We start from the raw sequence: 56744 nt of genomic DNA, 5'->3' as shown, positions 1-56744 counted from the left end.
GCACGGCTGGTCTTCATGATCGCCGTACCGGAGGGGGCCGCCGGTGACGAGCATCTGCGGATACTCGCGCTGCTGTCCCGGAAGTTGATGGACGCCGGGTTCCGGGAGCGGCTGCTGGCGGCACCGGACGAGCGGGCGGTGCTGGGCGTGCTGAGCGAGGTCGGATGACCGGATGACAGCGGGCCCGCGTCCCCGGCGGACGAGGAGGCGGGCCCATGTTCGGCGTGCGCCGCGCCAGAGCCAAAGCCAGAACCGAGGGCCAGGGCCACTGACGAGCTGGGCCTGAGCGGGATCGGCAGTGAAGGGCACCCGACGGCGACGGGCCCGCTCCCCTGTCTCAGGAGGCGGGCCCGTCGCTGTGTCGGTCGGGGCAGGTCAGTGGCCGGCGGGGTGGGGGGTCGGGCCGCCCGGGGTGGCTTCGGGGTCGGGGCCCTTGGCGGCCTCGGCCTCGCTGTAGATGTCGGGTTCGAGGTAGATCACGCGAGCGATGGGGACCGCGGTGCGGATGCGGGCCTCGGCGGCGTTGATGGCCTTCGCGACCTCGGCGGCCGTGTCGTCGTGCCGGACGGCGATCTTGGCGGCGACGAGCAGTTCCTCGGGGCCGAGGTGGAGCGTGCGCATGTGGATGATGCCGGTGACCGTGTCGCCGTCGACGATCGCGGCCTCGATCTTCTTGACCTCTTCGACGCCCGCGGCCTCGCCGAGGAGGAGGGACTTGGTCTCGGCGGCGAGGACCAGGGCGATGAGGACGAGCAGGACGCCGATGCAGACCGTGCCGATGCCGTCCCAGACGCCGTCGCCGGTGAGCAGGGCGAGGCCGACGCCGCCGAGGGCGAGGACCAGACCGATGAGGGCGCCGAAGTCCTCGAGGAGGACGACAGGCAGCTCGGGTGCCTTGGCGCGGCGGATGAACTGCGACCAGGACAGCCTGCCCCGCAGCTCGTTGGACTCCTTGATGGCCGTGCGGAAGGAGAAGCCCTCCGCGATGATCGCGAAGAGCAGGACGCCCACCGGCCAGTACCAGTGTTCGACCTCGTGGGGGTGGCTGATCTTCTCGTAGCCCTCGTAGATGGCGAACATGCCGCCGACCGAGAAGAGGACGATGGATACGAGGAAGGCGTAGATGTACCGCTCGCGGCCGTAGCCGAAGGGGTGTTGCGGGGTCGCCTCGCGCTGGGCCTTCTTGCCGCCGATGAGCAGCAGGAACTGGTTGCCGGAGTCGGCGACCGAGTGCACGCCCTCGGCGAGCATCGACGAGGAGCCGCTGAACGCGAACGCCACGAACTTCGCTGCCGCGATCGCGAGGTTGGCGCCGAGTGCCGCCACGATCGCCCTGGTGCCGCCTGACGCGCTCATGTGTCCGCGATGTCCCTTCTCGCCGTCGTCCGTCTACGCCGTCCAGGCGTGCGCTCGTCTTTGCCCGTGCTTTGCCGGATGGGTCATTCTTGCAGCCCTGCCCGGTAGCGGCTCGTCAGGTATCCACAATCCCGGTACGACAATCAGACCAATCCAGAACCACGGATACCTCAGACGATCACCGTGGCGCGGAAGACCGTGCCCGCGCCCGAGACCTCCGCCTTTTCGCCCGCGGGGACGAACACCGACTGGCCGGGCGTCAGGTCGTACTCGCCCGCCCGGACCGTGCCGGCCGTGCAGAGCAGGATCTGCGGGGTCGGCAGGGTCAGGTCGTGGGCCGTGGTGCCCTCGGGCAGCACGTACCGGGAGAGCCGGAACTCGTCGATCGGCGTCTCGTACACCTCCTCGCCGTCCGGGGCGGCCTCCGGGCGCAGCACGCCGGCGTCGCGGGCCTCGAAGCGGACGACGCGCAGGAGCTCGGGGACGTCGACGTGCTTGGGGGTCAGGCCACAGCGCAGCACGTTGTCGGAGTTGGCCATGATCTCGACGCCGAGGCCGCTGAGGTAGGCGTGCGGGATGCCGGCACCGAGGAAGAGGGCCTCGCCGGGCTGGAGACGGACGTGGTTGAGGAGCATCGAGGCGATCACGCCGGGGTCGCCCGGGTAGTGGTGGGCGAGGTCGGCGTAGGGCGCGTGGTCGCCGCCGAGGCGGGTGCAGGCGGCGGTGGTCTCGGCGACCGTGCGGGCCATCTCCTCGCGGTCGGCGGTGAGGATCGCGGTGAGGACCTCGCGCAGGGCCGTTTCCTCGGGGTGGGCGCGCAGCAGGTCGACGTACGGCTTGAGGGAGTCGACGTCGAGGGCTTCGAGGAGTTCGGCGGCCTCCTCCGGGGCTCGGAAGCCGCACATACCGTCGAACTCGGTGAGCGCGCAGATCAGTTCGGGCTTGTGGTTGGCGTCCTTGTAGTTGCGGTCCGGGGCGTTCAGCGGGATCCCGCGCCGCTCCTCGTCCTCGTAACCCTCCCTGGCCTGCTCCAGGTTGGGGTGCACCTGGAGGGAGAGCGGGGCGCCGGCCGCGAGGATCTTGAGCAGGAAGGGCAGCCGCGGGCCGAACTTGGCGACGGCCGCCTCGCCCAGCTCGGCCTTCGGGTTCGCGTCGATGACCTCGACCAGCGTGCCGCGCGCGGTACGCGAAGGGGCGCCCGGGTGCGCGCCCATCCACATCTCCGCCTGCGGCTCGCCGCTCGGCTCGACCCCGAGCAGCTTCGGGATGGCGGTCGGGGAACCCCACGCGTAGGGGCGGATGGTGTTGTCGAGGCGGTCCATGACTTCTCTCTGCCGGTTCTCTCTGCGTACGGGGCGATCAGCGAACAGGGGCGCGTAGGGACACGGGGCGCGTCGTACAACGGTGTACGACGATCCGCGACCGGTCCACGTCCGCGTACGCCGGTGCGCGACGGCCGTGTTCACCCTGCGTTCCCCCACCGGTCGGCCTCCGGTACGGCTCTCAGGTCGTCCTTCGTACGGCGGGCCCGGTGTCGGTGTCCACCTCAGGCCCCCGAAGCGAGCGCCAGGTAAACGGCGGCGAAATCCGTGACGGCGATCAGTTCCGCGAGGGTCTCCAGCTCGTCGCCCTCCTCGGGCTCCAGCTCGCTGACCGGGGTGTCGTGGCCGAGGGCGAGCTCGCGGGCGGCGGGCGCCGCGGTGAGTCCGCCGAGGGGGCGGTCGCGCAGCAGCACCACGTGCGCGTGCAGCGCGGGGGCCTCCTCCACGCGGTCGCGGAAGAAGTCGTCGGGGTCGGCGCTGGCGGCGAGCGGGCCGGCGAGCAGGGCGTGGTGGGCCGCCAGGGCCTCGGGGAGTTCGGCGACCAGGGCGGGGCGGCCGGCCAGTTCGGCGAGGGCGGCGGCAAAGCGTCGGCCGGCGGGCCCGGCCGAGACGCCCTCCGTCCAGACCACCGGGAGCGCGTCGGCGAGATCCGAGGCGAGGGTCTTGGCGGGGTTGCTGTAGGTCACGATGGCCGGGCCGCAGCGCTCGGCGATGCGGTCGAGGCGGTCGGCGACCTTCTCCAGGTCCTCCGGCGGGGCGGTCACCAGGCCGATGCGGTCGAGGAGCACCAGCAGCGGGGTGAGCAGCGCCCACAGGACGCCCGGGGAGGAACCGGCGAGCGGCTCGCCCTGGTCGTACGGAGCCGTCGCCATCGGTACGAACAGGCCGTGGGCGCCGGCCACCGCCTCGGCGAGCGGGGTCTGGGCGGGGGCCACGGCGGCGACGGAGCAGCCGCGCCGGTAGGCCTGGTCGGCGAGGAGGGAGAGGCTGGGTTCGGCGCCGTCCGGGGTGGCGATCAGCAGCAGGTCGACGGAGCCGGCCCAGCCGGGCAGCTCCCAGCGCAGGGCGCCGGCGGCCGGCGCGACGCCGGAGGGGGCCAGCCGGATGACGGGGCTGCCGGGGCCGGCCAGCGAGCCGAGGAGGTCGGCCGCGTGGGTGGCGGCGACGCCGGGGCCCGCGATCAGGACGGCGCGCGGGCGGCCGTCCGGCTTCAGCTCCTGGACACCTGCCTCGATGGCGTGCCGGGCCGCGGTACGGACGCGGGCGCCGGCCTCGGCCGCGCCGCGCAGCAGACCTCGGCGGTCGGCCTCGGCGAGGCCCTCCGGGGTGTCGAGCAGCGATTCGTCGAGCATGGGAGCGGCCTCCGGTTGCCGGGGTCCTGATGCGGTGCGGTTGTGGTCGCGGTGGTGGTGCTTACGCGGGGCGGCGGGCCTCGTCGACGAGGAGGACGGGGATGCCGTCGCGGACGGGGTACGCCAGGCCGCAGTCCTGGCCGGTGCAGATCAGCTCGGCGTCCTGCTCCTTGAGGGGGGCGTGGCAGGCCGGGCAGGCGAGGATCTCCAGAAGGCCGGCTTCGAGCGGCATGGCGTTTCCCTTCGGGGATTCGGGGATTCGGGGTCTCGGGGAGCGGGATGTTCGCGTGCGGTCAGATTACCGCCGCCAGGGTGGGCGGGGCCGTTTACCGGCGCCGGGGTGGGCGGGGCCGGTCTCAGCCCCTGATGATCGCCAGTACCTCGTCCCGTACCTTCGTCATCGTCGCCTCGTCCCTGGCCTCCGCGTTCAGGCGCAGCAGCGGTTCGGTGTTGGACGGGCGGACGTTGAACCACCAGTCGGCGGCGGTGACGGTGAGCCCGTCCAGGTCGTCCAGGGTGGTGTCGTCGCGGTCCCCGTAGGCGGCGCGGATGTCCGCGAGGCTGGCCTGCTGGTCGGCGACCGTGGAGTTGATCTCGCCGGAGCCGGCATAGCGGTCGTACTGGGCGACGAGGGAGGACAGCGGCCCGGTCTGGCCGCCGAGGGTGGCGAGGACGTGCAGGGCGGCCAGCATGCCCGTGTCCGCGTTCCAGAAGTCCTTGAAGTAGTAGTGGGCCGAGTGCTCGCCGCCGAAGATCGCGCCGGACCTCGCCATCTCGGCCTTGATGAACGAGTGGCCGACGCGGGTGCGGACCGGGGTGCCGCCGTTCTCCCGGACCACCTCCGGGACGGTCCAGGACGTGATCAGGTTGTGGATGACCGTGCCCTTGCCGCCGTTCCGGGCGAGTTCGCGGGCGGCGACGAGGGCGGTGATCGCCGACGGGGAGACCGGCTCGCCGCGCTCGTCCACGACGAAGCAGCGGTCGGCGTCGCCGTCGAAGGCCAGGCCGAGGTCGGCCGACTCCTCGCGGACGCGCTGCTGGAGGTCCACGATGTTGGCGGGGTCGAGCGGGTTGGCCTCGTGGTTCGGGAAGGTGCCGTCCAGCTCGAAGTACATCGGGACCAGGGTCAGGGGCAGGCCCTCGAAGACGGTCGGGACCGTGTGGCCGCCCATGCCGTTGCCCGCGTCGACCACGACCTTCAGCGGGCGGATGGAGGTCAGGTCCACGAGTGAGCGCAGATGGGCCGCGTAGTCCGTCAACGTCTCGCGCGAGGTGATGGTTCCGGGCGTGGCGGCCGGCTCCGGGGCGCCTTCCTCCGACCAGCGCTCCGCCAGCTCCCGGATCTCCGTCAGGCCGGTGTCCTGGCCCACCGGAGCGGCTCCCGCGCGGCACATCTTGATGCCGTTGTACTGCGCCGGGTTGTGCGAGGCCGTGAACATCGCGCCGGGCAGCCCGAGTGCGCCCGAGGCGTAGTACAGCTGGTCGGTCGAGCAGAGGCCGATCTCGGTGACGTCGACGCCGCGGGCCGCCGCGCCGCGCGCGAAGGCGCGGGACAGGCCGGGCGAGGAGGGCCGCATGTCGTGGCCGACGACGATCGCGGCGGCGCCGGTCACCTGTACGAACGCGGCGCCGAACAGCTCGGCGAGCGCCTCGTCCCACTGGTCCGGAACAACCCCGCGCACGTCGTACGCCTTGACGATCTGCGACAGATCAGCAACCACGGGCCAACCCTCCTGAAGTCCTATCGGTCGCCCCAAACTACCTGCCCCGGGTGAGGCGCGGACGCGGGATCCGCCAGCGGGATCCCCGACGGACTCCCGGCGCGGACTCCCGGGGGACTCCCCGCGGACTCCCCGCGGTCTCCCGGCCGTGATCTGCGGATATCCACGCCGATCTACGCCGATCGCATGCGACCCCATGCGAGCCACCACGGTCAGACCCGGCCAGTCCCGCTCCCGCGCAGCCGGTCACGCGCAGCCACTCCCCCACAGCCGGCCCCGCACAGCCCCACTCCCGCACAGCCCGTCACGGCAGCATCCACCCCAGCACCGGTGAGCTCTGCCCCGCCACGATCAGGCTCATCACCAGCAGCAGTCCGAGGCTCCACGGGAGCACCCTGCGCAGCAGGTCCCCCTCCCGCCCCTCCAGGCCGACCGCCGCACAGGCGATCGTGAGGTTCTGCGGGGAGATCATCTTGCCGAGCACGCCGCCGGAGCTGTTGGCGGCCGCCAGGAGTTCCGGCGAGAGTCCCGACTCGTGCGCGGCGCTCACCTGAAGGGCGCCGAAGAGCGCGTTGGCCGAGGTGTCGGAGCCGGAGACCGCGACGCCGAACCAGCCGAGGACCGGCGACAGGAAGGCGAGGCCCGCACCGGCCGCCGCCACGAACTGGCCGATGGTGGCCGCCTGTCCGGAGAGGTTCATGACGTAGGCGAGGGCGAGGACGGATGTCACCGTGAGGATGGCGAACCTCAACTCCCGTACCGTCGCCGCCCACTCCGCGACCGCCACGCGCGCGTGCACGCGCAGGACGGCCGCCGTGGCGATGCCGGCGAGCAGGACGAGGGTGCCGCCGGTCGACACCACCGGCCAGGTGAAGAGATTCCCGCCGACCGGTTGGCCGTTCGGGTTGACGACGTCCAGGAAGGGCCAGTCGTAGACCTGGTTCGCCTGTGCCAGCCAGTCCTTGACGGGCGGTATCTGGGCGACGGAGAAGACGACGACGATGAGGGCGTACGGGGCGTAGGCGCGCAGGACTTCGGGGCGCGGGTCGGGTTCGTCGAGGTCCGCGCTGCGGGCGCCGGTGAGCACGGCGGCACGCACCTCCTCGGCGGCGGGCACGCGCGCGTGCGGTACGGCGACCAGGGCGGCCGCGCCGGCCAGCGCGGCGCAGATGTCGGCGAGTTGGGCGGAGACGTAGTTGGAGGCGGCGAACTGGGCGGCGGCGAAGGCGACTCCGCATGCCAGGGCGGGCACCCAGGTCTCGCGGAGTCCGCGCGTGCCGTCGACGAGGCCGACCAGCACCAGGGGCACCACCAGGGCCAGCAGCGGGGTCTGACGGCCCACCACGGAGGCCACCGAGTCCAGTGGCAGTCCGGTGACTTGGGCGAGTGTGACCACGGGCGTGCCCATCGCGCCGAAGGCGACCGGCGCCGTGTTGGCGACCAGGGCGAGCACGGCCGCGCGTACCGGGTCGAAGCCGAGGGCGACGAGCATGACCGAGCAGATCGCGACCGGGGCGCCGAATCCGGCCAGCGCCTCCAGGAGGGCGCCGAAGCAGAAGGCGATCACCAGGGCCTGGATGCGCGGGTCGTCGGAGAGTCGCCCGAACGAGCGGCGCAGGATGTCGAAGTGCCGGGTGCGGACCGTCATCCGGTACACCCACAGGGCGTTGACGACGATCCACAGGATGGGGAACAGACCGAACGCGGCGCCCTGGGCGGCGCTGGAGAGCGTCTGACCGAGCGGCATGCCGTAGGCGAGGCGGGCGACGAGTACGGCCGCCACAAGGCCCGTCAGGCCCGCGAGGTGGGCTTTCACCCGGACACCGCCGAGCAGGATCAGGACGATCACCAGGGGCAGGGCGGCCACCAGGGCGGACAGGCCCAGGGAGTCGGCGAGGGGTTCCAGTTGCTGGACGTACACGGGCGCCTCCCCGGATTCCGGCATGCGGAAAGCGATTTCCCGCCGGTCACCCGGAATGGTCGTGTCCGCGACAACGACACGTCAATGGGTGTGCAGCACCGAACAGGACGGAGTGGGAAGGACCGAACGAGGAGGAGCCGGAGGAAACCCGGGGCGACCGGACAGGGAGCGGCTCAGTTGTCGGGTGACCGCAGCACCCGCAGATGGCCGCGCCGTGCGACCTCCATCGGGTCCGCGCCGCGTCCGCCGCCCGCCTCGGCCGCCCGCTCCTGGGGGCGGGCCGCCTCGCGCACCGCGTTGGCGAGCGCTTCCAGGTCGTCCCCGCTGGGACGGGCCGGGGCGGAGCCGTCGATGAGCCGGACGACCTCCCAGCCGCGCGGGGCGGTGAGGCGCTCGGAGTGTTCGGCGCACAGGTCGTAGCAGTGGGGTTCGGCGTAGGTGGCGAGCGGGCCGAGGACCGCGGTCGAGTCGGCGTAGACGTACGTCAGCGTCGCGACGGCGGGTCGGCCGCAGGCGGTTCGCGAACAGCGACGTACAGGGCTCACGACGTTGGACGGTACCGCACTCTTGAGCGGGCCGCGACGACTCTCCCCCAGGTCACTCCACCGTGTCGTGTTGTGAAACGCCCCACACACCCCTCCGGACACGCCCCGCTGACCTGCGTGGACGGCACCGTCCAGGATCCCGGACACTATCGCATCTGGTCGTGAGTCGGTACAAACACCGTCAATTGCCTTGAGCTCGCCGGTCTTGTGGAGATACGGAAACGAGCCCAACCTTGGCTGGAATGGTCATCCTCCGACATGTCACCTCGGGCGGTGTCGAGGTGTGAGGCGGCGCGCCCGGAGCCCGCGAGGACTACGCTTCACCAGTGATGGACAACCGTGTACCGCCCCGTGCCGCCGGCCCCGGGCCCCGTCGACGCGATCGCCACGGTCGGGGCATGCGCGGGCCGATCGCACCACCTCAGGTGCCGCTGGCCGCAAGCCGCGCCGACGTGTTCGCGGATCTGGTGCAGGACTCCGTGGAGCGCCTGGAGCGGCGCTGGCCGCAGCTGGCCGACATCGATTTCCTGGTCCTTGAAGTGCCCCGGCTCCAGGACCGGCACGACGAGAGCTGGAGCGACGAGGCGGTGCCGCTGGGCGGGGTCATTCCCGCGCGCGAGGGACGCCGGGCACGCGTGGTGGTGTACCGGCGGCCGGTCGAGATCCGCACCAAGGGCCGCGACGAGCGGGCCGCGCTGGTGCACGAGGTCGTCGTGGAACAGGTCGCCGAACTGCTCGGCCTCACCCCGGAGACGGTGGACCCCCGCTACGGCGAGGAGTGAGCGGGAGTCCCTTCGGCGCGGGCTGCCGGCGGAGCCTACTTCTGCAGCACCGACACGTCCTGGTCCGCCTCCGGTACGGCCACCGTGCCGCGGTCGTCGGGGAGGGTCTGGATCGTGAAGCCCGGGACGCCCTCCTCGGTGGCCGCCAGGGTGCGGGCGCCGTAGACCGGGGCGCCGGAGATCGGCTCGACGGTCAGCGCGTAGGTGCCCTTCAGGCCGGACGGGACCGGGGCGTCGACGTCCTGGGTGGTGCCGGACTTGATCGTGAACGTCTTGGACACCGCCTTGCCGCCGCCGCTGCCCGCCGACGCCGTGACCTTGACCTGGGCGGTGCCGGTGGGGGCGGTCAGGGAGAGGGTGGTGCCCTTGCCGCTGTTGTCGGCGGACGTCGCGCGGGTGCCGACCGGTGCGGTCGCCGGGATGTACGCGGTCTCCTGCTTGCCGCTCTTGCCGCGGGTGACGCGCAGCGCGGCCACCACCGGGACGGACTGGTCGGTGGGCGTGAGGACCAGTGAACCCGCCTCGCCACGGGTGACGTCACCGAGGTCGGCCGCGGTGGTCATGCCCGCCTTGACATGCAGCGTCTCGTTGCCGGCCGGGGTGATCAGGCCGTCCGGGGAGGCGAGGCGCACCTTCAGGTCGGCGTCGGAGTCACCGTCGGTGAAGGCGATCAGCCGGACGTCCGTGGCGTCCTTGGGGATGCCCGGCAGCACCAGGCTGCCCGAGGGGTCGGCGGAGGCGGCCAGCCAGTCGCCGCCGGTCTTGTCGTCCAGGGCCTGCACACTCGCGCCGACCCGGCCGCTGCGCACGTTCACGTGCACGGTCAGGTCGGTCTGCTTGTCGTCGCTGAGCGTGGACAGCAGGACCGGCTCACTGGCGTGCGGCGCGACCGTGATGCCCTCCCCCACCGTGGACTTGAGCTGGCCGTCCTTGCCGTACAGCTCGATGTCGACCACGGCGGCGCTGTCGTCGGGGTTGGTGAGGTGCACGTAGTCGGTGCGGCCGGAGGCGGTGCTGGCCCCGGGGAACCAGAAGTCGGTGTCGGCGGAGGTGCAGTTGACCCCCTGGAGGCCGCGTCCGGTGCCCGCGGCCACCTCGGTGGTCTCCTGGACGGTCCAGCCGGGGGCGTACCTGCCCTCGGCGGTGCCGACGTAGGCGGGCCCGTCGGAGCCGGAGGTGTCCCCGGTGGCCGGGGTGCCGGGCGCCTTCGGGGTGAGGACGGGCTTGGAAGCCTTCTTCTTCTTGCCGCTCGTCCCGTCCGCCGACTGCTCGGTGGCCGCCTGGAGTTCGGCCTTGCCGTCGCTCGCGGTGCCCTTGGTGACGGGCGTGAACGAGGTGTACGAGGTGTCGGCGATGTCGGACAGGCTCGGCGCCGGGCACAGCAGGGTGGTGCGCTCCACGGGCAGCTGGGCGGCGGCCTCGGCGGTGTGCGCGGGTGCGGCGGCCGGCGGGTTGAGCGCGGCGAACCCGGTGACCGCCGCGAGGGCGGCCGTACCGGCGAACAGGGACAGGGTGGTGCGGTTCACTGCTGGCTCCCGTCGTGGTGCTCGCCGCCGGTGCCGTGCTGGTGCTGGGCGGCCGGGTCATAGGCGGGGTCGTAGCCCTGCTGGTACGTCGGGTCGTACGGCGGCTGCCCCTGCTGTCCGCCGTAGGAGTACGGGTCGTACTGGCCGGTCTGGTACGGGTCGTACGTCTGCTGGTCGTAGCCGCCCGTCTGGTACTGGCCGGTGTCCTGGTACTGGTCGGCGTAGCCGGTCTGGTAGCCGTCGCCCGCCGGGTAGGAGGCCGGGTCCCATTCGTCGTAGGACGGCTGCTGCGGGACCGCGACCTGGGGTCGGTCCTCCTCGGCGGCCGGGAACTCGCCGCCGTCCTCCGCGGCCGCCGCCTCCTCGGACTCGGCCTGGGCGCGCAGCCGGCGGGCGCGGCGGCCCTCGCCCTCGACGGGCTGGGCGGGGATCGGCTGCTCCTCGGGGAGGTCGTCGTCGACGTCACGGCGGCGGCCGGGCAGGGCGAGGACGACCAGGACGACGGCGAGCGCGCCCTGGACCCACAGCCAGACGGTGTGGGTGAAGGGGGTGTCGTAGGTGACGTCCAGCTTCCCGCCGGAGGCGGGGAGTTCGAAGCCCTGGGCCCAGCCGTCGACCGTGGTGCGGGTCAGCGGCTTGCCGTCCAGGGTGGCCGTCCAGCCCGGTGCGGCCGAGTCGGCCAGGCGCAGGATGCGGCCGTCGGCGCCGGTCGGGACGGTGGTGTGGATGTCGACGGGTCCGGCGGCGACGGAGCCGGGGGTGCCCGAGCCGTTCGCGGAGACGATGGTCGCGCGGGAGACCTGCTGGTCGACGCGCCACAGGGCGCTGCCGTTCTGCTGGCTGAGCCGGGACAGGCCGGGCGTGGCGTCCAGCACGCGTGTGAGGTCGCGCGGGGCGCCCTTGTGGACGAGGACGTAGCGCACCGCGAACCCGCCGAGCTGGTCGGCCTGGTCGGCGCCGGAGCCGGCGACCAGGTTGGCGACGACCTTGTCGAGCTTGGCGTTCTCGCCGTCGGCGGCGGTCACCTCGGCGTCTCCCATACGGGCGCCGGAGCCGCGCACCAGCATGTAGTCCACGCGCGCGGCGCTGTCGCTGTCGAGGACGAGGGTGCGGACCTGGTCGGTGGTGGAGCTGTCCTCGGCGACGAACGCGGGCACCTGGGTGGCGTCGCGCCGCTCGACCGGGCCGTCGGCGCCGGCGATCATCCAGCCGGCGGCCAGGAGCAGCGGACCCGCGGCCGAGGCGAAGGCGATCAGCGCGGCCACCGGCTGGCGCCAGCCGAAGCTCTGCTCGGCGACCCGCGAGCGTGCCCCGTCGGCGCCGAGCGCGGCGGCGGAGACGATCGCGATGCCGTAGACGAGGGTCGCCGGGCCCGCCCAGGCCGACTTGTTGGACAGGACCGCGAAGACCAGGCCGACCAGGGCGACCGCCCAGGCGGCGCGGACGGCCGACTGGCGCTCGGAGCGCAGCAGGGCGGCCAGCGCGGCCAGGACGATGCCGATGAGCATCAGCCCGTCGACCGTGCCGGGGCCGCCCGGGCTGGCGCCGAGCAGGTCGAGGGCGGAGGCGGCCGAGGAGCCGTACTCCAGTCCGGCCTCCTGGAAGAAGCCGAACGGCAGCAGGGTCAGCGACCAGGGGGCGAGGACCAGCAGCGGGGTGCCGAGCTGGGTCAGCAGCCGCAGGCCGGAGGCGACCAGGTCGGAGCGGCGGACGGCGAGCACGACGACGCCGAGGACCAGGGCGATCGGCCAGACGATCGGCGTGAACGCGGTGGTGATGGTCAGCAGCAGCGCGTACGCCCAGGTGGCACGCCAGCTGCCGCGCCCGCCCGAGGCGTTGGTGAGGCCGCTGGCGGCGATGCCGGCGCGGGCGATCAGCGGCAGCAGGACGGCGAGGACGGCGGTGCCGATACGGCCGCCCGCGAGCGCGCCGGTGGCGGCGGGCAGGAAGGCGTAGGCGATGGCCGCCCACGCGCGCAGCAGGCGGGAGGTGACCAGCGGCCGGGAGGCGAAGTAGGCGGTGAACCCGGCCAGCGGCACCGAGGCGACCAGCAGCACGGTCACCGCGAGCCCGGTCGAGCCGAACAGCACCGAGGCCAGCGAGGCGACGATCGCGAGATACGGCGGGGCGGCCGGGGTGCCACCGGCGCCGACCGCGTGCCAGGCGTCCAGGTAGCGGGACCACAGCTCGCCCGAGGTGCCCGGGGCGGGCAGCAGGGCGCCGCCCGCGAGCGCGCCGCTGCCGAGCAGCGCGCGGCAGGCGATTAGCGAGAAGAACAGCAGCACCAGGAAGAGCACCGGGCCCGGTTTGCGGGCGATGCGCTTGACGCGGGCGAACTGCTCGATCTCCAGGAAGTCGGCGTCGTCGCCGCCGGGCCCGGACTCGACCGCGCCGCCGTGCCGGCCGGCCGCGGACAGCTCCTCGTCGGCGCCGAAGAAGTTGCCCGCGACCTGCTCGACGGTGGCCCGCACGGTCGCGCCGGGCGGCGGGAACAGCGGGCGCAGCTCGCCCTTGTCGAGCTGGGAGGGGCCGCGCCTGCGCCGTCCGGCGATGATCCGCTCGGGCCGCAGCAGGGTGCCCAGCAGGCCGCGGATCTCGTCGAGGGCCTGTCCGGGGACCTTGCCGACGAGATTGCTGACCGTGCGCAGCAGGGTGCCGAGGACCAGCCGCAGCAGGATCCAGGGCAGTGCGGCCGTACGGGCGTTGACGAGCAGGGTGTAGACGGCACCGGCCTTGTCGACCTTGTGCGGGGAGGCGGTGGTGCGGCCCGCGCAGTCGACGGCGCGGCGCTCGCGGGAGGCGGCCTCGGCGTGCCGTACGACGGCCTCGGGGGCGATCAGGACGCGGTGGCCGGCGTTGTGCGCCCGCCAGCACAGGTCGACGTCGTCGCGCATCAGGGGGAGCCGGCGGTCGAAGCCGCCGAGTTCCTCGAAGACGTCTCGGCGGATCAGCATGCCGGCGGTGGAGACGGAGAGCACGGGCCGGACGTGGTCGTGCTGTCCCTGGTCCTGCTCACGGCGGTCCAGGCCGGTCCAGCGGCGGCCGGAGTGGGCGATGGTGACGCCGACCTCCAGCAGCTGCCTGCGGTCGTACCAGCCGCGTAGCTTGGGGCCGACGACCGCCACGTCGTCGCGGCCCAGCTCCATCTCGTTGTCGACGACCCGGAGCAGCTGGGCCAGGGCGCCGGGTTCCGGGGCGCAGTCGTCGTGCAGCAGCCACAGCCACTGGACGGGTTCGCCGTACGGGAGCTCGGGCATGTCGTAGGCGTCGTCGCGCCACTGGCGGGTGACCGGGTCCCAGCCGCTGGGCCGCTTCAGGTACGGCAGGTCGTCCGGGGTGAGGACGGGCGCGGTGCGGGTCGCCTCCTCGACGGCCTGGCCGAAGCCGGTACGGCGGGCGAGGTGCAGGACGTTGGCGTCGCCGAGGGACTCGGTGAGCAGCCGGGCGGAGTCGTCCGCGCTGCCGGTGTCGGCCGCCACCGCGTACTGGGCGGGGCGTTCCTGGCCGAGCAGCCCGGCGAGCGCGTCGGGCAGCCAGCGGGCGCCGTCGTGGGAGACGAGGACCGCGGTCACCACATGACGCGGGAACTCGGGTGGGCGGGTCGGGTCAGACACCGCTGAGCGGGTCGGGTCGGACACCGCTGGGGCACCCGTTGGCTGGGCTGCCTGGTGGCTGTGGACGGACATCGAGGTACGGGCCCCGGTTCGATGGACTGCGGTGGACTCCTGCGCCCGCTGGTGGCGGCGAGGCGTCTCGGACGAGCGCCCACACTATCGGCTGGGCATGTCGACGGCCCGCCCCCTGTGGACAACCCACGGGTGACGGGCCGTTCGCGCAGCTCAGTTGTGTGCGTCGGGTGGACGCCCGGTCCGGACCGCGAGGACCGCGGCCCCTTCTCAGACGGCGGCCTTCTTCAGGCGGCGGCGTTCCCGCTCGGAGAGTCCGCCCCAGATACCGAACCGCTCGTCGTTGGCGAGGGCGTACTCGAGGCACTCGGAGCGCACCTCGCAGGCGAGGCAGACCTTCTTGGCCTCTCTGGTGGAGCCGCCCTTCTCGGGGAAGAAGGACTCGGGGTCGGTCTGGGCGCACAGCGCGCGCTCCTGCCAGCCGAGTTCCTCGTCCGCGTCGTCGACCAGCAGTTGCTGCACCAGCTCGGTCATGTGCGCCCCTCGTCTGTCTTTCACGTCCCCGTGCCTGGCCGTTACCGATTTCGGCTGAACGACACGAGTGAAATTACAAGTGTGCTGCTCCGGGCGAGTCAAGCCGAGATCTGCTATTGAGCCCGTTATTCACTCTGCGGAACCAAGGCCGTGCGGAAAGTGTTCAAATCGCCATAAACCTTGACATGCAGACGAGGCCCACGAGGACCCCCGACCCCATACAGACCTTGTACGGAGAAGGACGCCCAGATGTTCGATCGCGTTCCGCAGTGACACGCGCGCCCAGTTGTGCGCCATGTGTCCCGGGTGCTTGCTGAACAAACCTTTCGGCAGAGAGATGAACCGGATGAGGTGAAACATGTCCCACATACCGGGCGCCGAGTTGACACTGCGGGTGTGAACCGATGTCCTAGTGGGCATGCTCGCGAACTTGGCACTCACCTCGACCCGCACCGCCGGGTCCCACGGTGCTGCCCGCGCTCGCTGTAGCTGTTGCTGTTCCAGCTGTTGAGCCGTAGCCGTATCCCGCCGCTCCAGCCGCAGACCGGGTCCCGAGGACTCGGTTTTCGCCTCCCGTTCCCCGCTGACCTTCTTCACTGAGGAACCACCGCACCCCATGAACAGCGACAACGACCTGCAGATCGCCGGCGACATCCTCGAGGTCCCCCACCTGCTGCAGCCCCCGCGCGAGCACCCGGTCACCGTGGCCGAGTACGCCGGCCTGGCCCGCGCGATCGCCGCCGACCGCACGCAGTGGGAGCACCTCGTGCGGTACGACGCCACCACGCGCTGGTACCACCGGCTGCGCACCGGCCCCGGCTACGAGGTGTGGCTGCTGTCCTGGGTGCCCGGTCAGGGCAGCGGGTCCCACGACCACGGCCGCTCCTCCGGTGTGCTGACCGTTCTGGAGGGCACGCTCACCGAACACACCGGGCGCTCCACGCGCGCGCTGTCCGCCGGCGCACAACGGGTCTTCGCGCCGGGGTACGTGCACGAGGTGGTGAACGACGCGCTGGAGCCGGCGGTGAGCCTGCACGTCTACTACCCGGGCCTCACCGAGATGCCGATGCACACGGCGCAGAGCTGCGAGGCGCGACCCGTAACTGCGTGACGCGTTGTCGGACCCGCCTGCAAGACTTGGCGCATGCGCATTGTGGTTCTGGCAGGCGGTATCGGCGGTGCCCGGTTCCTGCGCGGTCTGAAGCAGGCCGTGCCGGACGCCGACGTGACCGTCATCGGCAACACCGGGGACGACATCCACCTCTTCGGGCTGAAGGTCTGCCCGGACCTCGACACGGTGATGTACACCCTCGGCGGCGGCATCAACGAGGAGCAGGGCTGGGGGCGGGCCGACGAGACCTTCCACCTCAAGGAGGAGCTCACGGCCTACGGCATCGGGCCGGACTGGTTCGGGCTGGGCGACCGGGACTTCGCGACGCACATCGTGCGCACCCAGATGCTGGGCGCCGGCTATCCGCTGAGCGCGGTGACCGAGGCACTGTGCGACCGCTGGAAGCCGGGCGTACGGCTCATCCCGATGACCGACGACCGGGTCGAGACCCATGTGGCCGTCGAGGTCGACGGCGAGCGCAAGGCCGTGCACTTCCAGGAGTACTGGGTGCGGCTGCGGGCGTCGGTGCCCGCCGAGGCGGTCGTCCCGGTCGGCGCCGAGCAGTCGAAGCCCGCGCCCGGCGTCCTGGAGGCCATCTCCGAGGCGGACGTGATTCTCTTCCCGCCGTCCAACCCGGTGGTCTCCGTCGGCACGATCCTCGCGGTGCCCGGCATCCGGGAGGCGATCGCGAACGCCGGGGTGCCGGTGGTGGGCCTCTCCCCCATCGTCGGGGACGCGCCGGTGCGCGGGATGGCCGACAAGGTGCTCGCGGCGGTGGGCGTGGAGTCGACGGCGGCGGCGGTCGCCGAGCACTACGGCTCGGGGCTGCTGGACGGCTGGCTCGTCGACACCGTGGACGCGGGCAGCACGGCGCGTGTCGAGGCGGCCGGCATCCGCTGCCGGGCCGTACCGCTGATGATGACCGACCTGGAGGCGGCCGCGCAGATGGCGCGGGAAGCGCTGGCACTCGCCGAGGAGGTGCGCGGGGCATGACCGACGTGACCGACGACGCGGCCGAAGCAGCGGACACGACCGGGGACGCGGTGCCCGAGTACCGGGTGTGGGCCCTGGCCGGGCTCCCCGAGGTCCAGCAGGGCGACGACCTGGCCAAGCTGATCGCCGCGGCCGGGCCGGGACTGGCCGACGGGGACGTGGTGATCGTCACCTCGAAGATCGTCTCCAAGGCGGAGGGGCGGCTCGTCGAGGCGACCGACCGGGAGGCGGCGATCGACGCCGAGACCGTGCGGGTGGTGGCCCGGCGCGGAACCCTGCGGATCGTGGAGAACCGGCAGGGGCTGGTCATGGCGGCGGCGGGGGTGGACGCCTCCAACACCCCGTCCGGGACCGTGCTGTTGCTGCCCGAGGACCCCGACGCGTCCGCCCGCGCGATCCGTGCGGGGCTGCGCGACGCCCTCGGCGTCAACGTCGGGGTCGTCGTCACCGACACCTTCGGGCGTCCCTGGCGCGCGGGGCTCACGGACGTGACCATCGGCGCCGCCGGGGTGCAGGTGCTGGACGATCTGCGCGGGGGCGTGGACGCGTACGGCAATCCGCTGGTCGCGACGGTCGTCGCCACGGCCGACGAACTGGCCGCCGCCGGCGATCTGGTGAAGGGCAAGGCGACGGGCCTGCCGGTGGCCGTGGTGCGCGGGCTCGCGCACGTCGTGACGGAGGCGGGGGACGAGGGCGAGAGCGCGCGGGCCCTGATCCGGGACGCGGCCACCGACATGTTCCGGCTCGGCACGTCCGAGGCGGTCCGGGAAGCGGTGGCGCTACGGCGGACGGTGCGGGCGTTCACCGGCGATCCCGTCGACCCCGGGGCGGTACGGCGGGCGGTCGCCGCGGCCGTGACGGCGCCGGCGCCGCACCACACGACGCCGTGGCGGTTCGTGCTGCTGGAGTCGGAGGAGTCGCGCGCCCGGCTGCTCGACGCGATGCGGGACGCCTGGATCGCCGACCTGCGGAGGGACGGCAAGTCCGAGGAGTCCATCGCCAAGCGGGTACGGCGCGGGGACGTGCTGCGGAACGCGCCGTATCTGGTGGTGCCCTGCCTGGTGATGGACGGTTCGCACACGTACGGAGACGCGCGGCGGGACGCGGCCGAGCGGGAGATGTTCGTGGTCGCGGCCGGGGCGGGCGTGCAGAACCTGCTGGTCGCGCTGGCCGGGGAGCAGCTGGGGTCGGCGTGGGTGTCGTCGACGATGTTCTGCCGGGACGTGGTCCGGGAGGTGCTGGCGCTTCCGGCGGGGTGGGATCCGATGGGGGCGGTGGCCGTGGGGAAGGCGGCGGAGGAGCCGAAGGAGAGGGCGCCGAGGGAGGTCGGGGACTTTATCGAGGTGCGGTGACGTCCTCGGCGAGTGCGCGTTGTGGGGGTTGACCGCGCCCACGCGGCGTTAGCCGCATATCGGACACAGCCCCGCGCCCCTGAACGGGGCGCTTGAGGCCTAGGATTCTTTGAGTGGCTGGTCGGTTTGCTCCGAAGCCCACGCGTACGAGTGTGCGGGGTGGGGACGTCGTTGTGCCCGGTGCCGGTGTTCCTCGGCAGGCGACCGCGCCCGGGCGCGTCCGGGTCTGGAAGCCGACCGGAGATCTCGATCTCGGGCTCGTGCTGGGGCCGCTCCGGCGGGGGCCCGGGGATCCGACGTTTCGGGCCGCCTCCGACGGGTCCGTGTGGCGGGCCAGTCTCACGCCTGCCGGGCCGGGGACGCTGCGGGTCGCCGCGTACGGCGGAGAGGTGCGCGGGCAGGCCTGGGGGGCCGGTGCCGAGTGGCTGCTGGAGCGGTTGCCGGAGATGCTCGGTTCCGCCGACGACCCGTCCCTCTTCGTGCCCCGGCACCGGGTTCTCGCCGCTGCGCGGCACCGGCGGCCGGGGTTGCGGCTGACGCGGACCGGGCTGGTGCTGGAGTCGTTGATTCCGTCGGTCCTGGAGCAGAAGGTCACGACCGACGAGGCGTACCGGGCCTGGCGGTTGCTGGTGCGCAGGTTCGGGGAGCGGGCGCCCGGCCCCGCCGGGGTGGCCGAGCGGCCGATGTGGGTGATGCCTGCGCCTCGGACCTGGGCGCTGATTCCCTCCTGGGAGTGGCACAAGGCCGGCGTCGACAACAAGCGGGCGTCGACGATTCTGCGGGCGGTACGGGTCGCCGCGCGGCTGGAGCAGGCCGTGGGGATGGCGGCGGAGGCCGCGCAGGCGCGGTTGGAGGTGGTGCCGGGGGTGGGGCCCTGGACGTCCGCGGAGACCGTGCAGCGCAGTCATGGGGCCGCGGACGCGGTGACGGTCGGGGACCTGCATCTGCCGGGGATCGTGGGGTTCGCGCTGGCCGGGGACCGGCATGCCGACGACGAGGCGATGCTGCGGTTGCTAGAGCCGTATGCGGGGCAGCGGCATCGGGCGGCTCGGTTGATCCTGCTGAGCGGGCAGGTGCCGAAGCGGCGGGCGCCGCGGATGCCGCGGGGGGATATCGGCCGGTTGTGACGTGCTGGTGGGTGGGGGGTGGGGGTGTCGCTTACCGCGCTGGCAGGGTGCCGCCCCAGCAGCACGACTGCCCGCAGCTGGGTAGCCCCGTAAGGGGCGCGGGGAACTGCGCGATCAGCCCCCGCGCGCCCGCAGTCGGCGTGCCTGACCAGCCACCCCTACTGGTCCGAGGAGAACCGCACCGCCCCCGCCGGGATCATCGCGTCGCACCACACCCGCGCACCCTCCCGAAGCTCGTTGTCGGCGCCGACGGTCGCGCCGTCGCCGATCACCGTGCCCGTGAGGACCGCGCGTTCGCCGACCCGGGCGCGGTTGCCGATCAGGGAGTCGGTGATGACCGCGCCGGGTTCGATCACGGCGCCCGGCAGGATCGTGGAGCCGAAGACCCGCGCGCCCTCCGCCACGAACGCGCCCTCCCCCACCACCGTGCCGCCCGTCAGCTTGGCGTCCGCCGCGACCCGTGCCGTGGGCAGGATCAGACGGTCACCGCAGCGGCCGGGGACGGCCGGGGACGGGGCGCGGCCCAGGACCAGGTCCGCCGAGCCCCGGACGAACGCCGCCGGCGTGCCCAGGTCCAGCCAGTACGTGGAGTCCACCATGCCCTGGAGGTGCGCGCCGGCCGACAGCAGCTCCGGGAAGGTCTCCCGCTCGACCGACACCGGGCGGCCCTGCGGGATCGTGTCGATGACCGAGCGGCGGAAGACGTACGCCCCCGCGTTGATCTGGTCGGTGATGATCTCCTCGGGGGTCGCCGGCTTCTCCAGGAAGGCGAGGACCCGGCCCATCTCGTCGGTGGGTACCAGGCCGTACGCGCGCGGGTCCGTCACCTTGGTGAGGTGGAGGGACACGTCGGCGTTCGTCGTCTCGTGCACCTCGACGAGCGCCCTGATGTCCAGGCCCGTCAGGATGTCGCCGTTGAAGATCAGGACCGGGTCGTCGGGGCCCGAGTGCAGACGGGCGGCCACGTTGCGGATCGCGCCGCCCGTGCCGAGCGGTTCCTCCTCGGTGACGTACTCGATGTGCAGGCCGAGTGCCGCGCCGTCGCCGAAGTACGGCTCGAAGACCTCCGCCAGATAGCTCGTCGCGAGGACGATGTGGTCCACGCCCGCCGCTCTGGCTCTGGCCAGTTGGTGCGTCAGGAACGGCACGCCCGCCGCCGGGACCATCGGCTTGGGAGTGTGGACCGTGAGCGGGCGCAGCCGGGTGCCTTTGCCGCCGACCAGGAGGATCGCTTCTGTCACCTGTCGTCTCTGCTTCCTGCCGGGACCGGCCGAACTCTCTGTCGGCCGGCCAGTGTATGCAGACCGTGCGACGGCGCCTTCGACGGCCGCGCGGTGCCACGCGGCATGGGTGTGCGGTTTCCCCCGACTGCCCCCGACGGCGTTGAACGCGGCCCCCGTGCTCAGCGTCCCTGGAGGTGCGCGGAGCTGGTCCGGGCCGAGCCGAGTTTGGCGTAGAGCTTCGCGCCGGGACACTCGGTGGCGTACCCGTCCCTATGACCGGAGATCACGTTCAGTCGCACGTTCTTCCCCTTTGGGTAGAGATTGCCACCTCCGGACTTCAGATATGTCTTTCCCTTGGGATTGGCTCCGAAGAGCCCGAGCTTCCAGGCGGTGAGCTTGGCGATGGCCGTCACGGCGGCGGCGGGCGGCTTGTGCGAGCCGAACGAGCCGATCACCGCGATGCCCATGCTGTTGTTGTTGAAGCCCAGGGTGTGGGCGCCCCTGACGGCCTTCGCCACTCCCCCGGCGCGGCCCTCGTAGATGGTTCCGCACTTGTCGACGAGGAAGTTGTAGCCGATGTCCCGCCAGCCCATGCTCACCACGTGGTAGCGGTAGATACTGCGGATGACGGACGAGGCCTGGGAGCACTTGTAGCCGTTGCCGGAGGCGGTGTGGTGGACGAAGGCCGCCTTGACCTTCCCGGTGTAGACGAACCCCTTCTCGCGCAGTGACTCGTCGGCGCCCCAGCCGCGGCGGGTGACGATCCTCGGGCGCGGCCCGATGTACGGCTTCGCGCGCGGCACGCCGGTCAGCTCCGCCAGTTCGTCCTCGGTGTCCTGCCGGTCCAGGGCCGGGATCTCGGCGGCGCCGAAGGGGGCGAGATCGGTGTTGACGGCCGCCGCCGCGTCGGCCTCGGTGCCGGTGCGGGGGACGTCGGCCGGCGAGCCCTGGGGCGGGGCCTCCTCGCCGGGGTCGACGAGTTCGAGGCGCAGGCCGGCCGGGAGCAGGTCGTGGCCGCCGGTGGGGGTGCTGCCGCGCGGGCCGGGATCGTCGTCGAGTTCGGCACGCACGCGTACGTCCACACCGTCCGAGTCGCCCACCCACAGGGGCGCGGTGCCGCCGTGCACGTGGCCCGAGTCGGCCTCCGCCGTGTCCGGGTCGGCGCCGTGGTCGGCGTTGTGCGTCTCGACGTCCTGCCAGCCCGACCAGTGGCCGGTGGCGGCGGACCGGGTGCGGACCTGGACCAGGCCATGCAGTTCGGTGCCGGGGTTGTCCCAGCTGACGCCGACGAGCGAGAAGTGCTCCAGGTCGTCGCGGTACAGGCCCTGTTCGGGGGCCTGGCCGAGGACGCGCTCACGGGTTCGGGGGACCAGGGGCAGTGACCGGGTGCTGCCGGCGAGGGCGGCGGTCCCGGTGGGACGGCCGGTGGTCGTCGTGGCCCGCTCCGCCGGTGCGGCGGCCGCGGACGGCACGTTCAGCGGGGCAGCGGTGAGGGTGAGGGCCGCCGCGCAGGTGACGCCGATCGAGGAAGTCAGGAGTCCACGCATGCTCCTGATCTTGAACATAGTCAGACATATATGTCTATTGCGGAACTGACGGCCCGTCGGGAGCGATTGCGCCGAACCGGTGACCCCGCCGGTCGGTGCGGGCGCCGGTCGCGGCGTACGCTTGCCCGGGTGAACGCCACCGATCGCACCCCCGCCGACCTGCTGCGTTCCGCGCTCGCCGCGGATCCCGGACGCCCCCTGGTGACCTTCTACGACGACGCCACGGGCGAACGCGTCGAATTGTCCGTGGCCACCTTCGCCAATTGGGTGGCCAAGACGGCGAACCTGCTCCAGGGCGACCTCGCAGCGGGGCCGGGTGACCGGGTGGCCCTGCTGCTGCCCGCGCACTGGCAGACGGCGGTGTGGCTGCTCGCCTGTTCCTCGGTGGGTGCGATCGCCGACATGGCCGGGGACCCGGCGGCGGCCGACGTGGTGGTGAGCGGGCCGGATTCGCTGGAGGCGGCCCGGGCCTGCCGTGGGGAGCGGGTCGCTCTCGCGCTACGGCCGCTGGGCGGGCGTTTCCCGACGGTCCCGGACGGGTTCGCCGACTACGCGGTGGAGGTGCCGAGCCAGGGAGACCGGTTCGCTCCGTTCTCGCCCGTCGATCCGGACGAGCCCGCGCTGATCGTGGCCGGTGCGGAGATGAGCGGCGCCGAGGTCGCGGAGCGGGCTCTCGGGGACGCACCGGGGCTGGATCTGACCGGACCGGGGTCGCGGCTGCTGTCGGGGCTGGGGTTCGACACGTGGGAGGGGCTGAGCGCGGGTCTGTACGCGCCGCTCGCGGTCGGGGGGTCGGTGGTGCTCTGCCGGCACCTGGACGAACTGGGCGAGGAAGGGATCGCCAAGCGGATCGAGAGCGAGCGGGTGACAGCGACGGTCCGGTGAGGCCGTCCGCCGGGCGCGGGCCGCTGGGGTCGTTCGCCGACCGCGGACCGCGGACTGTTCGCCGACTCCGGACCGCTGGCGCCGACCGTCGAGCACGGGCCGCTGGGGTCGTTCGCCGACCGCGGACCGCGGACTGTTCGCCGACTCCGGACCGCTGGCGCCGACCGTCGAGCACGGGCCGCTGGCGCCGACCGTCGACCACTGGGGGCTGGTCGCGCAGTTCCCCGCGCCCCTGCGTGCATCCGTTCACCCTTGTGGAGTAGTTACCGCCACCCCCCGCCGCCACCCCCAGGCACTCTGGAGGAGTGACCGATGCCGGAGGGGCCACCGCGACCGGGGACGGCATTGCCCGGCGTCGGCGGCGCCGTTGGCTGACGGGTGCCGCGGCTGTCGCCGGGCTCCTCGCCGCCGGCACCCTCGCCTGCGGCTGGGTGCTCTACGACCGGCTCAGCGACAACATCACCCCCGACGAGGCGGCCGCCGCCGAGCTGTCCCGCTACGAGCGGGAGCGGCCCACCGCGCTGGTGCGGGGCGCGCAGAACATCCTCCTCATCGGGTCGGACACCCGGGCGGGGAACGGGAACCGCCGCTACGGCAAGGACCTGGGCACCGAGCGGTCCGACACCACGATCCTGCTGCATCTCGCCGCCGACCGGCGCAGCGCCACCGCGGTCTCCCTGCCCCGGGACCTGATGGTGCACGTGCCGAGCTGCCTGCGGGGCGACGGCCGCCGCAGCGAGCCCCAGTTCACGCTGTTCAACTCGGCGTTCGAGGTCGGGGGTTCGGCCTGCACCATCCGTACCGTCGAGAAGCTCACGGACATCCGGATCGACCATCACGTCGTCGTCGACTTCAGCGGGTTCAAGGACATGGTCGACTCGATCGACGGGGTGCAGGTCTGCCTGAAGGAACCGATCAACGACAAGGCCGCCAAACTGCGGCTGCCCGCCGGGCGGGTCACCCTCGACGGGGAACAGGCGCTGGGGTACGTACGGGCGCGCAAGTCGCTCGGCAACGGCAGCGACACCGAGCGGATGGAACGGCAGCAGCTGTTCCTGGGCGCGCTCGTCAGCAAGGTGCGGGGCAGTGACGTACTGCTGAACCCGGCGAAGCTCTATCCGCTGCTGGACGCGGCGACCTCCGCGCTCACCACCGATCCGGAGCTGGCCAGTCTGCGCGGTTTGTACCAACTCGTCCGCGGGCTGCGGGACATCCCCACCGAACAGGTGCAGTTCCTCACCGTTCCGAGGGAGCCGTACGTGTACGACTCCAATCGTGACCAGCTCGTGGAGGACAGGGCGGACGCGCTCTTCGCGCTGCTGCGAGCCGACAGACCGGTGCCGGTCACCAAGAAGAACGCCCCCTCCTCCGAGAACTCCGAGGCACCCGGATTTCGCGGGAACACCGCCGCCGAGGACAGTTGCGAGTAAAGCACCGGCCAAGGCGGCGAACTTCCGCGCCGCTCGTTGTCAGTTATATGAGATGGATTGCCCGGTTGTAGGGATGACTAATTTGTCACTGGCGTCACTTGCCGCTGAACTGGACGGATAGTGTGAGCCCTCCGGTGCACCCGGCCGCGAGGTCCGTCCTGGGGTCGTGCACTGTTAACCGTGACCGAGCGCCTTGATGGGGGGAAGGCGCCGCGTGGCCCCGACGGAGGATTCGGACAACCGTGGACGCGCAAGGCCGTGGGCGGGCGGACAACATCGATCCCGCAGACCAGTGGGTACTCAATCCGAACACCGGCGAATATGAACTGCGACTGACACCTTCCGCACCGCAGTCGTCGGTACCCGGACCGCGCCGACCGACTTCGTCGCGCGCCGGCACGGACGCGCCGCGGGAGACGGCGGCCCGGGAAGTTCCGGGGCAGGTTCCGGGGCAGGTTCCGGGGCAGCGCAGGCGGCGCGGCGAGCCCGAGCCGCCGCCCGGCCGACGCTCACGGCGGCCGGTGAAGAAGAAGTCGAAGGCCAAGAAGGTGCTGCTGTGGACCGGCGGGTCGATGGCCTTCGTCCTGGTCGCGGTCTCGGCCGCCGGCTATCTGTACGTGAAGCACCTCAACGACAACATCACGTCCGTCTCCGACGACGGCGCGAGCACCGGTGGCTTCAGCAAGGACAAGGCGATCAACCTGCTGGTGATCGGCACCGACAAGCGCACCGGCAAGGGCAACGAGGGGTACGGCGACGCGGGCAGCGTCGGGCACGCCGACACCAACATCCTGCTGCACATCTCCAAGGACCGCTCCAACGCGACCGCGTTGAGCATCCCGCGCGACCTGATCGTGGACGTCCCGGACTGCCCGACCCAGCAGTCCGACGGCAGCACCAAGGTCATCCCGGGCACCACCGGTGTCCGCTTCAACACCAGCCTCGGGCAGGACGGCCGTACGCCCAGCTGCACGGTGCGCACGGTGACGGAGCTGACCGGGATCACGCCGGACAACTTCATGGTGGCCGACTTCAACGCGGTCAAGACGCTGACCGACGCGGTCGGCGGGGTCGAGGTCTGTCTGGCCAAGGACATCGACGACTCGGACTCGCATCTGAAGCTGTCCAAGGGCACCCACAACATCTCCGGCGAGACCGCGCTGGCCTTCGTGCGCACCCGGCACTCGGTCGGCTTCGGCGGCGACCTCAGCCGGATCCAGCTCCAACAGCAGTTCCTGAGCGCGCTGATGCGCAAGCTCAGCTCCAACTCGACGCTCACCAGCCCGACCAAGCTGCTGAAGCTGGCCGAGGTCGGCACCAAGGCGCTGACCGTCGACTCCAAGCTGGACAGCATCGGCAAGCTGAAGGACCTGGGTCTGGAGCTCGGCAAGCTCAACCCGAAGAACCTGACCTTCACCACCATCCCGGTGATCGACAACCCGGCGGAGAAGGTCAAGGCGACCGTCGTGCTCAACGACACGAAGGCTCCGCCGGTGTTCCAGGCCATCAAGGACGACGTCTCCTTCACCGACGTCAAGAAGAAGCAGGCGAAGGCCAGCAAGGACGCGGCGGCCGCCCGCCTGGAGGGCAGCAAGTCCGCGGCCTCCGAGGTGCGGGTGCGGATCCTCAACGGCGGGGCCGCGGACGGCAGCGCCCAGAAGGCCCTCAACTGGCTGCAGAACGACGAGGGCGTCCTCAAGTCGGAGAACGCCGGCAACGCGGACGCCAAGCTCAGCAAGACCACCCTGGAGTACGCCCCCGACCAGGCCGCCCAGGCGCGTGAACTGGCCAGCATCATGGGGCTGTCCGGTTCGGCGCTGAAGCCCGGCAAGAGCGTCACCAACTCCCAGGGGCTGCCCGCGATGACCCTGACGCTGGGCGAGGACTTCCAGGGGGCGGGGGTGCCCCTCACCACTCCGACAAAGGCGCCGGACGTGGACAGCAAGACCACCGCGGACAAGGTGACCTGCGCCAAGTAGCGACAAACGGCGTGCGGTGGCGGGGAGTTGCGCCCCGATGACACCAAGTCACAGCGAATAAGCAGGTAACCCTATGGGTCCGTCACGCGTCTAACCGGGCGCGGGGCGGACCCGTGTGGTCCGTGAAGCGTCCGATGGGGGGCGTCGGCGGCGGGCCGGTGCGCGCAGAGCGCAGGGCGGGGAGGGCAGGGCGTTGACGCAGAGCGATGTACGGGGGGAAAAGCCTGCGGTCGAGGACACGATGTCCCTCGCACCGAAGGCATCCGGGGCGCCGGGCGGTGCGGGCGGTGGCCGTCGCACGGGCAGCACGGGCAGCACGAACGGCCCGAACGGCCCGAACGGGGCGCACAGGTCGCACGGGTCGAGCGGCAACCGACCCAGACGCGGACGGCGCGCGTTGCGCTGGTCGGCGACCGTGCTGTCGGTGGTGATCCTCGGCACGGCCGGTGCCGGTTACCTCTACTACCAGCACCTGAACGGCAACATCCACAAGGGCCAGCGCAGCAGCGGCGACGCCAAGGCGCGGAAGACCGCGGCCAACGCGGCCGGTCAGACGCCGCTGAACATCCTGCTGATCGGCTCCGACAGCCGTAACTCCGACGAGAACGTGAAGCTCGGCGGCGCCAAGTACGACCGGGGCAGCCCGCCGCTCGGGGATGTCCAGATGCTGATCCACCTGTCGGCGGACCGGAAGAGCGCGGCGATGGTGAGCATCCCCCGGGACACCCGCGTCGACATCCCCAAGTGCACGGACCCGGACACCGGCAAGGTGTACCCGGCGACCAACACCATCATCAACGAGACGCTGGCCCGCGGCGGCGCCGGCTGCACGCTGGCCACCTGGGAGAACCTCACCGGGGTCTACATCGACCACTGGATCACGATCGACTTCGCGGGCGTGGTGAAGATGGCGGACGCCATCGGCGGCGTCGACGTCTGTGTGAAGCAGAACGTGTGGGACCGGCCGACGGCCGCGGTGTCCGGCGGCTCCGGGCTCAAGCTGACCGCCGGCACCCACAAGGTGCAGGGCAAGCAGGCCCTGCAGTGGCTGCGCACCCGGCACGCCTGGGGCAGTGACCCGCTGCGGGCCAAGGCCCAGCACATGTACCTCAACTCCATGATCCGGACGCTGAAGGGGCAGAACGTCTTCACCGACACCGGCAGGCTGATGGACCTGGCCGAGGCGGCCACCAACTCGCTGACGGTCTCCGAGGAGATCGGCACCCCGAAGAAGCTCTACGACCTGGGCATGCAGCTCAAGTCGGTGCCGACGGACCGCATCACCTCGCTCACGATGCCGAACCTCCAGGACCCGCAGAACAGGGACCACCTCGTACCGGACGCCACCAACGCCGACAAGATGTGGCAGATGCTCCGCGACGACGTGGCGTTCGACAAGAACGGCGACGCCAAGGAGAGCAAGAAGCCCACGGCGACCGCCGCTTCGACCAAGGCGCCCTCCGTCTCCGCCGGCCAACTCGGGGTGCTGGTGCAGAACGCCACCGGGAGCGCCACGGAGGCCGCGGTCCCCGCCCGGGCCCGGGCGATGGCCACGGAACTCGGCACCAAGGGCTACACCCGGGCGGCGGCGGACACCTCGTCGCCCACCGAGTCCGCGGAGAAGACGGTCGTGGAGTATCCGAGCGCGGACCTGCAGGGCGACGCCCAGGCGGTCGCCAAGGCGCTGGGGATCCCGGTCGGTCAGGTGAAGCAGACCACCGATGTGTCGGGCGTCACGCTCGTCGTCGGTGCCGACTGGCGCGACGGGACGACGTATCCCAAGCAGTCCGCCCCGAAGGCCGGTGACCTGCCCGACAACTCCGACGCCATCAACGGCTCGGACACCAAGCAGTGCATGGACGTGTACGCGCCCTATCGGTGGTAGCCCGCGCACCCGGTCCCATACAAGGTCATTACAGGCGGCACGATCCCCTCACACACAGAACCGCACAGGTAAGCACAGGCAACTCCTAAACGACTGCATGACACTGCCGCCGTGCCCAGGTGCCCGGGAGTCGGGTGCGGCGGCAGTGGCGAGCGGGAGGGCGGGCGGTTGGTGCGCGGCAATGTGCGAGGGGAGGTGTCCGACGTGGCCGTGGTCGACGACACGATGACCCTGACGCCCCAGGACGGTGGCGGTCGGCACGGTGGCAGACGGCGCGGCGGCGGGGCGGACGGTGACCGCGGGCGGCGCAGACGCCGGGTGCTGCGCTGGTCGGCCTCGGTCGTGGCCCTGGCGATAGCCGGCACCGCCACCGCCGGATACCTGTACTACGAGCACCTCAACGGCAACATCAAGAAGGAGTCCCTGAACATCGGGGACTCCAAGGACCGCGCGGCCCAGTCGAAGGCGAACGCGGCCGGGCAGACGCCCCTGAACATCCTGCTGATCGGCTCGGACGCCCGGGACACCGCCGAGAACCAGAAGCTGGGCGGCGCCAAGGACATCGGCACCGCCGCCCGCGCCGACGTGCAGATGCTGCTGCACGTCTCGGCCGACCGCACCAACATGTCGGTGGTCTCCATGCCCCGCGACACCCTGGTCGATATCCCCAAGTGCACGGACACCGACACCGGCAAGGTCTACGCGGCGACCTCCGACACCATGACCAACTCCTCGCTGGAGCGCGGCGGCCCCGGCTGCACGGTGGCCACCTGGGAGAAGCTCACCGACATCCACATCGACCACTTCATGATGGTCGACTTCTCGGGCGTGGTGTCCATGGCGGACGCGATCGGCGGGGTGCCGGTGTGCGTGGACGCCAACATCTACTCGCACACCTCCACAGGACACGGCTCGGGCCTGAAGCTGACGAAGGGCACCACCTCCGTCAAGGGCAAGCAGGCCCTGCAGTGGCTGCGCACCCGGTACGGCTTCGAGGACGGCAGCGACATCGCCCGCACCAAGGCCCAGCACATGTACATGAACTCGATGGTCCGCCAGCTGCGCTCCAACGCGACCCTCAGCAACCCCGACAAGCTCCTCAAGCTCGCCGAGACGGCCACCAAGGCACTGACGGTGGACGACGGCCTCGGCACGGTCACCAAGCTCTACGACCTGAGCAAGGAGCTGAAGAAGGTCCCCACCGAGCGCATCACCATGACGACCATGCCGTGGGTGTACTCCTCGGACGGCAACCGCGTCCTGCCCAAGCCCACCGACGCGGCCAAGCTGTGGCGGCTGGTCCGCGAGGACATCGCCCTCGACGGCAAGGACAAGAAGAAGACGACGACGACCGCGACCAAGGTCACCGACAAGGCGGCGGCCGACGACCGGATCGCCGTACAGGTGCAGAACGGCACCAGCGGCAGCACGGAGTCCGCCGTCACCGGCCGGGCCGCCGCGGTCACCGAGCTGCTGGTCGCCAAGGGCTTCACCAAGGCGGCCGCCGACTCCTCGGCGCTGCTCAGCGAGGACCGGACGCTGGTGCGCTATCCGAGCGCCGACCTGGCGGGCGACGCCCAGCGGGTCGCGAAGGTGCTGGGCGTCCCGGCCGACCAGGTGAAGAAGTCCACGGACGTCGACGGGGTCACGCTGGTGGTGGGCGCCGACTGGCGCTCGGGCACGAAGTACACCGCCGACGACGATGACACCACCCCGGCCTCGGCGAGCGCCCTCAACGCCGCGGACACCAAGGCGTGCATGCACGTCGACCCGGACTACACCTGGTAGTCCGGGCCGCGCCGAAGGCAGGTGCTCAGCCGGCGGAAGAGCTGAGCACCGCGGGGCGGCGGGACGCGATGACCCGCTTCGCCAGGGACCTGGGGCTGGTCAGGAAGCCGTATCCCCACGACATGTGCATGGTGGCGAGGGCGAGCGGGATCTGCAGCCGCGCCTTGAGCGGCAGCCCCTTGCCGGCCGGGACCGACCCGGCGGCGATCGCCGCGAGATAACCGCCCGGGATCACGAAACCGAACGGGGTCACCAGGGCCCCGACGACGATCCCGGCGGCTATCGCACACACCGCCACCGGCGGGGCGAGGTAGCGCAGGTTGATGGAGCCCTCGTGGTAGCGGGCGACGACGTGCCGCCAACGGCCGTAGTCCTTGTACTGCTTGGCGAGGGCCTTCACCGACGGCCGCGGCCGGTACGACACCTTCAGCTCCGGCGAGAACCAGATCAGGCCGCCGGCCTCGCGGATCCGGAAGTTCAGCTCCCAGTCCTGGGCGCGGATGAACTCCTCGTTGTAGCCGCCCTGTTGTTCCAGGGCCTCGCGGCGGAAGACTCCGAGATAGACGGTCTCGGCGGGGCCGGCCTCGCCGCCGGTGTGGAAGGCGGCGTTGCCGACGCCGATCTTCGAGGTCATGGCCGCCGCGACCGCGTGCTCCCAGGCGTTCTCGCCCTCGGCGTGCATGATGCCGCCGACGTTCTGCGCGCCGGTCTCCTCAAGCAGCCGTACGGCGGTCGCGATGTAGTTCGGGGAGAGCATGCCGTGGCCGTCCACGCGCACCACGATCGGATGCCGGGAGGCCTTGATCGCGGCGTTCAGCGCGGCCGGGGTGCGGCCGGTCGGGTTCGGGACGGTGTGCACGCGCGCGTCTTCCGCAACGAGCTGCGCCGCGATCTCGTCCGTGCGGTCCTTGGACGGACCGAGGGCGATGACGACCTCCAGCTCACCGGCGTACTCCTGCGCGAGGATCGCTTGGACGGCCCCACGCAGATGCCGCTCCTCGTCGAGGACGGGCATGATCACAGAAACTGCGGGGTGCCGCACGTCGGGCTTGGCGTTCATAGGGGGCTCACGTTACCGCGAACGGGGGACACCGGTGCGCGCCGCCGGGGCCAAGCCGCGGGCTGAAGGTCGTATCGGCCTACGGTGCTCACGGATCCCACGTACGGCCTCGTCCGGAGGTGTCCTTTGGCCGCCAGCCCGCCCCGGTCCCCCGCCCGGCCCGCCCCGCCGCAGCGTCGACCGCAGCCCACCCGTCAGGCCCCGCGGCCGCCGGTACGACCCACGAGGCCCCGGCGGCCGCGCTGGGCCATGCGGGCCGTGACCACACTCTCGGTGGTGGTGCTGGCGTCGGCCGGGATCGGACACTCGGTGATGGCCAGTCTGGACGCGGACATCGCCCGGGTCGACCCGTTCAAGGACATGAAGAACCGTCCGGCCCCGGGTCACGGCATGAACGTCCTGCTGGTCGGCACCGACGGCCGCGACAAGATCACGGAGAAGGAGCGGCGCCGGTACCGGCTGGGCGGTGCGCCCTGCCACTGCACGGACACGATCATGATCGTGCACATCTCGCCGGACCGGGAGCGGGCGACGGTCGTCAGTCTGCCGCGCGACTCGTACGCCGAGGTCCCGCAGCACGTCGACCAGACGACGGGCCGGACGCACGGCGCCCATCCGATCAAGCTGAACGCGGCCTACGCGGAGGGCGGCCCGCAGCTGACCGTCCGCACGGTCGAGGACATGACCCATCTGAAGATCGACCACTATCTGGAGGTCGACTTCATCACGTTCATGCGGACCGTCGACGTGCTCGGCGGGGTCCGGATCTGCACGCCCCAGCCGCTGAAGGACTCCTACACCGGCCTCGACCTCTCCCCCGGCACGCACAAGCTGAACGGCGGCCAGGCCCTGCAGTACGTCCGCGCCCGGCATGTCGACGGGGCGAGCGACCTCGGCCGGATGAAACGGCAGCAGCGGTTCCTGGCCGCGCTGATCGAGCGGGTGTCGTCGTCGGGGGTGCTGCTGAACCCGATCAGGTTCCGGGACGTGACACGGGCGGTGCTGGGCTCCGTACGGGCCGACACGGGCTTCGGCACGGACGAGCTGCTGGACCTCGGCCGGGCGATGCGGAACTTCTCCCCGTCCTCGTCCGAGTTCACGACCGTCCCCATCGGGCAGATCGCGTACCCCGTGAAGGGCATCGGCTCGACGCTGAAGTGGGACCAGGCCAAGTCGGACCAGCTGTTCCAGTCCCTGCGCGACGACAAACCGCTGGCACCGCCGGCACCCAAGCGGCCCGCCGGGCCGGCGCCGGTGACCGTGGAGGTGGCGCCCGAACAGATCCGTGTGCAGGTGGAGAACGGCACGGGGACGGCGGGGCTCGGGCGGCGGATGGACGCGGCGCTGGCGGCGGCGGGGTTCGCGACGAACCACCAGCCGGTCACCGGCGCCCGGCACGACGTGCGGCGGACGGTGATCTCCTACGACCCCCGCTGGGACCGCTCGGCCCGGTCGCTGGCGGCGGCCCTGCCCGGGAGCGAGGTGCGGGCGGTGAAGGGGATGGGCCCGGTGCTGCGGGTGACGACCGGGGCGGACTTCAAGGGGCCGGCGAATGTACGGAAGGTACGGGCCGAGGCCCCGGCGCCGCAGGGCGAGGCCACGGTCATCCGGGGCGACGAGACGGTGTGCTGAGGGTCGTCGGTCGGCTGCGGGTGCGTGGGGGCTTGTCGCGTCCACGCGGCGGCAGCCGTACATGAATGCAGCCCCGCGCCCCTGAGGGCGCTCGTGCAGCGCCCCTGCTTTCAGGGGCGCGGGGAACTGCGCGACAAGCCCCCACCGGCCCGCAGCCGACCGGCGGCCCCGCGCGGCACCGCCCTAGTCCTCGAATCCCTCCGCCACCCTGCGCTCGCGCAGCTCGCGGATCTCCCGTCTCCGCGCCAGCCGGTGCGTGCGCCTGATCTGGGCCTCCTGATTGCGCCGGCGGTCCCTGTCGGTCTCCGGTATCACCGGCGGTACCCGGCGCGGCTTGCCGTCGGCGTCGACCGCCGCGAAGACCAGGTAGGCCGAGCCGACCTGGGTGGCCGGGTTCGATTCGTTCCAGCGCTCGGCCAGGACCCGCACGCCCACCTCCATGGACGTCCGGCCGGTCCAGTTGACCTGCGCCTTGACATGGACCAGGTCGCCGACGCGGACCGGCTCCAGGAACGCCATCTCGTCCATGGAGGCGGTGACGGCGGGACCGCCCGAGTGGCGGCCGGCGACCGCGCCCGCCGCGTCGTCGACGAGCTTCATGATCACACCGCCGTGCACCGTGCCGAGGAGGTTGGTGTCGTTGTGGGTCATGATGTGGCTCAGGGTGGTCCGGGACGCGGACGTCGGCTTGCCGGGTATATCGGATTCCGCCTCGGGGGCCTGGTCTGTCATGGCCCCCACCTTATGCCGAGGCGACAATCGCGGAATTTGTGTCGGGTTCGCAACAGCGGCGCCCTGATTTTCCTACGACCCTTGTAAGAGGTACAGGCGCTGCCTGCACACTGGGGCCCATGAACGAATGGCCCGAGGGACGGTCGAACGACAACCGCGGCAACCGGTACGGACGCGGTAGCGCCAGCGCGCAGCCTGAGGGCGCCCGCGTGATGCGCCAGGTACGACGCGGGGAGCCGTCGGCGCCGCCGTACGGCGCGCCGCAGCAGGGGGGCGGCGGCTACGCCGGCGTCCCGCAGCAGCCGGCGTACGGCAACGGGTACGACGACGGCTCCGGGTACGACAACGGCTACAACACCGGCCAGGTCTACGGCGGCGGCCCCGGGGGCGGGGGACCCGGCGGCACCCGTGAGCGCGGCCCGCGTCCGGCTCCGAACTGGCGCAAGCGGATCAAGTGGACCGCGATAGTCGTCGTGAGCGTGCTGATCGTCACATCCGTCGCGACCTACTTCTGGGCCGACTCCAAGCTGCACCGGGACGTCGACCTCTCGAAGGTCATCGACCGTCCCGACGCCGGCAAGGGCACCAACTACCTGATCGTCGGCTCCGACAGCCGCAAGGGCATGTCGGCCGAGGAGAAGAAGAAGCTGCACACGGGGTCGGCCGAGGGCCAGCGCACGGACTCGATGATGATCCTGCACGTCGGCGACAACGGCGACACGCTGATCTCCCTCCCCCGCGACTCGGACGTGGAGATCCCCTCGTACCAGGGGTCGACGTCCGGCAAGGTCTACCAGGGCACCGGCCGGCACACGAAACTGAACGCGGCCTACGCCGAGGACGGCCCGACCCTGCTCGTGCGCACGGTCGAGTTCAACACCGGGCTGCACATCGACCACTACGTGGAGATCGGCTTCGCCGGCTTCGCGGACATCGTGGACGCGGTCGGCGGTGTCACGATCGACATCGACAAGGGCTTCAAGGACAGCTACTCGGGCGCGAACTTCAAGGCGGGCAAGCAGACCCTGAACGGCGAGGAGGCCCTCGCCTTCGTCCGCACCCGGCACGCCTTCGCCGCGTCCGACCTCCAGCGCACCAAGAACCAGCAGAAGTTCCTGGCCGCCCTGGCCCACCAGGTCGCCACCCCGTCGACGGTCCTGAACCCGTTCAAGCTCTACCCCACGCTCGGCGCGGGCCTGGACTCCCTCACCGTCGACAAGGACATGAGCCTGTGGGACCTGGCCTCGATGTTCTTCGCGATGAAAGACGTCAACGGCGGCGACGGCACCTCGATGAACATGCCGGTCTCCGGCTCCACGGGCGGCAACCTCGTCTGGGACAAGGCGAAGGTCAAGACCCTGGTCGACGAACTGAAGAACGACGAGAAGGTCACCGTCTCCGACAACTGACCCGCCGACCAAGCCGTCCCGGCGGCGACCAGCGCAGACGGGGGAAGGGCGAGGCGCCCTTCCCCCGTCGGTGCACTCGGCTACAGCGCATCGAACGGCGGCACGATACGGACAACGATGATCAATGGCTCCCGTGGCGCCACCAGAAAGTAGAACCAGCCGCCGGCAGCGTCCATACGGCGCAGGCCGCCGGGTCGGGGACCGTTGCCGAGATCGCTGACATCGATGCCCAATACGGGCCAGGTCGATGAGCTGGTCGGCCAGACGCTCCACTTCCCTCACCACGTGAGGGGGGATGCCACCCGCCACATGGTCCTGGTCAGGGTCGTACTCCCCACGCCAGTCCGCGCTCACCGGGCCGGGAGGCCGACGGCCACGTGGGCGTCGTCCAGGAGCCGCCCGATCCGAGAGGCGGCCTGGCGCGCCTGCACGGCGTTGCCCGACTCGGCGGCGTCTTCCCAGCGGCGGAGGTCCGCGGCCATCTCGGGCTGGCGCTGGATGTGCACGTAGACGGCCCACTGGGCCACGAACCGCTGGAGAGGGGCGAGATCGGAGCCCTGCCGGGACTGGTCCGCCGCTTGGTCCAGCTCCTGGGTGAAAGCAGGCAGTGCGGCAGGCGCGATCTGTCTGACGGCCTGCCGCAGCGCGGCAATCGTGGCGGGGGGCTGGGGGATGAGTGGTTGCCCGGCGGCGGAGGTGGTCATGGCTGCTCCCACGGGCGCGATTCTGATCCCGAGCATCAGCGTATCGGGCAGGATCACTCTTTCACCGCTCGAACGAGTGAGGGACCGGCGTCCCTTCCGTCCCCTTGAAACAGGGTGTCCGCAACGCTGACAGGGACCCCGGCTGGAGGCCCCTGACAGCGCTCGCGCGAAGCGGCGTCACATGGGCATGGCCGCCATCGAGCGGCACATCTCGGCACAGCGGCGACACGCCTCCGCGCAGCGCTTCATCTGCGGGTCGTCCGGCATGGACATACACGCCTCGGCGCACATGTCACAGGCCTTGGCGCACATCGCGCACATCTCGGCCGACAGCGGCGAGCGCCGCATCATCATGTCGGCGCACATCCGGGTCGCCTCGGAGCAGTCCATCAGCGCGCGCATGATACGCATGTGGGCCTGGCCGCCCTCCATCGACATGCAGGAGCTCATGGTCTCCTCGCACATCGTGTGGGTGGCCATGCACGCGTTGACGCACTCCTGCATCTGCTTGCTCATGGCCGTCATGGGTCCGGTCTGGGTCATGGCTCCTCCAGGGAAGGGGCGGGGTCCGGGGCGGTCCCCGTGTGGTTCCCGTCCTAAGCCCGACCGTCCGGTAGTGCCATTCGGTAACGCCATTCGGCCCCGGAGCCGGAGAAGGCGCCCCGCGGGGCGCCTTCTCGCCGGATGCCGGTGTGGTTACGGCAGGTTGCGGGCCATGACGATCCGCTGGACCTGGTTCGCCCCTTCGTAGATCTGGGTGCTTTACAGGCCATACGGCTGTGACCTGCACGAACGACCCCTTCAGAGGGGGGCTCCCCAGGATTTCCCCATGACCACAGGGGCAGTGGAAGGCCCCCGCCCATGCGCCACCGGGGGGAACACACAGATGGGGCCGCCGAGGGGACCGCTCAGGCGGTCAGACCGGGTTCGAAGTACTCCGGCGTTCGGAACAGGCCCGTGAAGGTGCCGGGGCCGTCTCAGGGAGCACTACCACTACATCTTCGAAGGGGCCGAGCAGCGCGGCCGGGCAGCCATCGCAACCATGCTGATGCCCGGCGCGGACGACCCCACGAAGGCGACAGAAGTCGCCTGATCCGCGTACGACAACAGCCCCCCGGCGTCATGCCGGGGGCTGTGTTGTTTGTGCAGGTCAGTGGCTGTTTTCAGCCCGGCATCCACCCAGGATTCCCCCAGCATGACGCCCCGGAACGGTCCTGATCGGGCCGCAACGGGCAGAAAGCCAAGGATGTCCTCTCGGACCCTCGAAATCGCCTTTGACCTGCAAAAACCTGCTACGGCAGGTTCCTCGCCATCACGATCCGCTGGACTTGATTCGTGCCCTCATAAATCTGGGTGATCTTGGCGTCGCGCATCATGCGCTCGACCGGGTAGTCGCGGGTGTAGCCGTAGCCGCCGAGGAGCTGGACGGCGTCCGTGGTGACCTCCATGGCGGTGTCGGAGGCGAAGCACTTCGCCGCCGCGCCCTGGAAGGTGAGGTCGGCGTCGCCGCGCTCGGAGGCGGCCGCGGCCTGGTAGGTGAGGGCACGGGCCGCGGCGATCTTCATGGCCATGTCGGCGAGCATGAACTGGATGCCCTGGAAGTCGCCGATCGGCTTGCCGAACTGCTTGCGCTCCTGGACGTAGCCCTTGGCGTAGTCCAGCGCGCCCTGCGCCACACCCAGCGCCTGGGCGGCGATGGTGATGCGGGTGTGGTCCAGGGTCTTCATCGCCGTCGCGAAGCCGGTGCCCTCCGCGCCGATCATGCGGTCGGCGGGGATACGGACGTTGTCGAAGTAGACCTCACGGGTCGGCGAGCCCTTGATGCCGAGCTTCTTCTCCGGGGCGCCGAAGGAGACGCCCTCGTCGGACTTCTCGACGACGAACGCGGAGATGCCCTTCGAGCGCTTGGACGGGTCGGTCACCGCCATGACGGTGTAGTAGTCGGACACGCCCGCGTTGGTGATCCAGCGCTTCACGCCGTTGAGGACGTAGTGGTCGCCGTCGCGGACCGCCTTCGTCTTCATGCCGGCCGCGTCGGAGCCCGCCTCCGGCTCGGAGAGGCAGTACGAGAACATCGCGTCGCCCTTGGCCAGCGGCGCCAGGTACTTCTTCTTCAGGTCCTCGCCGCCGGAGAGGATCACCGGGAGCGAGCCCAGCTTGTTCACGGCGGGGATGAGGGAGGAGGAGACGCAGGCGCGGGCCACCTCCTCGATCACGATGACCGTGGCGAGCGCGTCGGCGCCGGCACCGCCGTACTCCTCGGGGACGTGCACGGCGTGCAGGTCGCCCGCGACCAGCGCGTCGAGGGCCTCCTGCGGGAAGCGCGCCTCCTCGTCCACCGCGGCCGCGTACGGGGCGATCTTCGCCTCGACCAGCGCGCGGACGACGTCGCGGAGCATGTCGTGCTCCTCGGACGGGCGGTACAGGTCGAAGTCAGCCGATCCGGCCAAGGTCTCTCACTCCAGACGCAGTGGTGCTGACGCTAATTACTGTTAAGTAACTCAAAGTTTAGAGCGCGGCCCACGGAACGGTGACGTGAGGTACGCGACAGCGGGAAAGTTGCCCGCGGGAGGGCCCGGTTATGCTCGGCCCCGCAGCAGGCACACACGTCCCCGAGCTGGAGCATCATGAGCCTCAAGATCACTGTGATCGGCACCGGTTATCTCGGCGCCACGCATGCCGCGGCCATGGCGGAGCTCGGCTTCGAGGTACTCGGCCTCGACGTCGTACCCGAGAAGATCGCCATGCTGGAGCGCGGCGAGACCCCGATGTACGAGCCGGGGCTCGACGAGTTGCTGCGCCGGCACGTGGCGGGCTTCGAAGGCTCCACCGGGCGGCTGCGCTTCACCACCGACTGGGCCGAGGTGGGCGCCTTCGGGGATGTCCACTTCGTCTGTGTGAACACCCCGCAGAAGCACGGCGAGTACGCGTGCGACATGTCGTACGTCGACTCCGCGATAGCGTCGCTGGCCCCGCATCTCACCGGGCCCGCGCTCGTCGTCGGCAAGTCGACCGTGCCGGTCGGTTCGGCGGACCGGCTGGCCGCCTACCTCGCCGAGAACGCGCCCGCGGGCGCCGAGGCCGAGCTGGCCTGGAACCCGGAGTTCCTGCGGGAGGGCTTCGCCGTCCAGGACACCCTGCACCCCGACCGGATCGTGGTCGGCGTGCGCAGCGAGCGGGCCGAGAAGCTGCTGCGCGAGGTGTACGCGACGCCGCTGGGCGAGGACACGCCGTTCGTGGTGACCGACTTCCCGACCGCCGAGCTGGTGAAGACGGCCGCGAACTCCTTCCTGGCGACCAAGATCTCCTTCATCAACGCCATGGCCGAGGTGTGCGAGGCCGCGGACGGCGATGTGGCCAGGCTGGCGGAGGCGATCGGGCACGACGACCGGATCGGGAAGAAGTTCCTGCGCGCGGGGATCGGGTTCGGCGGCGGCTGCCTGCCGAAGGACATCCGGGCGTTCATGGCCCGCGCGGGCGAGCTGGGCGCCGACCAGGCGCTGACCTTCCTGCGCGAGATCGACTCCATCAACATGCGGCGCCGGGGGCAGATGGTCGAGATGGCCCGGGAGGCACTGGGAGGCGGGTCGTTCCTGGGGAAGCGGGTCGCGGTGCTCGGCGCGACGTTCAAGCCGGACTCGGACGACGTGCGGGACTCGCCGGCGCTGAACGTCGCCGGGCAGATCCATCTGCAGGGCGGGCAGGTGACGGTGTACGACCCGAAGGGGATGGAGAACGCCCGGCGGCTGTTCCCGACGCTCGGCTACGCGGATGCCGCGCTGGAGGCCGTGCGGGGGGCGCATGTCGTGCTGCATCTGACGGAGTGGCGGGAGTTCCGGGAGCTGGATCCGGCGGCGCTGGGTGCGGTGACCTCGGCGAAGGTGATCCTCGACGGGCGTAACGCGCTGGAGCCGGAGGTCTGGCGGCGGGCGGGGTGGACGTACCGGGCGATGGGGCGGCCGACCGCCTGAGGTGGAACCGAGACGACACCGGTTCGGCCGAGGCTCAGTCGGCCGAACCGGTGTCTTGCTGCATTCTGCACCACGCGGCACAGGTGTGACCGGTGAACGGCCTGTGCCTTACTTGTCCTTGGCCCGGTACCGGCGCATCTTCGCGCGCGCCCCGCACACCTGCATCGAGCACCAGCGGCCGCGTCCCGCCGGGCTGCGGTCGTAGTACGCCCAGTGGCAGGTGTCGGCCTCGCAGGCCTTGAGGCGGGTCCAGGTGCCCTCCACCAGGGCCGTGGCAACGGCGGCGGCGATCCGGGAGTGCAGCGGGGCCGAGTCCCCGGGGACGAGGGCCGCCGAGCCGTCGGCAGGGTCGACGGCGACATACAGGGGGGCGTGCGCGAGCAGTTCTCCCAGCGGGGTCACCGCGCGGTGCGGGGGGTGGCCGGCGTGGGCCAGGAGGGTGGCGCGCAGCGACTCGCGCAGGGCGCGCGCGGGTGGGAGTCCGGCTTCCGTGATGCCGAGGCGCGCCCTGCCGTCCGGCGTGTCGAGCGCGTCGGCGCCCGACTCGATGTCCAGCGTGTTCACCAGGGCCTCGACCAGGGCCAGGCCGCCCGGCGCGGGCGATCTCTCACTCATCCCTGCCAGCTACCTCCCGAATTCCCTTGCGAGGTTACCTCCACTACGGGAGCATGCGGTAACGGTGACTGGTTACCCGGCTCTACAGGTAACAGGAAACTCGGACTTCGAGGAGGAAGTCATGGCTCTCGCCAAGCTCGGTGTCGTCGTCCTGGACTGCCCCGACCCGTCCGCACTCGCCGGTTTCTACGCGGCGGTGCTGGGTGGCAGCGTCGAGGGGGACGAGGAGTGGGTGGACCTGGTGGTGCCCGGCGGACAGGCGCTGGCCTTCCAGAAGGCGCCCGGTCTCGTGCCGCCGAAGTGGCCCGCGCCCGACGATTCCCAGCAGTTCCACCTGGACCTGACGGTGGACGATCTGGACGCGGCCGAGAAGGCGGTGCTGGAGTTGGGCGCGAAGCCGCTGGACGCGGCGGACAGGGCGCGCAGCTTCCGGGTGTACGCCGACCCGGCTGGGCACCCGTTCTGTCTCTGCGCCTGCTGACCCAGGAGGACTCATGGCGATCGTCGCCCGTCTGCGCAACGTAGTGATCGACTGTCCCGACCCGCTCGCGCTGGCCCGCTTCTACGCCGCCGTCGCCGGAGGTACCCCGGTGGCGGAGGGCGACGAGTGGGTCGTCCTGCAGGTACCGCACGGACCACGGCTGGGCTTCCAGCGGGTGGCGGGGTACACGCCGCCCGAGTGGCCGCGGGCCGACCGCAACGCCCAGCAGTTCCATCTCGACTTCGACGCCGGGTCGACCTGGGAGGAGGTCGACGCGGCGCACGAGAAGGTGCTGGCGCTGGGGGCGCGCCCGCTGGATCTGGAGGACCGGGAGAAGAAGGACTTCCAGGTGTACGCCGACCCGGCCGGCCATCCCTTCTGTCTGTGCCGGATCCCCTGATCACGCCGTCCGGACCGGCCCGGTGGGCTCACGCCTCCGGGTCGGCCGGACTGGCGGGGGTCGGCTCGCGGCGGCGTTGGGCCGCGCGGGCGGTGAAGTCGGCGCTGCGTAGCACTCGCTGGACGTTTTCCCAGGTCAGCAGGGACAGCTCGGTCTCGGACCAGCCGCGTCGGAGCAGTTCGGCGATCAGGTGCGGATAGCGGGAGGTGTCGGCGAGGTCGCGGGGGTGGGCGGCTCCGGTGTCGTAGCTGCCGGACAGGGCGACGCACTCGGGGCCGGCCACGATCCGGACGTGGTCGAGGTGGTCGGCGACGTCCGGGACGGCCGGCCCGGACTGCTCGGCGGTCAGCGGCACCATGCACAGGCCCTGCTGCTCGCCCAGCTGCACGAGCAGTGCGTCGGAGAGGTTGGCGGGGTGCGGGCGTACGGCCGCGGCGGCGGAGCGGGTGCACAGGACCGGCGTCTTGGACAGGGCGAGCACCCGGGCAAGGACGGGCTCCGGGGCGCCGGACAGGTCGGCGAGCACGCCGAGCCGGTTCATCTCGCGGACCACTTCCTCGCCGAACCGGGTCAGCCCCTCCCGGTCCGCCCAGGCGGCCCCGGCCAGGGAGAGCACGCGCAGGCCGAGGGAGTTCAGGACGCGCAGGATGCCGAGGGAGTCGTCGACGGCGGCGGCGGAGGCGGGGCCGAGCACCACGGCGACCCGGCCGCAGTGGCGGGCGTCGATGATCTGCCCGGCGGTGCGCACCAGCCGGAGCCCCTCCGGGTGCCTCCCGACCACCCGGCGCGCCAGGTCCAGCTGTTCCAGGGTGGCCCCCACGGCCCGGCCGCCGCGCTCCTCCTCCGGCAGGTCCAGCGACCAGAAGAGCGCGCCCACATGGCCCTCGCGCAGCCGGGGCACGTCCGTGTCCACGGCCGCCTCGCCCAGTTCCAGGTCGTACCAGGGCAGCGGCCCGAGCGCCCGCGGCAGCCCGCTGTAGCCGTCCGCGACCGGGTGCGCGGCCAGCAGGACATGGGCCCGGTCCAGGAACTCGGCGTGGGACACCGCCGTGAACGGGTCGTCCGGGAGGCTGTCGTCCTCGCCGACCTCGGTCGTGGCGGGAATGTCGTGGAGGTCGGCCATTGCGGGCTCCGTACGTCGTCGTGAGCTACGTCGTGATGGGGCTGTAGCCCACCGTCGCACGGCCGCCCGGGAGGGTTCCTGGTGGACGGGGCGTTCGGGGGTACGGCCGCCCGCACGGCGCGGGTGACGGAGCCGGTGGCCACCGGGACCGGGACGGACTGGGGCGGGGCCGACGGTCACACCGGCCGCCCCGCCCCGCCCCGCCTCGCCCCGCCGGTCAGCCGTCCAGCTGGGAGATGGTGGCGTTCGACGGCCCCCGCGTCCCCTGGAGGTCCCGGGCCACGTCCTCCGCCGCGCCCAGGACGCGGACCGCGTTCTGCCAGGTGAGCTTGGCCAGGTCGGGGCGGGACCAGCCGCGGTCGAGGAGTTCGGCGATCAGGTTGGGGTAGCCGGAGACGTCGTTCAGGCCGTCGGGGGTGAAGGCCGTGCCGTCGTAGTCGCCGCCGATGCCGATGTGGTCGATGCCGGCGGTCTCGCGCATGTGGTCGAGGTGGTCGGCGACCGTGGCCGTCGTCGCGACCGGGCGGGGGTGGCTCTCCTCGAAGGCCCGGTGGATCTTCATCGCGTCCTCGGTGGTGTCGAGGTGGTGGAAGCCGTGCGCGCGCATGTTGTCGTCGGCCGCCGCCGTCCAGTCGACCGCCGCCTGGAGCACGAACTTCGGTACGAACGTCACCATCGCCACACCGCCGTTGGCGGAGAGGCGTTCGAGGACGTCGTCCGGGATGTTGCGGGGGTGATCGCAGACGGCCCGGGCGGAGGAGTGCGAGAAGACCACCGGGGCGGTGGTGGTGTCGAGCGCGGCCCGCATGGTCGTCGCGGCCACGTGGGAGAGGTCCACCAGCATGCCCAGGCGGTTCATCTCCCGCACCACCTCGCGGCCGAAGGCGGACAGACCGCCCACGTTCGGCTCGTCGGTCGCCGAGTCCGCCCAGTCGTTGTTGTCGTTGTGGGTGAGCGTCATGTAGCGCACGCCCAGCTCGTACAGACCGCGCAGGGTGCCCAGCGAGTTGTCGATGGAGTGGCCGCCCTCCGCGCCCATCAGGGAGGCGATACGGCCTTCGGCGCGCGCCGCCTCCATGTCGGCGGCGGTCAGCGCGGCCCGCAGGTCGGCCGGGTAACGGGCGATCAGCTGCCGTACGCAGTCGATCTGTTCGAGGGTCGCCGGGACCGCGCCCGGCAGGTCCGAGCGGACGTACACCGACCAGAACTGCGCGCCCACCCCGCCCTCGCGCAGGCGCGGGATGTCGGTGTGCAGATGCGCGTTCTGGTGGCCGGCGATGTCACGGGCGTCGAGGTCGTAGCGGACCTGCTCGCGCAGTGCGTAGGGCAGGTCGTTGTGGCCGTCGACGACCGGGAACTCGCGCAGCAGGGACCGGGCTTCGTCGAGAGAGGTCATTGCGTATTGCTTCCCGGTGTCCTACTTGCCGAAGCCGAAGCCGTTCGAGCCACTCTCGACCTTCGACCGCAGGCGCTTGCCCTTCTCGGTCGCCTGGTCGTTGAGGTCCTGCTGGAAGTCCCGCATCCGGGCCAGCAGGTCCTCGTCGTGCGTGGCCAGGATGCGGGCGGCCAGCAGGCCCGCGTTCCGGGCGCCGGCGACGGAGACCGTGGCGACCGGGACGCCGGCCGGCATCTGCACGATCGACAGCAGGCTGTCCATGCCGTCGAGGTACTTCAGCGGGACCGGGACGCCGATGACCGGGAGGGGGGTGACGGAGGCGAGCATGCCCGGGAGGTGGGCCGCTCCCCCGGCACCCGCGATGATCACCTTCAGACCGCGCTCCGCCGCCTGCTCGCCGTACGTCACCATCTCGCGCGGCATGCGGTGCGCGGAGACGACGTCGACCTCGTAGGCGATCTCGAACTCGTCGAGTGCCTTGGCGGCGGCCTCCATGACGGGCCAGTCGGAGTCCGAACCCATGACGATGCCAACAACGGGGCTCATTGGGTGATCGTGCCTCTCAGGTAGCCGGCAGCGTGACGTGCGCGTTCGAGAACGTCGTCCAGGTCGTCGCCGTAGGTGTTGACGTGGCCGACCTTGCGGCCGGGCTTCACGTCCTTGCCGTACATGTGGATCTTCAGTCTGGGGTCGCGGGCCATGCAGTGCAGGTACGCGGAGTACATGTCGGGGTAGTCGCCGCCGAGGACGTTGACCATGACCGTCCACTTCGCGCGCGGGCGCGGGTCGCCCAGGGGCAGGTCGAGGACCGCCCGCACATGGTTGGCGAACTGGCTGGTGATCGCGCCGTCCTGACTCCAGTGGCCGGAGTTGTGGGGGCGCATCGCCAGTTCGTTGACGAGGATGCGGCCGTCACGGGTCTGGAACAGCTCGACGGCGAGGTGGCCGACGACGCCCAGCTCCTTGGCGATCCGCAGCGCCATCTCCTCGGCCCGCAGGGCGAGGGCCTCGTCCAGGTCGGGGGCGGGGGCGATGACCGTGTCACAGACCCCGTTCACCTGCTGGGACTCGACCACCGGGTAGGCGACGGCCTGGCCGTGCGGGGAGCGTACGACGTTGGCGGCCAGCTCGCGGACGTAGTCGACCTTCTCCTCGGCGAGGACGGGCACGCCGGCCCGGAAGGGGTCGGAGGCCTCCTCGGCCGTCTCGACGACCCACACACCCTTGCCGTCGTAGCCGCCGCGGACCGTCTTGAGGACGACCGGGAAGCCGTCGCCCTCGGACGCGAACCGGACCACGTCCTCCGGGTCGGCCACGATCCGGTGGCGCGGGCAGGGGATGCCGATCGCGTCGAGCCTGGCCCGCATCACGCCCTTGTCCTGGGCGTGCACCAGAGCGTCGGGGCCGGGGCGCACGGGGATGCCGTCCGCCTCCAGAGCCCGCAGATGCTCCGTGGGCACGTGCTCGTGATCGAAGGTGATCACATCGCAGCCGCGCGCGAAGGCACGCAGTGTCTCCAGGTCGCGGTAGTCGCCGATGACGACATCGCTCACCACCTGGGCCGCGGAATCCTGAGGAGTGTCACTGAGGAGCTTGAACCTGATGCCCAACGGGATGCCCGCTTCGTGCGTCATACGCGCGAGCTGGCCCCCGCCGACCATGCCGACTACCGGGAACGTCACGCCCCCAGGGTATCGGCCGCGCCACGGTGGCCGGTTTCCGCGCCCGCAACCAGGGCTCTTACCTGACGCTTCGCCGCCTCTTGCCCCGCTTTTCCGGTGCTCTTTCCAAGCCGTTCCCGACCTGTGTCGTCATCCACAGGCGTGGGACACACTGGGTCGTTAGCATGGCTGGGTCGCCAATACCTACGGACAGGAGCCCGCACAACCATGGAACGTGGTTCCTCGGGGCTGCAACGTCTCGTACGCGAGGTCGCCAAATTCGGCGCCGTCGGCGGTGCCGGCATTCTCGTCAATCTCGGCGTCTTCAACCTGGTCCGGCACCTCACCGAACTTCCGGTGGTGCGAGCGAGCGTCATAGCCACCGTCGTCGCCATCGTCTTCAACTACCTCGGCTTCCGCTACTGGACGTACCGGGACCGTGACAAGGGCGGCCGCACCAAGGAACTCACCCTGTTCCTGCTGTTCAGCGCGGTGGGCCTGGTGATCGAGAACGGTCTGCTGTATCTGGCGACCTACGGCTTCGGCTGGGACAGCCCGCTGCAGAGCAACGTCTTCAAGTTCGTCGGCATCGGCGTGGCGACGCTGTTCCGCTTCTGGTCGTACCGCTCCTGGGTGTTCAAGGCGCTGCCGGCCCGTGAGACGGTCGCCGACGCGGAGGCGATCCTGGAGCGGGCCGCCGACACCCCGAAGCCCAAGCCCAGGCAGCGGGTCTTCTGACCATTCGTCCTAGCGGACCGTCGGCAGGTCGTCGTCCGGCGGTTTGTGGGCCGGCGGGGTGCGGGACAGGAACAGGCCGAACACCGGCGGCTGGGCCTGGAGCAGTTCCAGACGGCCGCCGTCGGCCTCCGCGAGGTCGCGGGCGACGGCCAGCCCGATCCCGGTGGAGTTGCGGCCGCTGATCGTCCGCTCGAAGATCCGGTTGCCGAGGTCGGCGGGGACCCCGGCCCCCTCGTCGGTCACCTCGACGACCGCCTGGTTGCCGGTGACCCTGGTCCGCAGGGCGACCGTGCCGCCGCCGTGCATCAGCGAGTTCTCGATCAGCGCGGCCAGCACCTGCGCGACCGCGCCCGGCGTGCCCACCGCCCGCAGATGCCGCTTGCCGGAGCTGACGATCGCCCGGCCCGAGCTGCGGTAGGCGGGCCGCCACTCGGCGAGCTGCTGCTGGATGACCTCGTCGAGGTCGAAGGTGACGGCGGAGCCGGTGCGCGGGTCGCGGGAGTTCGTCAGCAGCCGCTCCACGACATCGGTCAGCCGCTCCACCTGCGTCAACGCCACGTTCGCCTCCTCCTTCACGGTGTCCGGGTCGTCGGTGAGGGTGATCTCCTCGAGTCGCATGGACAGCGCGGTCAGCGGGGTGCGCAGCTGGTGGGAGGCGTCGGCGGCCAGCCGCCGCTCGGCGGTGAGCATCCGCCCGATCCGCTCGGCGGAGGAGTCCAGCACGTCGGCGACCCGGTCCAGCTCCGGGACGCCGTACCGCTTGTGCCGCGGGCGCGGGTCGCCGGAGCCGAGCCGCTCGGCGGTCTCGGCGAGGTCGGTGAGCGGCGAGGCGAGCCGGTTGGCCTGCCGGATGGCCAGCAGCACGGCGGCGATCACGGCGAGCAGCGCGACGGCGCCGATGATCAGCAGCGTCCGGCCGACCTCCCGGGTCACCGTGGACCGCGGCTCCTGGACGGTGACCGTCTCGCCTTCCTCACCGTCGACGGTGTAGTGGATGACATCGCCCTCGGGTTTGACCCCGAGCTCGATCGGCGCCTTGCCCGGGATCCGGATGACGGCGTACTGGTCCTTGCCGACCTGGCTGTGCAGTATCCCGGCGGTGACGTCCTCGTCCCCGAGGATGCGGCTGTCGACGATGCTGGCGAGCCGGAGCGCCTCGGAGTCCACCCGCTCCTGGGCGCTGTTGCTGATGGTCCGACTCTCGACGATCACCAAGGAGACACCGAACACGGCGATGACGACGAGCACGACGGCGAGGGTGGACTGGATCAGACGACGACGCACGTCAGCGCCCCTTCAGGGGCGCGGGGCCCAGACATGTGCGGCTCCGCCGCGTGGGCGCGATCAGCCCACGACGACGGCCAGTCGCGCACTTACCGGTGCCACCCACGACGAATCGCACTTAACTCTTCTCGAACCGGAAGCCCACACCACGCACCGTAGCGATGTACCGCGGGTTCGCCGCATCGTCGCCGAGCTTCTTGCGCAGCCACGAGATGTGCATGTCGAGCGTCTTGGTCGACGACCACCACGTCGTGTCCCAGACCTCCCGCATCAGCTGGTCACGAGTAACCACCCGCCCGGCGTCCCGCACCAGCACCCGCAGCAGGTCGAACTCCTTCGCGGTGAGCTGGAGCTCCTCGTCGCCCATCCACGCCCGGTGCGACTCGACGTCGATCCGCACCCCGTGCGTGGCCGGCGGCTGCGCGGGCTCCGCGGCGCCACGGCGGAGCAGCGCCCGTACCCGGGCGAGCAGTTCGGCGAGCCGGAACGGCTTGGTGACGTAGTCGTCGGCACCCGCGTCCAGGCCGACGACGGTGTCCACCTCGTCGGCCCGCGCGGTGAGGATGAGAATCGGTACGGCGTGGCCCTCGGCACGCAGCCGGCGCGCCACCTCCAGGCCGTCCATGCCGGGCAGCCCGAGGTCCAGCACGACCAGGTCGATGCCGCCCTGCATTCCGGCGTCGAGCGCGGTGGGTCCGTCCTCGCGCACCTCGACCTCGTAACCTTCCCGGCGCAGTGCGCGGGCCAGCGGCTCCGAAATGGACGCGTCGTCCTCGGCGAGCAGTACACGGGTCATGAGGTGATGGTAGTCCGATTACGCGCTGTGCCGGGGTGTGATCGGCACCAGGGATTCTTACCTTGGGGCACAGTGGTACGAACCTGTGAGCGAGAGGTGAGATCGTGGAGGGGCCTTCGAAAGGGGCGCACGGTTCCCCCGACACCTGTGATCCGTGTCTCAAGTCCTTCCATATACGGTAGTGTCCTGACGTACAGTGACGTGAACGCCTGTAGTACACCCGGTGACCTTTGGCGGGCTTTGACGCTGAAGGTCTCTTTTGTGTGCGGGTCGGCCCAGGCCGGCCTTGAAAGGAATGACCTCTGGCCGGGCTCCGGACGCGACACAGCGTCACGGCGCGTGGATCCCGGTGGTCGCCGTCCGCCGCTCCGTGATCCGGGGCGGACTCCCCCTGGGCGTGGGGTGGACGGTCCGACCCGCCGGTGCCGGCCGCTCCCCCCACGGGCGCGCACAGCCCCACCGCGCGTCCCGACCAGCAAGGAACGACCCATGGCGTCCAGCCTGACGAAGGACTCGGTCCGACCGGGCACCCCCGGTTCCGAGAAGACCTTCTTCGGCCACCCCCGCGGACTGGCCACTCTCTTCATGACCGAGATGTGGGAGCGTTTCTCCTACTACGGCATGAAGGCCCTGCTCCCGCTGTACCTGGTCGCCCCCGGTGGCCTGCACATGAGCGCGGCCACGGCGACGGCGATCTACTCGGTGTACCTGTCGCTCGTGTACCTGCTCACCCTGCCGGGCGGCTGGTTCGCCGACCGTGTCCTCGGCCCCCGTAAAACGGTCGCCGTCGCGGGTGTGATCATCATGCTCGGCCACCTGACGCTGGCGCTGCCCAGCGCCGGTACCTTCTTCGCGGGCCTCGGCCTGGTCGCCATAGGCTCAGGTCTGCTGAAGGCCAACATCTCCACGATGGTCGGTCATCTGTACGACGGTCCGGACGACCCGCGCCGTGACGGTGGCTTCACGCTCTTCTACATCGGCATCAACGTGGGCGCGTTCGCCGCGCCGCTGGCCATCGGCACGGTCGGCGAGAACTACAACTGGCACCTCGGCTTCGCGCTGGCCGCGCTCGGCATGGCGCTGGGCCTGGCCCAGTTCCTGCTCGGCACGCGCCACCTGAGCTCGCGTTCGGACATCGTCCCGACGCCGCTGTCCGCCGCGGAGAAGAAGGCGACGCTCACGAAGGCCGGTCTGTGGGCCGCCGTCGCCGTGGTCTTCTACGTCGTCGTGGGTGTCTCCGGCGTCTACACGCTGAACTGGCTGCTGGTCCCGATCACGATCGCCGGTCTGCTGATCCCGGTCGTCGTCATCGCCCGCATCAAGCGCGACAAGGACCTGGACCGCGCCGAGCAGTCCAAGATGAGCGCGTACATCTGGTTCTTCGTGGCCGCGGCCATCTTCTGGATGATCTACGACCAGGGTGGCTCGACCGTCTCCCTGTTCGCCGACGCCTCCGCCAAGAACACCGTCTTCGGCTGGAACTTCCCGGTCTCCTGGTACCAGTCCGTCAACCCGGTCATGATCATGGCGTTCGCGCCGGTCTTCGCCTGGGCGTGGCTGGCGCTGGCCCGGCGCGGCAAGGAGCCGAGCACGGCCGTGAAGTTCGCCGGTGGTCTGGTGCTGATCGGTGCGTCGTTCTTCCTGTTCCTCGCGCCGCTGTCGATCGCGGACGGCGGTCACAAGGCCGCGGCGATGTGGCTGGTCGGGATCTACTTCGTGCAGACCGTGGGTGAGCTGCTGCTCTCTCCGGTGGGTCTGTCCGTGACGACCAAGATGGCTCCGGCGAAGTACGCGTCCCAGATGATGGGCGTGTGGTTCCTGGCGGTCACCGCGGGCGACGCGACGACCGGTCTGCTGTCCATCGCCGGCGTCGACCTCAACAAGACGGGGATCGTGGCGTTCCAGGCGGTGCTGGCGGTGCTCGCCGGTGCGGCGGTGTGGATGTACCGGAAGAAGGTCCGGGAGCTCATGGGAGACGTTCACTGATCGTCTTCTGACAGAGGGCCACCGCATTCTTTGGAATGGGGTGGCCCTCGTCGTGTCTCGGCTATCCGCCGGATGTCGCTGGTCGCGCAGTTCCCCGCGCCCCTGACTAAGTCACCTCATCCTTTTTCGCGGCATGAAGGTGAACACAGCGCCGCCCAGCAAGATGGCCGTTCCTGCCACCAGACCCAGTGCCTTCACTGCCCCGTTGCTGCTGTCACCTGTCTCTGCCAGGCCGCCGCTGCTGCTCGACGAACCGCCCGACGTCGACGAACCCCCCGAAGCCCCGCTCGCCTGCTCGGTCGTGTCCAGCGTCAACGACACCTCCGACTTGGTCGGCGTGCACGTCGTGGTCGTACCGAGCGCGTTGACCGTCAGCACACCCGGCGACAGTGTCGACTCACCGCTCGCCCCCGGCTTGTACGTGCCCGTCAGGTCCGGGATGTCGATCGGGTCGCCGGACTTGATCGCGGAGGAGTTGGTGGGGCCCTCCACATGGACCGTGCCCTTGTCGGCGCCGCCCAGGACCACCTCCATCGACGGCTTCACCGAGTCCGCCGGGATGTCCGCGGGGCTGTCCATCACCGACCCGTTGAACTGCACGGTGAGGTCGAAACTCCCGCCGTTCTTCTTGGCGTTGATCTGCACCGGCGAGGTCGCGTTCTTGTCGCCGATGGGTGTCTTGCAGGCGTAGGGGACCTCGACCTCCTTGCCCGTGAAGTCGGTCTGGCCGGAGCCCGTGCCGTCGGAGGAGGAGGCGGAGGCGGAGGCGGAGACCGAGTCGGACGGGGAGGCGGAGGCGGACTCCGACGCCGAGTCCGAGGGGGACGGGGAGGCCGAGCCGGTGTCGGTCGGTGTCGCCGAGTCGCTCGAACCGCTGCCGGTCACCTCGATCGTCGCCGCCTTCGGCACCGTCGCCGACGGCGTGCACACGGTGTCCGTCCCGAACGCGTTGACCTTGTACGCGTCCGGGGTGAGCGTCACCTCGCCGGGTGACGTCAGTTTCAGCGTGCCCGTCATGTCGGACAGCACCATGTCGCCGCCCTTGGGGATCGCCGGGTTCTCGCGCGGCCCCTGCAGGGCGATGTCGGCGGTCTGGGCGCCGGCCGCCTTGAGCGTGCCGGACGGCTGGACCGAGTTGGCGGGCAGGTCGATGATGTCCGGGTTCTTGGACGCGGCCTGTACGAACTTCCAGGTGATGTCGACCGTGTCGCCGACCTTCGCGGTGGCGGGCGCGGTGATCTCCACCTTCGTGGTCCCGTCGACGGGGTCGGCGACACCGGCGGGCGGTACGCAGTGGGTCGCGAACGACACCTCGGCCGCCTGTGCGGTCCCGGCGGCCGCGCCGAGCAGGGCGCCCGCCCCGGCGAGGACCAGCGCGGCCGCCGCCGCACCCGCTCTGACCGGTGTCACTCTCCTTCGCATGGTCACGTGGTTCCCTTCCTGGTGGGAGTCGTGGGACTCGTGGAACTGTCGTCGTGCGGTGCGGAGAGCCGACCGGCCGCCGTGCCCGGATCGTTGTCCGGGGTGAACCACGGCAGGGTCGAGGTCGTGTCGGGCGCGGGCTGCGGCGCGCGGACGCGCGGCAGCCGGAGAGTCGGGCGGTGCACGCCCCGGTGGCGGATGCCGCCCGCGCGGGGCGGTCGTACCCGGTCGACCACCGCCATGCCGATACGGAAGACGGCGGCCGGTACGACCACGCAGAGCAGGAGCCAGAACAAGGTCACGCCCCAGGGGCGGCCGACGCCCCAGGGCTGCTCGGCGAGGACCTTGCCGTCGTACCGGAGGGAGACGGTGTAGTCGCCGTGCGCCCCGGCGGAGAGTTCGACGGGCAGCTTGATCTGCGCCTTCTTGCCGGGTGCGAGGGTGCCGCGCCACTGCTGCTCGTCCCACTGGGGGGCGAACACACCGTGTGCGGTGCCGACTTGGAAGACGGGGTCCTTGAGGGTGGTGGAGCCCGCGTTGCCGATGGTGAAGACGAGGGTGCGGGAGGGGGGTGCGCCGAACCAGGTCAGCAGGCCCGAGGAGCCGTCGAGGCGGGTGTCGGTGAGCATCGAGAGGCGGCCGCCGGTGGGCTCGGCGGGCAGCGCCTTCACGGGGTGCCCGGCGACCTGGAAGACGGCGTCCGCGTCGGCCTTCGCGCCGGTCACGGTGGCCACGTGCACCACGCAGGGGCAGGGCACCGGCGGCTCGGTGACCGGGAGTTGCTTGCCGAAGCCGCCCTTCGCGTCGGTGGTGACGGCGCGTCCGTCGGCGTTGGCGCAGGAGTTGGTGCCGCCGATCACCCCCCGGGCGGGGGTGGCCTGGCCGCAGATCAGCATCATCAGCAGGGTGTGCGGCCGCCAGCCGGTGCCGCTCACGGTGATCGAACCGCCGGTGCCGGCCTGCGGCTCGGAGACCTTGACGGCCGGCCCGTCGGCGGCCGCGGCCAGGGGCGTCAGAAGCAGTGCGAACACCGCCGCCAGCGCCGTCGCTATCGCGATCGCGCGCGCTCTCACCTCGCCGCTCCCGTCAACTCGGTCTCCGTGGAAAGGGGTTCGGCCGTCGCCCGGTCGGCACGGCGCCTGCGCAGTCGTACGACCGTCACGGCGGCGCCCGCCGTCAGCGCGCCCGCGGTCCCCGCGACCGCGCCCCAGGGCACGAACCGCGCCCGCGCGCCCGCCGTGTCGTGCGCACCGCCCGCCGCCGTCGCCGTCAGCCGGACGTCGACCGCGTCCAGGGCGGGGTGGCCGGCCCAGGGCTCGCTGAGTTCGGTGCGGCTGCCCGGGGCGAGGCGGACCGGGAGGGTGCGCGGGGCGCGGTCGAGCAGGTCCCGGCCGAAGACCCCCTCCGCGTGCACCGCGAGCTTCGGTACGAGGACGGTCGTCCCCCGGTTGACCAGCTCGTACGTGATGCGGTCGCCGTGGACGGCGACATGTTCGACGGTCAGCGCTCTCAGGGTGGGGCCGCCGACGCGCAGCCGGACGCGGACGGTGGCGGTGCGACCGTCGGCGTCCTTCGCGACGAGCGTGCCGGGGCGGTCGCCGGGAGCGGCACCGGCCGGGACGGTCACCGTGAAGGGGACGTCGGCCCGGGTGCGCGCGGGCACGCGGACGCTCGGCTCGGCGAAGGCGACGGGGACGCCGGTGCCGGACAGCCGTACCGTGACCGGGTGCCCGCCGCGGTTGGTCACCGACACGGTGTCCTGGAGGACCGCCCCGGGGGCGCCCTCGGCGTAGAAGGACGGGCGGCCGCCACCCGTGGGCGCGAGGGACCAGCCCCCGGCCGCCGCCGCGCGCGGGACGGTGGCGAGCAGGGTCAGCACGGCGAGGCCGAGCACACGGGTGGCGGACTGGGCGGACGGCATGGGCGACTCCAGCGGTCGGACCCTCAAGGTCAGCGGCGTACGGCCTGGTTCCGCCGGGTCAGCCAGAGGGCGCCGGCCGCGCCCGCGAGCAGCACGGTGCCACCCAGGGTGCCGAGCGCGACGAACGAGTCCTCGGGGCCGGTCTTCGGGAGGGTGCCCGCGGAGTCGGCGCCGGTGCCGCCGGACGACGAGCCCGAACCGGTCGAGCCGGTGGAGCCGCCCCCGCTCGCCGCGGTCACGTCCAGGGTCAGGGACGGGCCGGGGTTGTTGGTGGGGGTGCAGGTCGTCGTCGTGCCGAGCGCCTTGATGGTGAGGATGCCCGCCGTGAAGGTCACCTTGCCGGTCTTCTCCGGCGTGTAGGTGCCGCTCAGGTCGTTGATCTTGATGGGGGTGTTGGCGGGTATCGCGGCCTGGTTGGGCGAGCCGGTCACGTTCAGGGTCCCGCTGTCGGCGCCGCCGAGCTTGATGGTGGCGCTCGGGTTCATCGCGCCCTTGCCGAGTTCGACGGGGCTGGAGGAGACCCCCTTCTGCCAGGACATCGTGATCTTGTAGCCGCTGCCGCTCCGGACGCCCTTGATGTCGATCGGGGAGACGGCGCTCTTGTCGCCGATCGGCGTCTTGCAGGCGTAGTTGACGTCGACGACGGTGGCGTGCGCCGCCGGGGCGGTGAGCAGCACCGCCGAGCCTGCCAGGGCGGCGGCGGACGCGAGCACGGCGGTACGTTTCGGGTACGACGACACGGTCGGTCCACCCCATTCGCTACTGACGAGGTATCAGATTCGGCCGTCAAGGTACGCCGGGGCCCATGAGGAGGGAAGAGAAAGGGCATGGCGGAAGTGTGAGCGCCCCGTGAGTGAAGCGCGCCGCAAGCGAAGCGCCCCGTAAGGGGCGCGGGGCTGTGTCTGATACGCGGCTACCGCCGCGTGGGCGCGACAAGCCCCCACCGGTCCGCACCCCGACACCAGGGAACCCCCTTACGCCGGCGCCCCCAGCTCCGCCCAGACCGTCTTCCCGGTCTCCCCGGACGCCCGGACGACCCCCCAGTCCAGGCACAGCCGCTGCACGATGAACATGCCGTGCCCTCCCGGCCGCCCCGCCCGATGCGGAGTCCGCGGCGCCGGCTGCCCGGCCCCCCGGTCGGACACCTCCACCCGGATCACCTTGTTGTCGCAGGCCAGGAACAACTCGTCCGGCCCCTCCGCGTGCAGGCACGCGTTGGTGACGAGTTCGGAGACGACGAGCAGCACATCCTCGGCGGCGGCCCTGCGGTCGGCGGACGCGGCGGGCAGCCAGCCCCACGCGTACAGCGCCTGCCGGGCGAAGTCGCGCGCGAGCGGGACGACCCCGCTCTCGCCGGCGAGGCGCAGCCTGCGGACCTGACGACCCCCCGACGAGGCGGGCGGCACGTCGGACGCCGCCCCCTCGGACACCCCGGAGACGCCGCCGGTCTCCGGGCCGCGGTCGCCCGGCGGGTAAGGCCGGGTGGTGCTCATCAGCGCTTCACCTCACCGTTTCACCGGTTCACGATTCACAAATTCGCGTTGCTGCAGTTCGTACGGGCCTGTCGGCACGACCTACTCAACCGGGGCCGGTAGGTCGCCGACAGATCCAGAATGTCTCCTGCCCGGGCGATCCGCCGGGACACCCCTCGGTTCCGAACACCGGGCCAGGACTCAGCTCTCGTTGTCGGTTTCGCCGGGTTCGTCGGGTTCATCGGCCAGGGCCGCCTCGACGGAGTCATGGACGGTGAAGACCGCCTCGGCCCCCGTGATCTCGAACACCCGGGCGACGACGGGCAGCATCCCGGCGAGATGCACCCCGCCTCCGGCGGCCTCGGCCCGCAGCCGGGTGCCGAGCAGCACGTTCAGCCCGGTGGAGTCGCAGAACTCAAGGCGCGAACAGTCGACGACAAGGCGTGAGAAGCCTTTGTCGAGGAGATCGTCGAGCGGCTCGCGCAGCAGATCGGCGGTGTGGTGATCGAGCTCACCCGCCGGAATCACGACGGCGCTGGGGCCCTCTTCCCGCACTTCCACCAGCAGCCGGCCCGACTGTGCGCTGCCGACCGTCCCGTGGTCCATTGCCGTCTCTCTCCCGAGGTCGTGACCGCTTTTACCACCGTCTGACCGATGTCTGACGATGCCCACCGATGTCTGCCGAACGCCGTGTCGGCGCCCTCGAACATTACGCCTTCTCCACGTACTCCGACACCCGAACAACCTCTCACAATCGGACAAATGCTAATAGAACGGACTTGCGAGTGGCTCGCCGGAGCGGGTAGGGCTAGTAGGGACACGAAAACCGACACGGCCGGCTTTGGAGGCGCCGCACTCCGCAGTGCACGCACGGCTTCGGCAGCCTTATGCCGAGAACGATGGAGGACACCATGTCACCCCGGCTCGACGCATCGCATACCCGGACGGCGACGTCGACACCCCCACCGGAACAACTGGATGCCATCGAGGGACTCGCCAGGGAGCTCGACCTCCCCGAGATCCCCCCGTACGACGAGGTCGACGCGGTCGACGCGCGAGCCCTGTCCAAGACCCTCTTCGAGCGGCTGGAGTCGCTGGAGGAAGGCACCCACGAGTACTCGTACGTACGCAACACGCTCGTCGAACTGAACCTCGCGCTCGTCAAGTTCGCCGCCTCCCGGTTCCGCTCCCGCAGCGAGCCGATGGAGGACATCATCCAGGTCGGCACGATCGGCCTGATCAAGGCGATCGACCGCTTCGAACTCTCCCGTGGCGTCGAGTTCCCCACCTTCGCGATGCCAACCATCATCGGCGAGATCAAGCGCTTCTTCCGCGACACGTCGTGGTCGGTACGGGTCCCGCGCCGCCTCCAGGAGCTCCGGCTCGACCTCGCCAAGGCGGGCGACGAGCTGTCCCAGAAGCTGGACCGCGCCCCCACGGTCGCGGAACTCGCGGAGCGCCTCGGCCTCTCGAACGACGAGGTCGTCGAGGGCATGGCCGCCTCCAACGCGTACACGGCCTCCTCCCTGGACGCACAGCCGGACGAGGACGAGTCCGAGGGCGCCCTGGCGGACCGCATCGGCTACGAGGACCACGGCCTCGAAGGCATCGAGTACATCGAGTCCCTGAAGCCGCTGATCGCCGAACTTCCCTCCAGGGACCGCAAGATCCTCTCGCTGCGTTTCGTCGCCGGCATGACCCAGTCGGAGATCGGCGAGGAACTCGGCATCTCGCAGATGCACGTGTCCCGGCTGCTGTCCCGGACGCTGGTGCAGTTGCGCAAGGCGCTGACGCTGGACGAGTGACAGAAGCGGCTGCCGGGGTCGTACGACTGCGGGGGCGGGGGGGGCGGGGGGGCCCCCCCCCCCCCCGCCCGGTGCCGCCCCCCCCCCCCCCCCCCCCCACCCCGCACCCCCCCCCCCCAAAACAGCCCCGC

General features: G+C 71.3%; 50 protein-coding genes (1 of these 50 running past the window's edge). 19 read left to right on the top strand and 31 right to left on the bottom strand.

What is annotated here, in order from left to right; translation table 11 throughout:
- Positions 1-168 carry the end of a fructose-specific PTS transporter subunit EIIC gene (locus ACGFZQ_RS51055; RefSeq protein WP_393846335.1) on the top strand. The gene continues 1983 nt to the left of window position 1, outside the view, so the window shows 168 of its 2151 coding nt (coding positions 1984-2151); its start codon lies beyond the left edge, outside the window; it ends in the stop codon at positions 166-168.
- Positions 169-375: 207 nt separating this feature from the next.
- Here the strand turns inward: ACGFZQ_RS51055 and ACGFZQ_RS51050 are convergent, their stop codons facing one another.
- The 7 genes from ACGFZQ_RS51050 to ACGFZQ_RS51020 form a co-directional block, all read right to left on the bottom strand.
- Entirely contained in the window at positions 376-1356 is a 981-nt protein-coding gene (locus ACGFZQ_RS51050; protein ID WP_393846334.1) for a cation diffusion facilitator family transporter, read from the bottom strand.
- A gap of 170 nt (positions 1357-1526) precedes the next feature.
- Positions 1527-2678, bottom strand: a complete 1152-nt coding sequence (gene manA / locus ACGFZQ_RS51045) for a mannose-6-phosphate isomerase, class I (protein ID WP_393846333.1) — start codon at positions 2676-2678, stop codon at positions 1527-1529.
- Between the two features lie 224 nt (positions 2679-2902).
- Positions 2903-4030 (bottom strand): SIS domain-containing protein, encoded by a 1128-nt coding sequence (locus ACGFZQ_RS51040; protein WP_382543894.1) that lies wholly within the window; start codon positions 4028-4030, stop codon positions 2903-2905.
- Between the two features lie 61 nt (positions 4031-4091).
- Entirely contained in the window at positions 4092-4262 is a 171-nt protein-coding gene (locus ACGFZQ_RS51035; protein WP_020940431.1) for a Trm112 family protein, read from the bottom strand.
- Between the two features lie 124 nt (positions 4263-4386).
- Complete coding sequence (locus ACGFZQ_RS51030) at positions 4387-5751, bottom strand: phosphomannomutase/phosphoglucomutase (RefSeq protein ID WP_382543897.1); 1365 nt, start codon at positions 5749-5751, stop codon at positions 4387-4389.
- Between the two features lie 304 nt (positions 5752-6055).
- Entirely contained in the window at positions 6056-7672 is a 1617-nt protein-coding gene (locus tag ACGFZQ_RS51025) for an L-lactate permease (protein ID WP_393846341.1), read from the bottom strand.
- Positions 7673-7845: 173 nt separating this feature from the next.
- Positions 7846-8268, bottom strand: coding sequence for a DUF3499 domain-containing protein (locus tag ACGFZQ_RS51020; RefSeq protein WP_351706829.1), 423 nt, complete (start codon positions 8266-8268; stop codon positions 7846-7848).
- Positions 8269-8546: 278 nt separating this feature from the next.
- Here ACGFZQ_RS51020 and ACGFZQ_RS51015 point away from each other — a divergent pair, with 278 nt between their 5' ends.
- Positions 8547-8999, top strand: coding sequence for a metallopeptidase family protein (locus ACGFZQ_RS51015; protein ID WP_351706832.1), 453 nt, complete (start codon positions 8547-8549; stop codon positions 8997-8999).
- A 35-nt stretch (positions 9000-9034) separates the two neighbouring features.
- Here ACGFZQ_RS51015 and ACGFZQ_RS51010 read toward each other — a convergent pair whose 3' ends face one another.
- The 3 genes from ACGFZQ_RS51010 to ACGFZQ_RS51000 form a co-directional block, all read right to left on the bottom strand.
- Complete coding sequence (locus tag ACGFZQ_RS51010) at positions 9035-10525, bottom strand: DUF5719 family protein (protein WP_351738667.1); 1491 nt, start codon at positions 10523-10525, stop codon at positions 9035-9037.
- A complete protein-coding gene (locus tag ACGFZQ_RS51005) occupies positions 10522-14211 on the bottom strand; it encodes a glycosyltransferase (protein WP_393846332.1) in 3690 nt (1229 codons plus the stop codon). The genes ACGFZQ_RS51010 and ACGFZQ_RS51005 overlap by 4 nt, the downstream gene beginning before the upstream one ends.
- Before the next feature lie 210 nt (positions 14212-14421).
- Complete coding sequence (locus ACGFZQ_RS51000) at positions 14422-14685, bottom strand: WhiB family transcriptional regulator (protein ID WP_003975777.1); 264 nt, start codon at positions 14683-14685, stop codon at positions 14422-14424.
- A gap of 616 nt (positions 14686-15301) precedes the next feature.
- On the opposite strand from ACGFZQ_RS51000, the gene ACGFZQ_RS50995 reads away from it, so the two are divergent.
- The 4 genes from ACGFZQ_RS50995 (at position 15302) to ACGFZQ_RS50980 (ending at position 19268) form a co-directional block, all read left to right on the top strand.
- Positions 15302-15796: a cysteine dioxygenase gene (locus ACGFZQ_RS50995; RefSeq protein ID WP_393846331.1), complete on the top strand. Its 495-nt coding sequence runs from the start codon at positions 15302-15304 to the stop codon at positions 15794-15796.
- Positions 15797-15829: 33 nt separating this feature from the next.
- Positions 15830-16789: a 2-phospho-L-lactate transferase gene (gene cofD, locus ACGFZQ_RS50990; RefSeq protein WP_393846330.1), complete on the top strand. Its 960-nt coding sequence runs from the start codon at positions 15830-15832 to the stop codon at positions 16787-16789.
- Positions 16786-18141 carry a coenzyme F420-0:L-glutamate ligase gene (locus ACGFZQ_RS50985; RefSeq protein WP_393846329.1) on the top strand — a complete coding sequence of 452 codons (1356 nt, stop codon included), beginning with the start codon at positions 16786-16788 and terminating at the stop codon, positions 18139-18141. The genes cofD and ACGFZQ_RS50985 overlap by 4 nt, the downstream gene beginning before the upstream one ends.
- 113 nt (positions 18142-18254) lie before the next feature.
- Positions 18255-19268 (top strand): DNA-3-methyladenine glycosylase 2 family protein, encoded by a 1014-nt coding sequence (locus ACGFZQ_RS50980; protein ID WP_351738679.1) that lies wholly within the window; start codon positions 18255-18257, stop codon positions 19266-19268.
- A gap of 158 nt (positions 19269-19426) precedes the next feature.
- Here the strand turns inward: ACGFZQ_RS50980 and ACGFZQ_RS50975 are convergent, their stop codons facing one another.
- Together ACGFZQ_RS50975 and ACGFZQ_RS50970 are read right to left on the bottom strand one after the other, a co-directional pair.
- The gene (locus ACGFZQ_RS50975) at positions 19427-20509 is read right to left on the bottom strand and encodes a sugar phosphate nucleotidyltransferase (protein ID WP_393846328.1); all 1083 of its coding nucleotides are present in this window, start codon (positions 20507-20509) and stop codon (positions 19427-19429) included.
- A 161-nt stretch (positions 20510-20670) separates the two neighbouring features.
- Positions 20671-22056 carry a peptidoglycan recognition protein gene (locus ACGFZQ_RS50970; RefSeq protein ID WP_393846327.1) on the bottom strand — a complete coding sequence of 462 codons (1386 nt, stop codon included), beginning with the start codon at positions 22054-22056 and terminating at the stop codon, positions 20671-20673.
- Positions 22057-22167: 111 nt separating this feature from the next.
- Here ACGFZQ_RS50970 and ACGFZQ_RS50965 point away from each other — a divergent pair, with 111 nt between their 5' ends.
- The 5 genes from ACGFZQ_RS50965 to ACGFZQ_RS50945 all read left to right on the top strand — a co-directional run bounded on the left by ACGFZQ_RS50965 (position 22168) and on the right by ACGFZQ_RS50945 (position 30005).
- Complete coding sequence (locus ACGFZQ_RS50965; RefSeq protein WP_393846326.1) at positions 22168-22923, top strand: TIGR03089 family protein; 756 nt, start codon at positions 22168-22170, stop codon at positions 22921-22923.
- A 305-nt stretch (positions 22924-23228) separates the two neighbouring features.
- Positions 23229-24353, top strand: a complete 1125-nt coding sequence (locus ACGFZQ_RS50960; protein ID WP_393846325.1) for an LCP family protein — start codon at positions 23229-23231, stop codon at positions 24351-24353.
- Between the two features lie 242 nt (positions 24354-24595).
- Positions 24596-26332 carry an LCP family protein gene (locus ACGFZQ_RS50955; RefSeq protein WP_393846324.1) on the top strand — a complete coding sequence of 579 codons (1737 nt, stop codon included), beginning with the start codon at positions 24596-24598 and terminating at the stop codon, positions 26330-26332.
- Positions 26333-26525: 193 nt separating this feature from the next.
- The gene (locus ACGFZQ_RS50950) at positions 26526-28217 is read left to right on the top strand and encodes an LCP family protein (RefSeq protein ID WP_393846323.1); all 1692 of its coding nucleotides are present in this window, start codon (positions 26526-26528) and stop codon (positions 28215-28217) included.
- Positions 28218-28442: 225 nt separating this feature from the next.
- Complete coding sequence (locus tag ACGFZQ_RS50945) at positions 28443-30005, top strand: LCP family protein (RefSeq protein WP_393846340.1); 1563 nt, start codon at positions 28443-28445, stop codon at positions 30003-30005.
- A gap of 25 nt (positions 30006-30030) precedes the next feature.
- Here ACGFZQ_RS50945 and ACGFZQ_RS50940 read toward each other — a convergent pair whose 3' ends face one another.
- Complete coding sequence (locus ACGFZQ_RS50940; RefSeq protein WP_393846322.1) at positions 30031-31065, bottom strand: glycosyltransferase family 2 protein; 1035 nt, start codon at positions 31063-31065, stop codon at positions 30031-30033.
- 249 nt (positions 31066-31314) lie between these two features.
- On the opposite strand from ACGFZQ_RS50940, the gene ACGFZQ_RS50935 reads away from it, so the two are divergent.
- Positions 31315-32697 (top strand): LCP family protein, encoded by a 1383-nt coding sequence (locus tag ACGFZQ_RS50935; protein ID WP_393846321.1) that lies wholly within the window; start codon positions 31315-31317, stop codon positions 32695-32697.
- Positions 32698-32880: 183 nt separating this feature from the next.
- Here ACGFZQ_RS50935 and ACGFZQ_RS50930 read toward each other — a convergent pair whose 3' ends face one another.
- On the bottom strand, positions 32881-33429 hold the full coding sequence (locus ACGFZQ_RS50930) for an acyl-CoA thioesterase (protein WP_351738700.1): 549 nt from the start codon (positions 33427-33429) through the stop codon (positions 32881-32883).
- Between the two features lie 119 nt (positions 33430-33548).
- Between ACGFZQ_RS50930 and ACGFZQ_RS50925 the strand changes: the two genes are divergently transcribed.
- Positions 33549-34838 (top strand): LCP family protein, encoded by a 1290-nt coding sequence (locus ACGFZQ_RS50925; RefSeq protein WP_393846320.1) that lies wholly within the window; start codon positions 33549-33551, stop codon positions 34836-34838.
- Between the two features lie 80 nt (positions 34839-34918).
- On the opposite strand, the gene ACGFZQ_RS50920 is transcribed toward ACGFZQ_RS50925, so the two are convergent.
- The 4 genes from ACGFZQ_RS50920 to ACGFZQ_RS50905 form a co-directional block, all read right to left on the bottom strand.
- Positions 34919-35071 (bottom strand): hypothetical protein, encoded by a 153-nt coding sequence (locus ACGFZQ_RS50920; RefSeq protein ID WP_393846319.1) that lies wholly within the window; start codon positions 35069-35071, stop codon positions 34919-34921.
- 117 nt (positions 35072-35188) lie between these two features.
- Positions 35189-35542 carry a DUF6247 family protein gene (locus tag ACGFZQ_RS50915; RefSeq protein ID WP_393846318.1) on the bottom strand — a complete coding sequence of 118 codons (354 nt, stop codon included), beginning with the start codon at positions 35540-35542 and terminating at the stop codon, positions 35189-35191.
- A gap of 177 nt (positions 35543-35719) precedes the next feature.
- On the bottom strand, positions 35720-36085 hold the full coding sequence (locus tag ACGFZQ_RS50910; protein WP_393846317.1) for a four-helix bundle copper-binding protein: 366 nt from the start codon (positions 36083-36085) through the stop codon (positions 35720-35722).
- Between the two features lie 749 nt (positions 36086-36834).
- Positions 36835-37992, bottom strand: a complete 1158-nt coding sequence (locus tag ACGFZQ_RS50905) for an acyl-CoA dehydrogenase (RefSeq protein WP_393846316.1) — start codon at positions 37990-37992, stop codon at positions 36835-36837.
- Between the two features lie 177 nt (positions 37993-38169).
- Between ACGFZQ_RS50905 and ACGFZQ_RS50900 the strand changes: the two genes are divergently transcribed.
- Positions 38170-39513, top strand: a complete 1344-nt coding sequence (locus ACGFZQ_RS50900; RefSeq protein WP_393846315.1) for a UDP-glucose dehydrogenase family protein — start codon at positions 38170-38172, stop codon at positions 39511-39513.
- 108 nt (positions 39514-39621) lie between these two features.
- Here the strand turns inward: ACGFZQ_RS50900 and ACGFZQ_RS50895 are convergent, their stop codons facing one another.
- Positions 39622-40128: a CGNR zinc finger domain-containing protein gene (locus tag ACGFZQ_RS50895; RefSeq protein ID WP_351738714.1), complete on the bottom strand. Its 507-nt coding sequence runs from the start codon at positions 40126-40128 to the stop codon at positions 39622-39624.
- Positions 40129-40249: 121 nt separating this feature from the next.
- Here ACGFZQ_RS50895 and ACGFZQ_RS50890 point away from each other — a divergent pair, with 121 nt between their 5' ends.
- Together ACGFZQ_RS50890 and ACGFZQ_RS50885 are read left to right on the top strand one after the other, a co-directional pair.
- Entirely contained in the window at positions 40250-40609 is a 360-nt protein-coding gene (locus ACGFZQ_RS50890) for a VOC family protein (protein ID WP_393846314.1), read from the top strand.
- A gap of 13 nt (positions 40610-40622) precedes the next feature.
- Positions 40623-41009: a VOC family protein gene (locus ACGFZQ_RS50885; RefSeq protein ID WP_393846313.1), complete on the top strand. Its 387-nt coding sequence runs from the start codon at positions 40623-40625 to the stop codon at positions 41007-41009.
- Between the two features lie 28 nt (positions 41010-41037).
- Here ACGFZQ_RS50885 and ACGFZQ_RS50880 read toward each other — a convergent pair whose 3' ends face one another.
- The 4 genes from ACGFZQ_RS50880 to ACGFZQ_RS50865 form a co-directional block, all read right to left on the bottom strand.
- On the bottom strand, positions 41038-42132 hold the full coding sequence (locus ACGFZQ_RS50880) for a dipeptidase (RefSeq protein ID WP_393846312.1): 1095 nt from the start codon (positions 42130-42132) through the stop codon (positions 41038-41040).
- A 217-nt stretch (positions 42133-42349) separates the two neighbouring features.
- The gene (locus ACGFZQ_RS50875; RefSeq protein WP_393846311.1) at positions 42350-43528 is read right to left on the bottom strand and encodes a dipeptidase; all 1179 of its coding nucleotides are present in this window, start codon (positions 43526-43528) and stop codon (positions 42350-42352) included.
- 21 nt (positions 43529-43549) lie between these two features.
- Positions 43550-44074 carry a 5-(carboxyamino)imidazole ribonucleotide mutase gene (gene purE / locus ACGFZQ_RS50870; protein WP_351738724.1) on the bottom strand — a complete coding sequence of 175 codons (525 nt, stop codon included), beginning with the start codon at positions 44072-44074 and terminating at the stop codon, positions 43550-43552.
- Positions 44071-45210: a 5-(carboxyamino)imidazole ribonucleotide synthase gene (locus tag ACGFZQ_RS50865; RefSeq protein ID WP_393846310.1), complete on the bottom strand. Its 1140-nt coding sequence runs from the start codon at positions 45208-45210 to the stop codon at positions 44071-44073. The genes purE and ACGFZQ_RS50865 overlap by 4 nt, the downstream gene beginning before the upstream one ends.
- Positions 45211-45417: 207 nt before the next feature.
- Here ACGFZQ_RS50865 and ACGFZQ_RS50860 point away from each other — a divergent pair, with 207 nt between their 5' ends.
- Complete coding sequence (locus tag ACGFZQ_RS50860) at positions 45418-45927, top strand: GtrA family protein (RefSeq protein WP_393846309.1); 510 nt, start codon at positions 45418-45420, stop codon at positions 45925-45927.
- 9 nt (positions 45928-45936) lie between these two features.
- On the opposite strand, the gene ACGFZQ_RS50855 is transcribed toward ACGFZQ_RS50860, so the two are convergent.
- Positions 45937-47211, bottom strand: a complete 1275-nt coding sequence (locus ACGFZQ_RS50855) for an ATP-binding protein (protein WP_351738732.1) — start codon at positions 47209-47211, stop codon at positions 45937-45939.
- Positions 47212-47329: 118 nt separating this feature from the next.
- Positions 47330-48007: a response regulator transcription factor gene (locus ACGFZQ_RS50850; protein WP_007382513.1), complete on the bottom strand. Its 678-nt coding sequence runs from the start codon at positions 48005-48007 to the stop codon at positions 47330-47332.
- 489 nt (positions 48008-48496) lie between these two features.
- On the opposite strand from ACGFZQ_RS50850, the gene ACGFZQ_RS50845 reads away from it, so the two are divergent.
- Positions 48497-49993: an oligopeptide:H+ symporter gene (locus ACGFZQ_RS50845; protein ID WP_393846308.1), complete on the top strand. Its 1497-nt coding sequence runs from the start codon at positions 48497-48499 to the stop codon at positions 49991-49993.
- Positions 49994-50104: 111 nt separating this feature from the next.
- Here ACGFZQ_RS50845 and ACGFZQ_RS50840 read toward each other — a convergent pair whose 3' ends face one another.
- The 6 genes from ACGFZQ_RS50840 to ACGFZQ_RS50815 all read right to left on the bottom strand — a co-directional run bounded on the left by ACGFZQ_RS50840 (position 50105) and on the right by ACGFZQ_RS50815 (position 55414).
- A complete protein-coding gene (locus tag ACGFZQ_RS50840) occupies positions 50105-51415 on the bottom strand; it encodes a hypothetical protein (protein WP_393846307.1) in 1311 nt (436 codons plus the stop codon).
- A gap of 2 nt (positions 51416-51417) precedes the next feature.
- Positions 51418-52488 (bottom strand): hypothetical protein, encoded by a 1071-nt coding sequence (locus ACGFZQ_RS50835; RefSeq protein ID WP_393846306.1) that lies wholly within the window; start codon positions 52486-52488, stop codon positions 51418-51420.
- Positions 52485-53336 (bottom strand): hypothetical protein, encoded by an 852-nt coding sequence (locus ACGFZQ_RS50830; RefSeq protein ID WP_393846305.1) that lies wholly within the window; start codon positions 53334-53336, stop codon positions 52485-52487. Before ACGFZQ_RS50830 ends, ACGFZQ_RS50835 begins: the two co-directional genes overlap by 4 nt.
- Positions 53337-53365: 29 nt before the next feature.
- Positions 53366-54049, bottom strand: a complete 684-nt coding sequence (locus ACGFZQ_RS50825) for an LPXTG cell wall anchor domain-containing protein (protein WP_393846304.1) — start codon at positions 54047-54049, stop codon at positions 53366-53368.
- A 261-nt stretch (positions 54050-54310) separates the two neighbouring features.
- Positions 54311-54829 (bottom strand): ATP-binding protein, encoded by a 519-nt coding sequence (locus tag ACGFZQ_RS50820; RefSeq protein ID WP_393846303.1) that lies wholly within the window; start codon positions 54827-54829, stop codon positions 54311-54313.
- A 180-nt stretch (positions 54830-55009) separates the two neighbouring features.
- Positions 55010-55414, bottom strand: coding sequence for an STAS domain-containing protein (locus ACGFZQ_RS50815; RefSeq protein WP_351738750.1), 405 nt, complete (start codon positions 55412-55414; stop codon positions 55010-55012).
- Positions 55415-55719: 305 nt separating this feature from the next.
- On the opposite strand from ACGFZQ_RS50815, the gene ACGFZQ_RS50810 reads away from it, so the two are divergent.
- Positions 55720-56613 carry an RNA polymerase sigma factor SigF gene (locus ACGFZQ_RS50810; protein WP_351738752.1) on the top strand — a complete coding sequence of 298 codons (894 nt, stop codon included), beginning with the start codon at positions 55720-55722 and terminating at the stop codon, positions 56611-56613.
- Positions 56614-56744: the final 131 nt, after the last annotated feature.

The organism is Streptomyces sp. NPDC048254 (assembly GCF_043201895.1).
Classification (GTDB): domain Bacteria; phylum Actinomycetota; class Actinomycetes; order Streptomycetales; family Streptomycetaceae; genus Streptomyces.
The sequence above is the reverse complement of the archived record's forward strand: the minus strand, read 5'-3'. Positions and strand labels throughout refer to the sequence as shown.

What these genes read in the sequence shown, in the direction of transcription:
- ACGFZQ_RS51050 (WP_393846334.1), bottom strand. Translation starts at nt 1,356, where the DNA reads ATGAGCGCGTCAGGCGGCACCAGGGCGATCGTGGCGGCACTCGGCGCC.
- manA (WP_393846333.1), bottom strand. Translation starts at nt 2,678, where the DNA reads ATGGACCGCCTCGACAACACCATCCGCCCCTACGCGTGGGGTTCCCCG.
- ACGFZQ_RS51040 (WP_382543894.1), bottom strand. Translation starts at nt 4,030, where the DNA reads ATGCTCGACGAATCGCTGCTCGACACCCCGGAGGGCCTCGCCGAGGCC.
- ACGFZQ_RS51035 (WP_020940431.1), bottom strand. Translation starts at nt 4,262, where the DNA reads ATGCCGCTCGAAGCCGGCCTTCTGGAGATCCTCGCCTGCCCGGCCTGC.
- ACGFZQ_RS51015 (WP_351706832.1), top strand. Translation starts at nt 8,547, where the DNA reads ATGGACAACCGTGTACCGCCCCGTGCCGCCGGCCCCGGGCCCCGTCGA.
- ACGFZQ_RS51005 (WP_393846332.1), bottom strand. Translation starts at nt 14,211, where the DNA reads ATGTCCGTCCACAGCCACCAGGCAGCCCAGCCAACGGGTGCCCCAGCG.
- ACGFZQ_RS51000 (WP_003975777.1), bottom strand. Translation starts at nt 14,685, where the DNA reads ATGACCGAGCTGGTGCAGCAACTGCTGGTCGACGACGCGGACGAGGAA.
- ACGFZQ_RS50995 (WP_393846331.1), top strand. Translation starts at nt 15,302, where the DNA reads ATGAACAGCGACAACGACCTGCAGATCGCCGGCGACATCCTCGAGGTC.
- cofD (WP_393846330.1), top strand. Translation starts at nt 15,830, where the DNA reads ATGCGCATTGTGGTTCTGGCAGGCGGTATCGGCGGTGCCCGGTTCCTG.
- ACGFZQ_RS50985 (WP_393846329.1), top strand. Translation starts at nt 16,786, where the DNA reads ATGACCGACGTGACCGACGACGCGGCCGAAGCAGCGGACACGACCGGG.
- ACGFZQ_RS50970 (WP_393846327.1), bottom strand. Translation starts at nt 22,056, where the DNA reads ATGTTCAAGATCAGGAGCATGCGTGGACTCCTGACTTCCTCGATCGGC.
- ACGFZQ_RS50945 (WP_393846340.1), top strand. Translation starts at nt 28,443, where the DNA reads ATGACCCTGACGCCCCAGGACGGTGGCGGTCGGCACGGTGGCAGACGG.
- ACGFZQ_RS50940 (WP_393846322.1), bottom strand. Translation starts at nt 31,065, where the DNA reads ATGAACGCCAAGCCCGACGTGCGGCACCCCGCAGTTTCTGTGATCATG.
- ACGFZQ_RS50935 (WP_393846321.1), top strand. Translation starts at nt 31,315, where the DNA reads ATGCGGGCCGTGACCACACTCTCGGTGGTGGTGCTGGCGTCGGCCGGG.
- ACGFZQ_RS50930 (WP_351738700.1), bottom strand. Translation starts at nt 33,429, where the DNA reads ATGACAGACCAGGCCCCCGAGGCGGAATCCGATATACCCGGCAAGCCG.
- ACGFZQ_RS50925 (WP_393846320.1), top strand. Translation starts at nt 33,549, where the DNA reads ATGAACGAATGGCCCGAGGGACGGTCGAACGACAACCGCGGCAACCGG.
- ACGFZQ_RS50915 (WP_393846318.1), bottom strand. Translation starts at nt 35,542, where the DNA reads ATGACCACCTCCGCCGCCGGGCAACCACTCATCCCCCAGCCCCCCGCC.
- ACGFZQ_RS50910 (WP_393846317.1), bottom strand. Translation starts at nt 36,085, where the DNA reads ATGACCCAGACCGGACCCATGACGGCCATGAGCAAGCAGATGCAGGAG.
- ACGFZQ_RS50900 (WP_393846315.1), top strand. Translation starts at nt 38,170, where the DNA reads ATGAGCCTCAAGATCACTGTGATCGGCACCGGTTATCTCGGCGCCACG.
- ACGFZQ_RS50895 (WP_351738714.1), bottom strand. Translation starts at nt 40,128, where the DNA reads ATGAGTGAGAGATCGCCCGCGCCGGGCGGCCTGGCCCTGGTCGAGGCC.
- ACGFZQ_RS50890 (WP_393846314.1), top strand. Translation starts at nt 40,250, where the DNA reads ATGGCTCTCGCCAAGCTCGGTGTCGTCGTCCTGGACTGCCCCGACCCG.
- ACGFZQ_RS50885 (WP_393846313.1), top strand. Translation starts at nt 40,623, where the DNA reads ATGGCGATCGTCGCCCGTCTGCGCAACGTAGTGATCGACTGTCCCGAC.
- ACGFZQ_RS50880 (WP_393846312.1), bottom strand. Translation starts at nt 42,132, where the DNA reads ATGGCCGACCTCCACGACATTCCCGCCACGACCGAGGTCGGCGAGGAC.
- ACGFZQ_RS50875 (WP_393846311.1), bottom strand. Translation starts at nt 43,528, where the DNA reads ATGACCTCTCTCGACGAAGCCCGGTCCCTGCTGCGCGAGTTCCCGGTC.
- purE (WP_351738724.1), bottom strand. Translation starts at nt 44,074, where the DNA reads ATGAGCCCCGTTGTTGGCATCGTCATGGGTTCGGACTCCGACTGGCCC.
- ACGFZQ_RS50860 (WP_393846309.1), top strand. Translation starts at nt 45,418, where the DNA reads ATGGAACGTGGTTCCTCGGGGCTGCAACGTCTCGTACGCGAGGTCGCC.
- ACGFZQ_RS50850 (WP_007382513.1), bottom strand. Translation starts at nt 48,007, where the DNA reads ATGACCCGTGTACTGCTCGCCGAGGACGACGCGTCCATTTCGGAGCCG.
- ACGFZQ_RS50845 (WP_393846308.1), top strand. Translation starts at nt 48,497, where the DNA reads ATGGCGTCCAGCCTGACGAAGGACTCGGTCCGACCGGGCACCCCCGGT.
- ACGFZQ_RS50840 (WP_393846307.1), bottom strand. Translation starts at nt 51,415, where the DNA reads ATGCGAAGGAGAGTGACACCGGTCAGAGCGGGTGCGGCGGCGGCCGCG.
- ACGFZQ_RS50830 (WP_393846305.1), bottom strand. Translation starts at nt 53,336, where the DNA reads ATGCCGTCCGCCCAGTCCGCCACCCGTGTGCTCGGCCTCGCCGTGCTG.
- ACGFZQ_RS50820 (WP_393846303.1), bottom strand. Translation starts at nt 54,829, where the DNA reads ATGAGCACCACCCGGCCTTACCCGCCGGGCGACCGCGGCCCGGAGACC.
- ACGFZQ_RS50815 (WP_351738750.1), bottom strand. Translation starts at nt 55,414, where the DNA reads ATGGACCACGGGACGGTCGGCAGCGCACAGTCGGGCCGGCTGCTGGTG.
- ACGFZQ_RS50810 (WP_351738752.1), top strand. Translation starts at nt 55,720, where the DNA reads ATGTCACCCCGGCTCGACGCATCGCATACCCGGACGGCGACGTCGACA.